Annotated in this window: 33 protein-coding genes; 16 read left to right on the top strand and 17 right to left on the bottom strand. The window is 57.2% G+C overall.

Annotated features, from left to right (window positions below; all coding sequences use genetic code 11):
* The 5 genes from ACIQ5B_RS01555 to fdhD all read left to right on the top strand — a co-directional run.
* The coding region (locus tag ACIQ5B_RS01555) for a homocysteine S-methyltransferase family protein (protein ID WP_397597480.1) at positions 1-233 on the top strand (233 nt) is incomplete at its 5' end.
* A 43-nt stretch (positions 234-276) separates the two neighbouring features.
* Entirely contained in the window at positions 277-822 is a 546-nt protein-coding gene (locus tag ACIQ5B_RS01550) for a molybdenum cofactor guanylyltransferase (RefSeq protein WP_397597479.1), read from the top strand.
* A gap of 4 nt (positions 823-826) precedes the next feature.
* On the top strand, positions 827-3,685 hold the full coding sequence (gene fdhF / locus ACIQ5B_RS01545) for a formate dehydrogenase subunit alpha (protein ID WP_397597478.1): 2,859 nt from the start codon (positions 827-829) through the stop codon (positions 3,683-3,685).
* Complete coding sequence (locus ACIQ5B_RS01540; protein WP_397597477.1) at positions 3,682-3,894, top strand: formate dehydrogenase subunit delta; 213 nt, start codon at positions 3,682-3,684, stop codon at positions 3,892-3,894. Before fdhF ends, ACIQ5B_RS01540 begins: the two co-directional genes overlap by 4 nt.
* The gene (gene fdhD / locus ACIQ5B_RS01535; protein ID WP_397597476.1) at positions 3,884-4,684 is read left to right on the top strand and encodes a formate dehydrogenase accessory sulfurtransferase FdhD; all 801 of its coding nucleotides are present in this window, start codon (positions 3,884-3,886) and stop codon (positions 4,682-4,684) included. The genes ACIQ5B_RS01540 and fdhD overlap by 11 nt, the downstream gene beginning before the upstream one ends.
* Here fdhD and ACIQ5B_RS01530 read toward each other — a convergent pair.
* A complete protein-coding gene (locus ACIQ5B_RS01530; RefSeq protein ID WP_397597475.1) occupies positions 4,632-5,531 on the bottom strand; it encodes a LysR substrate-binding domain-containing protein in 900 nt (299 codons plus the stop codon). The genes fdhD and ACIQ5B_RS01530 overlap by 53 nt on opposite strands.
* A gap of 192 nt (positions 5,532-5,723) precedes the next feature.
* Between ACIQ5B_RS01530 and ACIQ5B_RS01525 the strand changes: the two genes are divergently transcribed.
* Genes ACIQ5B_RS01525 through ACIQ5B_RS01490 form a run of 8 tightly spaced genes read left to right on the top strand, consistent with a single transcriptional unit; the run spans position 5,724 to position 15,509 of the window.
* The gene (locus tag ACIQ5B_RS01525) at positions 5,724-6,935 is read left to right on the top strand and encodes an aromatic ring-hydroxylating dioxygenase subunit alpha (protein WP_397597474.1); all 1,212 of its coding nucleotides are present in this window, start codon (positions 5,724-5,726) and stop codon (positions 6,933-6,935) included.
* The gene (locus ACIQ5B_RS01520) at positions 6,922-8,181 is read left to right on the top strand and encodes a cystathionine gamma-synthase family protein (RefSeq protein ID WP_397597473.1); all 1,260 of its coding nucleotides are present in this window, start codon (positions 6,922-6,924) and stop codon (positions 8,179-8,181) included. Before ACIQ5B_RS01525 ends, ACIQ5B_RS01520 begins: the two co-directional genes overlap by 14 nt.
* Complete coding sequence (locus tag ACIQ5B_RS01515; protein WP_397597472.1) at positions 8,181-9,644, top strand: NAD(P)/FAD-dependent oxidoreductase; 1,464 nt, start codon at positions 8,181-8,183, stop codon at positions 9,642-9,644. Before ACIQ5B_RS01520 ends, ACIQ5B_RS01515 begins: the two co-directional genes overlap by 1 nt.
* Positions 9,641-10,777: an FAD-binding oxidoreductase gene (locus ACIQ5B_RS01510; RefSeq protein ID WP_183942247.1), complete on the top strand. Its 1,137-nt coding sequence runs from the start codon at positions 9,641-9,643 to the stop codon at positions 10,775-10,777. Before ACIQ5B_RS01515 ends, ACIQ5B_RS01510 begins: the two co-directional genes overlap by 4 nt.
* Positions 10,774-12,030: a sarcosine oxidase subunit beta family protein gene (locus ACIQ5B_RS01505; RefSeq protein ID WP_183942246.1), complete on the top strand. Its 1,257-nt coding sequence runs from the start codon at positions 10,774-10,776 to the stop codon at positions 12,028-12,030. The genes ACIQ5B_RS01510 and ACIQ5B_RS01505 overlap by 4 nt, the downstream gene beginning before the upstream one ends.
* Entirely contained in the window at positions 12,030-12,293 is a 264-nt protein-coding gene (locus ACIQ5B_RS01500; protein ID WP_397597471.1) for a sarcosine oxidase subunit delta, read from the top strand. The genes ACIQ5B_RS01505 and ACIQ5B_RS01500 overlap by 1 nt, the downstream gene beginning before the upstream one ends.
* The gene (locus tag ACIQ5B_RS01495) at positions 12,290-15,025 is read left to right on the top strand and encodes an FAD-dependent oxidoreductase (protein ID WP_397597470.1); all 2,736 of its coding nucleotides are present in this window, start codon (positions 12,290-12,292) and stop codon (positions 15,023-15,025) included. Before ACIQ5B_RS01500 ends, ACIQ5B_RS01495 begins: the two co-directional genes overlap by 4 nt.
* Entirely contained in the window at positions 15,018-15,509 is a 492-nt protein-coding gene (locus ACIQ5B_RS01490) for a hypothetical protein (protein WP_397597469.1), read from the top strand. Before ACIQ5B_RS01495 ends, ACIQ5B_RS01490 begins: the two co-directional genes overlap by 8 nt.
* On the opposite strand, the gene ACIQ5B_RS01485 is transcribed toward ACIQ5B_RS01490, so the two are convergent.
* From ACIQ5B_RS01485 to ACIQ5B_RS01440, 10 genes are all read right to left on the bottom strand, one after another.
* Positions 15,493-16,797, bottom strand: a complete 1,305-nt coding sequence (locus tag ACIQ5B_RS01485; RefSeq protein ID WP_397597468.1) for an alpha/beta hydrolase family protein — start codon at positions 16,795-16,797, stop codon at positions 15,493-15,495. The genes ACIQ5B_RS01490 and ACIQ5B_RS01485 overlap by 17 nt on opposite strands.
* Positions 16,794-17,783, bottom strand: coding sequence for a LysR family transcriptional regulator (locus ACIQ5B_RS01480; protein WP_397597467.1), 990 nt, complete (start codon positions 17,781-17,783; stop codon positions 16,794-16,796). The genes ACIQ5B_RS01485 and ACIQ5B_RS01480 overlap by 4 nt, the downstream gene beginning before the upstream one ends.
* A 176-nt stretch (positions 17,784-17,959) precedes the next feature.
* Positions 17,960-19,477, bottom strand: a complete 1,518-nt coding sequence (locus tag ACIQ5B_RS01475) for a BCCT family transporter (RefSeq protein ID WP_397597466.1) — start codon at positions 19,475-19,477, stop codon at positions 17,960-17,962.
* A gap of 95 nt (positions 19,478-19,572) precedes the next feature.
* Positions 19,573-20,079 (bottom strand): sarcosine oxidase subunit gamma, encoded by a 507-nt coding sequence (locus ACIQ5B_RS01470; protein WP_397597465.1) that lies wholly within the window; start codon positions 20,077-20,079, stop codon positions 19,573-19,575.
* On the bottom strand, positions 20,072-22,933 hold the full coding sequence (locus ACIQ5B_RS01465) for a 2Fe-2S iron-sulfur cluster-binding protein (RefSeq protein ID WP_397597464.1): 2,862 nt from the start codon (positions 22,931-22,933) through the stop codon (positions 20,072-20,074). Before ACIQ5B_RS01465 ends, ACIQ5B_RS01470 begins: the two co-directional genes overlap by 8 nt.
* On the bottom strand, positions 22,930-23,202 hold the full coding sequence (locus tag ACIQ5B_RS01460; RefSeq protein WP_397597463.1) for a sarcosine oxidase subunit delta: 273 nt from the start codon (positions 23,200-23,202) through the stop codon (positions 22,930-22,932). The genes ACIQ5B_RS01465 and ACIQ5B_RS01460 overlap by 4 nt, the downstream gene beginning before the upstream one ends.
* Positions 23,202-24,455: a sarcosine oxidase subunit beta family protein gene (locus ACIQ5B_RS01455; RefSeq protein WP_397597462.1), complete on the bottom strand. Its 1,254-nt coding sequence runs from the start codon at positions 24,453-24,455 to the stop codon at positions 23,202-23,204. The genes ACIQ5B_RS01460 and ACIQ5B_RS01455 overlap by 1 nt, the downstream gene beginning before the upstream one ends.
* Positions 24,452-25,654 (bottom strand): aromatic ring-hydroxylating dioxygenase subunit alpha, encoded by a 1,203-nt coding sequence (locus ACIQ5B_RS01450; RefSeq protein WP_397597461.1) that lies wholly within the window; start codon positions 25,652-25,654, stop codon positions 24,452-24,454. Before ACIQ5B_RS01450 ends, ACIQ5B_RS01455 begins: the two co-directional genes overlap by 4 nt.
* A 4-nt stretch (positions 25,655-25,658) precedes the next feature.
* Complete coding sequence (locus tag ACIQ5B_RS01445) at positions 25,659-28,166, bottom strand: FAD-dependent oxidoreductase (RefSeq protein ID WP_397597460.1); 2,508 nt, start codon at positions 28,164-28,166, stop codon at positions 25,659-25,661.
* A gap of 247 nt (positions 28,167-28,413) precedes the next feature.
* Positions 28,414-29,907, bottom strand: coding sequence for an aldehyde dehydrogenase family protein (locus ACIQ5B_RS01440; protein WP_397597459.1), 1,494 nt, complete (start codon positions 29,905-29,907; stop codon positions 28,414-28,416).
* Positions 29,908-30,016: 109 nt separating this feature from the next.
* On the opposite strand from ACIQ5B_RS01440, the gene ACIQ5B_RS01435 reads away from it, so the two are divergent.
* Positions 30,017-31,201, top strand: coding sequence for an acyl-CoA dehydrogenase (locus ACIQ5B_RS01435; RefSeq protein ID WP_397597458.1), 1,185 nt, complete (start codon positions 30,017-30,019; stop codon positions 31,199-31,201).
* A 147-nt stretch (positions 31,202-31,348) separates the two neighbouring features.
* Here the strand turns inward: ACIQ5B_RS01435 and ACIQ5B_RS01430 are convergent, their stop codons facing one another.
* The 6 genes from ACIQ5B_RS01430 to glmU all read right to left on the bottom strand — a co-directional run bounded on the left by ACIQ5B_RS01430 (position 31,349) and on the right by glmU (position 38,614).
* Positions 31,349-31,756 (bottom strand): hypothetical protein, encoded by a 408-nt coding sequence (locus ACIQ5B_RS01430; protein WP_397597457.1) that lies wholly within the window; start codon positions 31,754-31,756, stop codon positions 31,349-31,351.
* A gap of 136 nt (positions 31,757-31,892) precedes the next feature.
* On the bottom strand, positions 31,893-32,813 hold the full coding sequence (locus tag ACIQ5B_RS01425) for an Hsp33 family molecular chaperone HslO (protein WP_397597456.1): 921 nt from the start codon (positions 32,811-32,813) through the stop codon (positions 31,893-31,895).
* Positions 32,813-33,739, bottom strand: coding sequence for an ornithine carbamoyltransferase (gene argF, locus ACIQ5B_RS01420; RefSeq protein WP_397597455.1), 927 nt, complete (start codon positions 33,737-33,739; stop codon positions 32,813-32,815). The genes ACIQ5B_RS01425 and argF overlap by 1 nt, the downstream gene beginning before the upstream one ends.
* Positions 33,736-34,923 carry an aspartate aminotransferase family protein gene (locus ACIQ5B_RS01415; RefSeq protein WP_397597454.1) on the bottom strand — a complete coding sequence of 396 codons (1,188 nt, stop codon included), beginning with the start codon at positions 34,921-34,923 and terminating at the stop codon, positions 33,736-33,738. Before ACIQ5B_RS01415 ends, argF begins: the two co-directional genes overlap by 4 nt.
* Positions 34,924-35,237: 314 nt before the next feature.
* Positions 35,238-37,061, bottom strand: coding sequence for a glutamine--fructose-6-phosphate transaminase (isomerizing) (glmS, locus tag ACIQ5B_RS01410; RefSeq protein ID WP_397597453.1), 1,824 nt, complete (start codon positions 37,059-37,061; stop codon positions 35,238-35,240).
* A gap of 209 nt (positions 37,062-37,270) precedes the next feature.
* On the bottom strand, positions 37,271-38,614 hold the full coding sequence (gene glmU, locus ACIQ5B_RS01405; protein WP_397597452.1) for a bifunctional UDP-N-acetylglucosamine diphosphorylase/glucosamine-1-phosphate N-acetyltransferase GlmU: 1,344 nt from the start codon (positions 38,612-38,614) through the stop codon (positions 37,271-37,273).
* A gap of 61 nt (positions 38,615-38,675) precedes the next feature.
* Here glmU and ACIQ5B_RS01400 point away from each other — a divergent pair, with 61 nt between their 5' ends.
* Positions 38,676-39,347 carry an HAD hydrolase-like protein gene (locus ACIQ5B_RS01400; protein WP_397597451.1) on the top strand — a complete coding sequence of 224 codons (672 nt, stop codon included), beginning with the start codon at positions 38,676-38,678 and terminating at the stop codon, positions 39,345-39,347.
* Between the two features lie 126 nt (positions 39,348-39,473).
* Positions 39,474-40,715: a sensor histidine kinase gene (locus tag ACIQ5B_RS01395; RefSeq protein ID WP_397597450.1), complete on the top strand. Its 1,242-nt coding sequence runs from the start codon at positions 39,474-39,476 to the stop codon at positions 40,713-40,715.
* The last annotated feature ends 219 nt before the right edge of the window (positions 40,716-40,934 follow it).

Below are 40,934 nucleotides of genomic sequence, written 5' to 3'. Positions count from 1 at the left end.
AGCAGGCTTTGGGCACAGAATCGATCGCGATTGGCGTATATGCGAATGGTTTTGCCCACGCCGATGAGGAAGTGCCCGCCAATGGCGGCTTTAGAGAGATTCGCGCAGATCTTGATCCGCCCCGCTACTTGGACTGGGCACAAAAATGGGTGGCCTCAGGCGCAAATATGGTCGGTGGGTGCTGCGGAATAGGCCCGGAACATATCCGCGCGCTGAGGGACGGTCTGTCATGACCGACCGGCACGCGGCAATGGACCATTATTCATTGGATTTTGCATGAAGCGGCTGGGCGCGATCATCGCTGGCGGCAAGGCTACGCGCTTTGGCGCAGACAAGGCAGCCGCCTTGCTGAACGGCCAACCACTCATCGAACATGTCGCCGATGGCTTGCGCGATCAGGTCGACAAATTGATTGTCTGTGGACGCGCTTGGCGTGGAATGGATTGGGTCGAAGATCGGCCGTTCGCGGACATGGGGCCTTTGGGTGGCCTGAATGCGGCGCTGCATTATGCCCAGCAAAACGGGTTTGATGCGGTCGTGACCGCTGGTTGCGATGTCGTACCCGTGTCGCAATTTCCGATAGATCGCCCTTCTGAACGCGCCGTCTATATCGATGGGCATTATCTGTTTGGCGTGTGGCCGGTCGCGCTTGCGCCATTGCTGGACAGACATCTGCGTCATCAGGATAATCTATCTATGCGCAGCTGGATTGCTGTATCCGGCGCACAAGCAATCACATCCGCAGATGTTTTTCACAACTTGAATACACCCCGGGAGCTGGCACAATATGCTGCTCAACGGTCGAATATGGGTATAAGGTAGACATATGACATACCAGCCGCAAAATGATTTTGGGACCCCGGAAAGCCGTTCGGACGAAACAGTTTCGCTTACGATTGACGGCCGCAATGTAACTGTGCCTGCAGGGACAAGCGTCATGCGTGCGGCTGCGGAACAAGGCACGTCGATCCCCAAATTATGCGCCACCGATAGCGTTAAAAGCTTCGGATCATGCCGCCTGTGCTTGGTCGAAATCGATGGCCGCCGAGGGACCCCAGCGAGTTGCACGACCCCAGTTGAACCCGGCATGGTTGTACGCACGCAAACCCCGCATCTGGCAAAATTACGCAAAGGCGTGATGGAGCTTTATATCTCCGACCATCCACTCGATTGCCTGACATGCGCCGCCAATGGCGATTGTGAATTGCAGGATCAGGCAGGCGCCGTTGGTTTGCGCGATGTCCGTTATGACGTGCAGGCTACGCATCTGGGGCAGGAAAAAGATCACTCCAATCCCTATTTCGATTTTGATCCCAGCAAATGTATCGCCTGTTCGCGTTGCATCCGCGCCTGCGACGAAGTGCAGGGCACCCTTGCGCTGACGATGGAAGGCAGGGGTTGGGATTCAAAGATTTCGGCAGGTCTCGCGAGCGACAATTTCCTCGAGTCGGAATGCGTGTCTTGCGGCGCTTGTGTGCAAGCCTGCCCGACGGCGACATTGGTTGAAAAGAAAGTGGTCGAAGTCGGCACACCCGAACGCAGCGTCGTCACGACCTGCGCCTATTGCGGTGTTGGCTGCACCTTCCGCGCCGAAATGCGGGGCGAACAACTGGTGCGGATGGTCCCGTACAAAGACGGCAAGGCCAACCGTGGCCACAGTTGCGTAAAGGGCCGTTTTGCCTGGGGCTATGCACAGCATCAGGAACGCATATTGAAGCCCATGATCCGCAAGTCGATCAGCGATCCTTGGCGCGAAGTCGAATGGGACGAAGCATTTGCCTACACCGCGTCCGAACTAAAACGGATTAGCGCGAAATATGGCCGCAATGCCCTTGGGGGAATCACCTCGAGCCGTTGCACCAATGAAGAAACCTTCCTTGTGCAAAAACTTATCCGGGCAGGCTTTGGCAATAACAATGTCGATACCTGCGCCCGCGTATGTCATTCGCCCACGGGATACGGCCTCAAAACAACCTTTGGCACAAGCGCGGGAACGCAGGATTTTGACAGCGTGGAAGACACCGACGTCATCCTGATCATCGGGGCCAACCCCACCGACGGACACCCGGTATTTGCCAGCCGGATGAAGCGCCGTTTGCGCGGACAGGATGGTCGCCCGGGTGCAAAGTTGATCGTCATCGACCCGCGCCGTACCGACATTGTCCGTTCGCCGCATATCGAGGCGCAGCACCATCTTCCGCTTCGCCCCGGCACGAACGTTGCCGTGCTGACGGCGATGGCCCATGTTATCGTGACCGAGGGCCTCGCCGATGAGGCATTCATTCGGGAGCGTTGCGACTGGGACGAATATAGCCATTGGGCCGAGTTCGTTTCGCAAGCCCGCAATAGCCCCGAAAATCTGCAGCCGGTAACGCTGGTGGATGCCGAAGAGCTTCGCGCAGCCGCGCGGCTTTATGCCACAGGTGGCAATGGAGCGATCTATTACGGCCTTGGTGTCACCGAACATTCGCAAGGCAGCTCGACCGTTATGGCTATCGCAAACTTGGCGATGGCGACCGGCAATATTGGCCGCCGGGGTGTCGGTGTTAACCCGCTCCGTGGCCAGAACAACGTCCAAGGCGCATGCGATATGGGAAGCTTCCCGCATGAGCTTGCCGGATATCGCCACATCAGCGATGGCAATGCGCGGAAATTGTTTGAAGATGACTGGGGCGTGACACTGGATCCAGAGCCCGGCCTGCGCATACCCAACATGCTCGATGCCGCGGTCGATGGCGTATTCAAGGCGCTATATTGCCAGGGTGAAGACATCCTCCAATCCGATCCGAACACGGCCCATGTGTCGGCTGGGTTGGCGGCGATGGAATGTGTCATTGTCCACGATCTTTTCCTGAACGAGACCGCCAACTACGCGCATATCTTCTTGCCCGGATCGACCTTCCTTGAAAAAAATGGCACGTTCACCAATGCCGAACGCCGCATTCAGCCGGTGCGCAAGGTGATGACGCCGATGAACGGTTTGGAGGACTGGGAAGTCACGCAGCGGCTGGCGCAAGCGATGGGGCTGGATTGGAACTATACCCACCCGTCCGAAATCATGGACGAAATCGCGCGGCTGACGCCGACCTTTGCTGGTGTATCCTTTGAACGGCTCGATGAAGCCGGCTCGCTGCAATGGCCAGTGACCGCAGACGCGCCCGATGGATCGCCGATCATGCATGTTGACGGCTTCGTCCGTGGCAAGGGCAAATTCGTTGTGACAGATTATGTCCCAACGGATGAGAAAACCGGACCACGCTTTCCGTTGTTGCTGACGACCGGACGTATATTGTCGCAATATAATGTCGGCGCACAAACGCGGCGGACAGAGAATGTCGCCTGGCATCCGGAGGATTTGCTAGAAATTCACCCAGTGGATGCCGAGGATCGCGGCGTTAAATCGGGCGATTGGGTTAAATTGGCGAGCCGTGCGGGAGAAACCACGTTACGCGCGACCGTAACCGATCGGGTTGCACCCGGCGTCGTCTACACTACGTTCCACCATGCCGTCACGCAGGCGAATGTTGTGACCACCGACTTTAGCGACTGGGCAACCAACTGCCCCGAATATAAGGTTACCGCGGTTCAGATTAGCGCATCGAACGGGCCAACCGAGTGGCAGGAAGAATATGAAGCATTGTCGACACGCTCGCGCCGGGTCGAAACCGGAATTGCTGCCGAATGAACAGCGTTGAACGCCTCGTCCACATGGCGAACCAGATTGCAACCAATCTGGCGACCGATGCTGCGCCCGTATCTGCGGTCGCCGATCATATTCAGCAATTCTGGGATCCGCGCATGAAAAAGATGATTTTTGCGCACGGAACCGCGGGCCTGTCTCCGGTTGCTGCAGCCGCCATCACCTTATTGGCCGACGCGCAAAATGGTGCCTGATCAGGGTTCAAAACCAATCCATTTTTCCGTGCTGAAGCCTGATCAGGGCGTGACCGAAACCATAGAACGCAGAATCATTGTCGAAGCGCCGGTCGCAATCGAATATAATGGCATCGGCTATGCCGTGATGATGGCAACGCCCGTTGATCTTGAGGATTATGCCATTGGCTTTAGCATGTCCGAGGGGCTGATTAGCCGCGCTGACGAAATTTTGGCCGTCGACGCACATAAGGCCGACTTGGGCTGGATATTGCGGATTCAGGTGCCAGCAGAAAATGCCGAAAAAGTCTTTGCCCGCGCCCGTCAGCGGGTTTCGGAAAGCAGCTGCGGACTGTGTGGCATGGATAATCTGGAAGAGGTCATGCGCCCCTTGCCGCGGGTCACTGCGCAAATTGATGTATCTGACGCTGCGATGTTTACAGCATTATCGGCATTGCGTGCACATCAGACACTCAATGCCCAAACAGGTTCCGCGCACGCAGCGGCATTCTGTGGGCCCGATGGCTCTATCCTGATGACGCGGGAAGATGTTGGCCGCCACAATGCACTCGACAAATTGATTGGGGCGCTTGCCCGCGCGCACATAGACATCGCAGCCGGCTTTATCATTTTGACCGCGCGCTGCAGCCTTGAACTGGCGCAGAAGGCTATTCTTGCCAACTGTCCAATGCTTGTGACGATATCGGCGGCGACGGACCTTGCGATCGACGTGGCGGAAAAATCCGGCCTTCGCCTGATCAGCCTAGCGCGTGCAGACTCGGCGCTTGCCGCAATGCCGCGAACCGGTTGATCAGCCAGCTGCGGAACATGGAAATCGCGGGATCGCCCAAATCATCGGCGTGGAGTTTCAGATAATAGCCATAGCCGTCTTCGATGACTGCATCATATGGCATGACGAGCCGCCCGTCGGCGATTTCCCGGGCAAACATATCTATGTCGCCTAAAAATACCCCACTTGCGGCCATGGCATATTGCGCAGCGGCAATGGTCGTATCGAACGCGAGACCACCATGCGTGGCCATGGTCAGCCCATTTTGTCGCAGATAGGCCGTCCACAAAAGATCGCGCGGCTCTCCGTCCAGTTTCAGGTGAAGCAGCTCCTGACTTTCCAGAAATTCCTCCAGCGATTTGCCCTTACTGGCAATGGCCGTCGCGGGCGCACAGAGCGGCGCGACACGGACCATCCAAAGCAGGTCGGTAATCCGGTCGTCGACATTCGGGCGATCATAGGCAATGGCCATATCGAAATCGGTTGCTGGCAAACCAGTGACATGCGCGCTCGAAACATCAAGCCGGATGTCTGGATGTTCAGCGCGAAAATCGCGCAGCATCGGCAGGAACAGCTGCTGCAACAAGGATGGCGGCACATGGAGCCGAAGCGAACGGCTCGTCACTTCATCATTGCGGATCGAGTTCATCGTTTGCTCAAGCCGGTCGAGGCATTTGCTGACGACGGGCAACAGCTCTTCACCTGCGGGGGTTAGCAATAGGCGCGATGCGTCGCGGACGAAGAGTTGCTTACCCAGCAATTCCTCAAGCCCGCCGACATGCCGGCTCATGGCACTTTGCGACACAGAAAGCGCCGATGCGCCGCCTGTGAAGCTCAAATTCTGGCCCACCGCTTCAAAGGCGCGCAAGGCATTTAACGGCAACCAACGACGGTTAATATTACTGCGGTTGGAAATGGAATCGACCTTTCAAAAGCATATTGGTTTCCAATGACGTCACTGCCCTACATTTTGAGATAGGGCTATGCGAAAATGCGATTTTATTAGACCGGTCAAGTGGCCCATTCTCCAATCTGGGGAAAATTAACCAAAGGCATAAAAATGGACTTAGGGCGGATTGACGCGCTGTTCCAGCAGCGTCGCGAAGGACACACCTTACCGCAGGGTCTTTATACGGATCCTGATAGCTTCGATTTCGATATGGCCGCTATTTACGGCGAAAGCTGGCTTATGGCGGGTCTCGAATGCGAACTGCCCAAGGCCGGAAGCTATCTTTCGATGATGGTCGGCAAATGGCCGGTTATCATCACGCGTGATCGTCAGGGTGATATCCGCGCCTTTCACAACAGCTGCCGCCATCGCGGCTCCATGATTTGCGCCGTCGGCAGCGGGACCGCACCAAAGCTGGTGTGCCCTTATCATCGTTGGACATATGATCTGGATGGCTCTTTGTTTGCGGCAAACCGGATGGGCGATGATTTTGACAAAGCCGAACATGGCCTAAAACCTGTCGCTATCGAATGTGTTGCAGGGGCGATCTTCATCTGCCTGTCCGAAACACCGCCGCCCATTGACGACTTTAGCGCGAAGCTTGCCGAATATGCAGCGCCGCATAATCTGAAAGACGCAAAGCTCGCGTACGAAAGCGTTCTGGTCGAAAATGCCAACTGGAAACTGGTAATGGAGAATGGCCGCGAATGCTATCACTGCAGCACCGGCCACCCCGAACTGTCCAAAACATTTCCGGTCGGAATGTCGAAGCATTTTGATAGCGGCGAAGATGCACGCGTCATGGCGTTCGAAGAAAAAATGGATGCGCTTGGCCTGCCGCAAACCCCGGTTGAGGGGCATTATTGGCAAATCGCGCGCTTTGCATTGAACGAAGGCTGCGTTTCGATATCGGGCGATGGGAAGCACCTGTCCCAAAAACTGATGTGCGACGCCAATGACGGCGATATCGGTTCGATGCGCTGGGCAGTTGATCCGCACTGTTTTGTCCATTGCACCGCGGACCATGTGTTCATGTTCAGCGCTATGCCCGTTGGCCCCAATGAAACCCACGTCACCGGCAAATGGTATGTCCATAAAGATGCTGTCGAAGGCGTCGATTATGACGTCGAAAAACTCATTTCATTGTGGACCATGACAAATTTGGAAGACAAGATGCTGGCCGAAAACAATCAAGTGGGTGTGAACAGCCCCGGCTATACCCCCGGCCCCTATTCGCAAGAAGCCGAAATGCTCGCGTTGCGTTTTACGGACTATTATTGCGACAAGGCTCGTGATTATATTGCAACCCATGGCAAAGGATAACATCAAGGGGTTGCGTCCCGAAACGCTGGCAGTCGCATTTGGTTATGACCCGGAAATGGGCATGGGATCGGTCAAGCCACCGATCTTCATGACATCCACCTTTGTCTATCCCTCGGCGCAACATGCCAAGAATGTGCATGAGGCCTATTTCGACGGCACAGGACCGCTGGTGGGCGAAACCAACCACATATATTCGCGGTTGGGGCATCCAGGCTTGGACTTCCTCGAAAAACGCCTCGCGGCAATCGATGGCGCAGAAGAAGCGGTTGCATATTCCAGCGGCATGGCCGCGCATTCCAGCATTGCGCTTGCCTATGTCCGCCCCGGCGACAGCGTGTTGCATGGCCGCCCGATCTATGGCGGCGTCGATATGCTCTACAACAGCATCATGCCGCAATTCGGATCACATGTCGCCGCCTATACCGATGGCACGGACGAAGATGATGTCCGCAAAGCGGCTCATGAAGCGATGGCTAAGGGCCCGTTGAAACTTATCATCGCCGAGACACCCGCGAACCCTACCGCAGCCGTCGTTGATCTTGATCTGATGGTACGGATTGCGGACGAAGTGGGCGCAAAGCAAGGACACCGGCCGCTGGTGGTGGTCGACAACACTTTGCTCGGGCCATTTGCGCAGCGACCCATCGAACATGGCGTCGACCTATGCATGACCTCGCTGACAAAATATTGCGGCGGGCATAGTGATCTGCTGGCCGGCGGGATTTCGGGTCGCAAGGAATTGATCGACCATCTGCGCATGCAACGCACGACGTGGGGCAATCACCTCGATCCCTACACGTCATGGCTTGTCCTGCGTTCATTAGAATCGGTCGCGGTGCGCACCGAGCGTGCGATGGAAAACGCGCGCGGTGTTGCCGAATTTCTGCGCGATCATCCCAAGGTCGCAGGTGTGACCTATTTGGGTTTCCTTGAACCCGGCACACGCCGGCGCGCGGTTTATGACCGGCAGTGCAAGGCAGCCGGTTCGACATTTTCGTTCCACCTGCACGGCGGCGAGGCAGAGGCCTTCCGCATGCTTGACCAATTAAAGCTGCTTAAGGTAGCGGTCAGTCTGGGGGGTTCGGAAACTTTAATCTGCCATTCGGCGAGCACGACGCATTATGCGGTCCCCCCCGCCCAGCGGTTGGCAGGCGGTATTACCGATGGCACGATCCGGCTGTCCGTCGGGTTGGAACATGTTGACGATTTAATAGGCGATTTGCGCCAAGCGCTGGAGGCGGTGTAATGGAACTGAATTTTACCGGAACCGATTTATGCGCGATAAATGGAACGCGCAGCGCTCCTGAAACGCATTATGATACCGTGGTTGTTGGCGCGGGGCCAAGCGGCATCGCGGCGGCGATCGACGCGGCCAAAGCCGGCGCCAAAGTGCTGCTGGTCGATGAAAACCCCGTTTCGGGCGCGTTGATGGGCAATGATATACCGCTATATTTTGGCGGGCGGATGACCGCAGCGACCCAGAATACAGAACGCATGCTCGAAGCTATTTTCATGAGCATGCCCGCGCTTGAAACCGCAATGGATGCCGGGGTCGAATTGTTGCTCGGCACAACGGCATGGGGCGTTTACCGCAATGGTCCCGGCGTCGCCAGCCTGCCGCAGCAAGTTGTCGGCCTCGCCGATTCCGAACGATCATGGTTGGTCGGTTTTGATAAAATTGTCCTCGCGACCGGCGCACGCGATTTGGCGATGTCTTTCCCCGGTTGGAACCAGCCCGGCGTCATGGGCGCTGCGGCGCTTCAAATGCTGCTTACCCGTTATGAGGCGTTTGCCGGACAGCGCATTTTGGTCTTGGGCTCGCATGATCTCGCGCTCGAAACGGCGCTATTGGCGCAGGCGCGCGGTATCGACGTGGTTGGCCTGATTGAAGTCCGCGATGCACCGCAAGGCAATTCCGAACTGGTCGCCAAGGTTGCTGCCGCTGGCATCGCCATCCACTGCGGACAGACCATTACATCGGCAACAGGCGGCATCAACGGGGTCGAAGGCGCTACGCTGTCGTCCGGAGAGAAGATCGCCTGTGATACCATCTGCGTCGCTATCGGCCTGATCCCGTCCATCGAACTGGTGGATGCGATGCACGGCCCCCGCGCGCTGAACGCCACACGGGGCGGTTACATTCCGGCCGGCGAACCTTCGGTCATGGCCGTGGGCGATTGTGCGGGGCTTGCGGATAGCGGCTTCGACCATATCGCTTACCGTATGGACTGGATGCGCGCGCTATCGGACATCAGCGCCGATGACACGATCATTTGCCAGTGCGAAGAAGTCACGCGCGCCGATTTGATTGGCGTGCAGCCACCAAATTACCTGTCGCGCCCGGCGCCCATGTGTGCCCGTTCGCTGGACACTTTACTTCAGGACGGCCCCGCCAATCCGGACCAGATCAAGCGTCTGACGCGCGCGGGCATGGGCGTGTGTCAAGGCCGCCGTTGCCGCGATCAAGTTGCAATGTTGCTCGCGATTGAGGCGGACAAGCCATTTGGTTCAATCCCGCTCGCCAGCCACCGTGCGCCGGTGCGTCCGCTGCCGCTTAAAATCCTCGCTGAATGGGATGAGCCTGCGGAAATGGACGCTGCATGGGATGTCTGGTTTGGCATCCCGACCCAATGGGTGCCGGTTGAGGATATCAACACGCCTTATCAGGATGAGCATCGCCAGATGCTTTACACGGGGATGTACACATGAGCGGTTCGGAAGTTGTCATCGTCGGCGGCGGCGTTACGGGCCTGAGTGCGGGCTGGTGGCTCGCGCGTTCGGGGGTCAAGGTCACAGTACTCGACAAGTTCATCGTCGGTTGGGAAGCCTCCGGACGTAATGGCGGCGGTGCATCGCATTATTCGAGCCCATTGTTTGACGAAGAGCAGCGCCTTTGGCCGCAAATGGACGAATTGCTTGGCTATCCGACCGAGCACCAGAAGGGCCGCATCCTGATTGCGATGACCGAACGGCAGTGGGAACAATATCGTTTCATTGCTGAACGTCACACGCGGCTTAATCATCCGGTGGAATTGCTGGACGTCAAACAAGTGCAAGAGGCTGTGCCATTGGCAGGCGATAATTGTTTTGGCGGTGTGCATTATAAATTTGGCGGACATGCCAACCCGCAGCGCAGTGTGCAGGCTTATGCTTGGGCTCTGCAGGATCTTGGCGGAAAAATCGTTCAGCACAGCCCGGTAACCGGTTTTGAAACCGCTGGTGGCAAGGTGACGGCCGTGAAGACTGCGAACGCCACTTATGGCTGTGACGCCGTCGTGGTGGCGGCTGGACCGCAGATCCCGCAATTGATGGCACAGCTTGGCGTCAACGTGCCATTGGCAGCCGCCCGCGCGGAAATGATCATCACGGAACCTGCGCCAATGATGCCGCTTGGCGGCGTTGACGGCCATAAAATCTATGGCCGCCAAACGCTGCGCGGGAACCTTGCATATGGCGGTGGCCCGCATGAATGGCTTGATGTCGACGCAACTGGTCCGGCCGCACGTCCTTCAACGCCGTTGGCCCGCAACCTTGCGAAACGATTGGCGGAACTTTTGCCCAAGGCGGCGCATCTGAATGTCATCCGCAGTTGGGCTGGCATTATCGAAAACTCGCCCGATGGCCGTCCAATCATCGACCGCCTCACCAGCCCAGACAATGTCGTGGTTGCGTCAATGTCGAGCGTCGGCTTCGGCCTATCGCCAGCGTCGGGTCACGCGATCCGCGATCTGGTGATCGACGGAAAATGTTCGTTTGCCGATATCGATATCCTCAAACTATCGCGTTTCGACAATCTTGAGTCCGATTGGCGCGAAAAGCGCGGGTGGATGCCGATTTCATGAGCCAATATTCGGCTTTCGGATTGCTGCGCGGTGCTTTAAACGGGCAGAAGCATTGGCAACCTGCGTGGCGCGATCCGGAGCCTAAATCGCATTATGATATCATCATCATCGGCGGCGGCGGGCACGGGCTGGCGACGGCTTATTATCTTGCCAAGGTCCATGGCCTGAAAAATATCGCGGTGCTCGAAAAGGGCTGGATAGGCGGTGGCAACACCGGACGGAACACGACGATTGTCCGGTCAAACTACCGGCTAAAGCCATTGCACGACCTGTTCGAATTCGGCCTGAAAATGTGGGAGCATTTAAGCGACGAGTTGAATTACAATGTCATGTTCTCCCCGCGCGGCGCAATGTTTCTGGGGCACAGCGACGCGGATATGACCAAGCTTGCCGAACGTGGCGACGCGATGCGGTGCGACGGGATCGATGCCGATTTAATGACCCGCGACGAAGTGCAAAAGCTGGAACCGTTGCTCGACATGTCACGCAGTGCACGCTTCCCGATTGAGGGCGGCTTGATCCAGCGGCGCGGCGGCACCGCCCGCCATGATGCCGTCGCCTGGGGCTATGCACGCGGCGCAGACAGCCTTGGCGTCGACATCATCCAGAAATGCGAAGTCACAGGCTTTGTGCGCGATGGCGATGCGGTGGTCGGCGTGGAAACCACGCGCGGGCGGATCAATGCCGGTCGCGTCGGCATTTGCGTTGCGGGCCATAGCGGCCATGTCGCAGGGCTGGCGGGCCTTAAACTGCCCGTGGAATCGCAAACGTTGCAGGCGATGGTGACCGAAGGCGTCAAGCCAATGATAAACAGCGTGATCATGTCGCAATCCCTGCATTGCTATATCAGCCAGTCAGACAAGGGCGGCATCGTCTTTGGCGGCGATCCTGATAACTGGCCAAGTTATGCCCAACGCGGCAATCCGATGGTGATGGAGCGTGCCGTGGCACAGGGCCTGGCGCTCGTCCCGGCGCTATCACGTCTGCGCATGGTGCGGACATGGTCTGGCGTGACCGATATGAGCTTTGACGGTGCGCCAATCATTGGCGAAACGCCGGTGAAGAACCTCTTTCTCAATGGCGGCTGGTGCTATGGCGGGTTCAAGGCGACACCGGCGTCGGGTTGGACATATGCGCACACACTCGCAACCGGCAAACCACATGCCCTGAATGCGCCATTTGCGCTCGACCGTTTCGAACGCGGCGCGACAATCGATGAAACAGGGAGCGGCCCAATGCCGAACAGTCGCTAATGATGCAGTTCACCTGTCCCCATTGCGGCCCGCGCGATCAGGCGGAGTTTATATACGAACGCACCGTAGACGCGGTGGTGTCGCTTGATGCTGCACCCGAAGAAGCGATGAAAACGCTCTTCACACGCAACAATCCACGCGGTGTTGATGAAGAAATCTGGCGGCACACTTATGGGTGCCGTGCATGGATGGTCATCGCACGCAACCGCGTGACGAATGAAATCAGCGCCACCCGTGCCGTTGGTCCGGAGGCTCTGCCGTGATAAACTTCAGTTTCGACGGCAAGACCTATCAAGCGGAAAAAGGCGACACACTCGCTGCCGCGCTTTTGCGCAACGGCATTGGCCTTGTTGGCCGCAGCTTCAAATATCACCGTCCACGCGGGATCATGACGGCTGGCGTTGAGGAGCCAAACGCGCTCGTCACCATCGGTGATGGCGGACGCACCGAGCCCAATACCCGCGCCACCGATGTTTTTGTGTATGAAGGGCTGGTCGCCAAAAGCCAGAACCGCTGGCCGAACCTGTCATTCGATATCGGCGCGGTACTTGGCTTGGCCGCGCCTGCCCTGTCTGCAGGTTTCTATTACAAGACCTTTTTCGGTTCGGCCAAACGGTGGATGTTCTACGAATATTTCATTCGTAAAGCGGCGGGTCTTGGCAATGCGCCGACGAAGACCGACCCTGACCTTTTTAGCCAACGTGCGGCCTTTTGCGATGTGCTTGTGGTCGGTGCCGGACCAGCGGGCCTGTCGGCCGCTCTCGAAGCCGCTGAAGCAGGCAAACGCGTCATCCTCGTCGAACAGGACAATATTCTTGGTGCCTCGTTAATCCGCGACGGCCACGATCGCGATGGTGCCTGGGTGGAGGCGACCCAAGCCCGCATCCGCGCCGCCGGCGGACGCATCCTCACCCGCACCACCGCGTCTGGGTATTGGGAGCATGATCTGGTCACGCTGACGCAGCGCGTAGCAGAACCTGGCCAAATCCCGCCGCACGGCGTTGCACAGCGGCTTTGGCATGTGCGGGCGGGCCAAGTGATACTTGCGACCGGCAGCATTGAACGCCCGATGGCCTTTGCGCATAATGACCGTCCCGGCGTAATGCTGTCGCAAGCGGTGCGGACCTATCTGAATCGTTTTGGCGTCGTCCCGGGCAAACGCGTGGTGATCGCGACCAATAATGATGACGCGTATAAAACAGCCTACGCGCTCAAGGCAGCAGGGGCTGAGATCGTGGCCGTTCTTGATGCACGGCCAGCACCGGCGGGCGCGGACAGCGGCCTGCCAGTCTATCACAACGCCGTTCCGCTTTCGACCAAAGGCGCGCGCCATTGCCTGAAAAGCGTGACCGCGCGTGTCAGTGGCCTGACCCAAAGCTGGGATGCTGATCTGATCGCTGTTTCCGGTGGCTTCACACCCGTCGTGCATCTGCATATGCAGGCAGGCGGCACGCTCGATTGGAACGATGCTGCGCAAGCCTTTGTCCCAGCGGCATCGCGTCAGAATGTGACGACGATAGGCGGGGCCGCCAATCCCGAACCCGTGTTCAATGTTGTCCCAGTTTCCACACCAAAGAAAAGCTTCATCGATTTTCAGAATGATGTGACGTTGTCGGATGTCGATCTGGCGTGGGCCGAGGGCTATCGCTCGGTTGAGCATCTCAAACGTTATACCACACTCGGAATGGCGACCGATCAGGGCAAGCTCAGCAATATGGCGGCGCTCGGGCGGTTGGCCGAAAAGCAGGGCGTGGCTATTCCCGAGGCCGGGCTGACCACATTCCGTCCGCCTTATACGCCGGTTACGATGGGCTTGTTGGCCGGTGCCGGCGCGAAAGACGCGGGCGCGCATGTCCGCCGCCTCGCCCTGTACGATGTGCACGCGGCGAAGAACCCGATCTGGCAGCCGCTGGGATATTGGTTCCGCCCCCGTGCCTATCCGGTAGGCAGCGAAACTTTGGCGCAAGCGGCAATGCGTGAAGCCAAAGCGGTGCGTTCAAATGTCGGGATGACGGACGTGTCGACGCTCGCGAAGTTTGAAGTGTCCGGGCCGGATGCTGCCGCGTTTCTGGAAATCATCTGCGCAACGACGGTCGGCAAACTTGCGGTCGGACGTGGCCGCTACACATTCATGCTGCGCGAGGACGGTTTTGTTTTCGACGACGGTACCGTTTGGCGGTTGGACGAGAACCGCTATCTGTTGACCAGCTCAACCGGCGGCGCGGACCGGATGGCGACGCATATTTCCTATGTCCGCCAATATCTCTGCCCGCATTTGCGCGTCTCCGCCGTCAATGTGCAGGAACATTATGCCGGAATTGCGGTCGCAGGGCCGCAAGCTAAGGCGGCACTGGCGGCATTGATTGGCGAGGAACCACCGCGCCATATGTCGACGGTTCCGGCCATGATTGCCGGCGTTCCGGTGATTGTCCTCGCCGCCAGCTACAGCGGCGAACGCGCGTTCGAAATATATGTCGAGGCAAGCCATGCCGCACCCGTTTGGGCTGCGTGCGAGGCGGAGGTCGCCAAGCAGGGCGGCGCACTTTATGGCCTTGAGGCCATGGAATTCCTGCGTATCGAAAAAGGCCATTTGGTCGTCGGCGGTGAAGTCGACGGGCGGATGACCCCGCATGATCTGGCGCTTGACAAGATGCTCAACAAGGCCGGTGGCTATGTTGGCGCGTCCGGCCTATCGCGCCCTGCCTTGTCCGAAGCCGGACGACGGCAACTGGTCGGGCTCGAAGCAATTGAGGGTGACATTCCCGAAGGCGCAATGCTTGTCACAGGCGAAGGCGTGTCGCCGCAAGGCCATGTCAGCGCCGCTGCGTTTCGGATACTGGAAGGCGGGTCGATTGCACTTGGCCAATTGACCGACGGCTTTGCACGGCACGGCGAAGAGCTTATCGCAACCTCGCCCACGCGCGGTCAAATGGCGCGGGTCCGCGTTGTGGCACCGCATTTCTACGACACGGCCGGGGAGCGTTATCGTGACTGATGTAACAATCACAGTGCTGCCCGCAGCGCCGCTTCATGTTCTGGAGATATGGAGCAACCCGGCGTCTGTTGCGGCACGGTTTAAGAAAGCGGCAGGCTTTTCCTTGCCAGCCATGGGTCGTTCTGACGGCAGTGATGCACTCCGCCTGATCCGCTATGAACCCACCGTGTGGTTGGTCGAAGGCGATGTGTCGGCCCTACCCGGCATATTGGCAGATGACGGTGCGCTCACCGCAATTGGCGGCAGCGTTGTGCGGGTGCAGCTTTCTGGAAAAGGCTGGCGCACATTGTTGATGGAAGGCGGCGTTTTCGATGCGGAAAACCCGAATTTCGCGTCCGGATGCAGCGCGTCAACAATCATCGACCACGTCAATGTTCGCCTGCATGTGGTGGATGACGATATCTGCCATGCCTATGTTCCGCTCAGCTACAGCGAAGCCATGATCCATTTTTGGAAGACAGCCGCGCTCAATCTGACGCTTTAGGCGCATAAAGAAGCGTCATGCCGCGCGCATGCCTTTGCTGGAAACCCTTCCACAAGGTAACATTTTCTCCGCCCGGGCTATACGCACCCCATGGCGTTCCGGCGGGCGCATTCCACACGCCATCATCTGAATTTTCCGTGGCCACTTTAAGATACGCATTTTTGCTCTCATCGCCCCGTAAATGCACCGCCAGAAACGCGGAAATAAAGTGCAGGTTGATGGCATTGATCCGGTCCTGCCGCCAAATCGGGTCTTCGAACCAGTCGATATCCCACAGCGAACCCCGCATTTCGGGTGGCGCGGGATTGAGCGCGATTGCATGGCCTGCTTGCTTGTAGGTCAGCAAATAGCGGTCGGCATTCACAGCGCCACCAAAGACGGCCAGCGCGCCCGTTTTATAGTCAACCGTAAAGTCGCTATCGCCGTGAATCAGAAGCAGCGGCGCCGTTAGCGCGGCGAGGCCCTCGGCCCCCCATGCGCTGCTCGGTGCGCCGCCAGCCGGTGCCAGTGCCACCACGGCCTTGACGCCTGGCACTTTGATAGCGTCAGCATCCGCACTGCCGCGCGCGAATTTCTTCAGCCACCCGCCCGCAACCAGCTTCATATTCGGACCCACGGGGTCAAGTGTTGCGCCACCCGCGGTGAGCACCCCATAACCACCTTGTGAATAGCCGATCAGCGCAACATTATCCGGGGCAATCAAATCCCCCAAAGTGGCGCGGAGCTGCGCTGCTGCAAATACAATGTCATGCGGCCGGTTGAAATTCGGCGCAGCACGCGTGGTTGGTGCAACGACATAAGGGTTTGGATCGCGATGATGGATCGCCGCGACGACATAGCCTTTTGACGCAAGATTCTCGGTCAACCAGGTCATAACCGCCGGGTTGTTGCTATAGCCATGGCTTATAATGACCAAGGGGTGCTTGCGGCCTGCGGCAGGCGCGCCCTCAACCGCGATACCCTGTTGCGTGAAAGCGACCGGCGGAAGCGGTGGCTCTGCCCATAAGCTGCCGCGATACAGGACGGTTTTGGAACCCTTTTTCGCTATGGCAGGGTACCAAATGTCCACCTGCACATTGCGGTCGACAAGGCGAACGCTACTGGGGTCCGCTTGTGCGTTTTCCACGTCGGGCTGGTCACGATGCGTGAAGGTGACGGAACGAAAGCCAACGCCATAGCCACCCAACGCCGCAAGCTCCGGCGCATCGGCGCCGGGCACGCTGGGCGGGCTGGCGTGGATAGGGGCACCCAGCAATATCAGCAGGAAAGCGATAACGCGCTGCATCATGCTATTAACTCCGCGCCTTCGACCGACGCCGACGGCCACGCCAATTGCTGTGCCATCCATGGATATTCCTCGATGAGCGGCGGGAAGATTTTTTCCTGCAACACCTGCTGGCACAAGGCCGCGGTTAGGCTGGGGATATTGCCCAATTCATCGATCCGCGCGACGACTTGGACCGACCGTGAAAACCGCCCCCTTGTCATCGGCTCGGCGCGCAATTGGGAAAGCAGTTCCGGAACCGCCGCCAAACAAACCGGCGTGGTAATCGCCCAACCGATCCCCGCTGCCACCAATGCCAATTGCTGATGCGACGATTCCACTTCAACCATCTGCGGCAGTTTCAGCTTCATCCGGACAATCTGACGCTCAATCTGCTGCCCCGTTCCGGTAAGCCGCGAAAAGCGGATAAACGGCAATGACGATGGCAAGCCGACAAGATCCAGCGGCTCCCGAAAATCTTTGGGAAAAACAAGAATGAAGCTTTCCTCAAACACCGGGTGCAGCTCGACTGTGTCACGATGCTCAAGATTGAAGCTACCAGTTACGAGCATATCAATGTCGCGCGCCAGAAACTCGCCCTGATGCTCCATGGAGATGCCAGAGCGGATATTCCACCGGTCGGCCCGCGAACCGAGGCTATGCAAAATCGGGGCGGTCAGTTGGTTGGCAAGGCTGAACGACATCGCGACCGTAATGCTGGATATGGGCAAGTTTGCGCCTTCACGCACTTCGTCATAGGCCAATCTGGCGTGCGCAATCAGCTTTTGCCCGCGCGCAAACAGCGACTTTCCGCTGGCCGTTAGGCCCAATGGCCGCATCGTGCGGTCGAACAACGACGCGCCTATGCCGGCCTCAAGCTTCGCGATGGTTTGGGAAACCGCCGATTGTGTCACCTGCAAATGGGCCGCACATTGCGACATGCCGCCAAGTTCGACGGTCATCACGAATACTTCGAGCGCGTGCAGATCGAATTCTTGTGGCAGTTTCATGCAGCAACCCTCCCAAGCGTGCAGGCATAGCCCATGGCTAATATTACCTCAGCTAATGGCTATCCGAGACCGCCGGTAATAGTGCTATGCATTTTCGACATAGCCAGATTATGCGCCGGCTGCGTTGCAGGCTTGCATCACTTTGCTGGACATCGGCCCAGCTGCAAAATGTCCGCTTATATGTTCCCGCTACAGTCCGGATTGCGATGCAGCGCCAACAATCCTTTCAGCGTACCCAGACACATGCACAATAACACCAAAGCCAATGGCAAGCCCGTGGCGATTGCACCCGCCTGAAGCGACGTGAGGCCTCCACTGAGCAACAGAACGATACCAATACCGCCAACCGCGACCAGCCAGATGGTCTTTTGCCGCAGCAGCGTATCGGTGCGTCCACCCGCGGTCATTGTGTCAATCACCAGCGTACCCGAGTCCCAGCCCGTCACGAAAAAGATCAGGATCAAGCCGATGGCCACAAAGGATGTTAACTGCGCCCAAGGCAAAGTGCCGAGCAGCACAAATAGCTGCGTATCCAGCGATGCTTTGGCCAAGTCCGCACCATTGCCCGCAACGATTTGCGCAATGCTCGCATCCCCAAAAATCGTTAGCCACAAGATGCCCAGTAGGCTGGGCGCGATCATGGCCCCGGCAATGAATTCACGCACCGTCCGGCCCAATGAAATGCGCGCCATGAACATGCCCACAAATGGGGCCCAGCTGATCCACCATGCCCAGTAATAGACCGACCAATCATTGTAAAAGCCGGTGTCGGTGCGGCCAACCGGATTTGATAATGCCGGCAGAAATTTGAGATAGTTGACGATATTGGTCGCAAGATCGCCGATCAGCTGAAGCGTGGATCCGGTGGTTAAGACAAACACCAGCAAGGCAAAGGCAACCCACATGTTGACCTCGCTCAAAATGCGGATGCCGCGGTCAATGCCACCCCGGATCGACAAAAAGGTAATGCTGGCCATCACCGCTATCAACGCCAGGATCGTTACTGACGAGCTCGTTATGCCGTAAAGATAGACGATCCCCGCCATCGCTTGCTGCGCCCCAAGCCCAAGCGACGTGGCCAGCCCAAAGATCGTCGCAAGGACCGCAAGCACTTCTATGACGTCGCCGGTGCGGCCCCAAACCGCCTTTCCAAATAAGGGATAGAATGCCGACCGCATCGACAACGGCATTTTGAAATCAAAGCGAAAGAGCGCAAGCGCCAGACCGGTGACCGCAAAAATGGCCCATGGATGCAATGCCCAGTCAAAGATGGTCGCCGCCATAGCGATACTGCGCGCCGCTTGTGCGTCGCCAACAGCGCCGCCCAACGGCGCCGCAGGACCGCCTGCCATTGAAGACGTGAAATGGGTCACGGGTTCACCCACGCCATAAAAAACCAAGCCGATGCCCATGCCTGCGCCAAACAGCATCGCAAACCAAGACAATCGCGAATAATCAGGCGTAGCCCCTTTGCCGCCCAACCGGATTTTCCCCAGCGGTGAAAGTGCGACAATGACGCAAAAGATCAGCAGAAGATTGCCCGACATCATGAAGAACCAGTCGAAATGGGCAACCGCACCACTGCGCAAGCCCGCAAACAGGTCCGCCGATGCTTTAGGCGCGATCAGGCTGAATAAAATGACCGCGAACGCAATAATGGCCGTCGGGAAAAAGACAGCGGGATTGATATGCATCCCACCCCAATGGCGATTGGATTGGCCATAGTTCCCCAGATCTATTGCTTTGTCCCAATCCGCCAATGAACTCTCCTTAAGGTCTCAAGCGACCATCAATGGCTGGCAGCCGCCGTGAACGCGCTCCATAGCCATGCGGCAAAACTGCGCCACACCTCAACATGAAAACGATCTTCACCCTCGCGGATGATGATGATTTCGACCGTTTCGTAAATTGTTCGCGTGGCCCGACCGACTGCAAAATTGTCGAGATCAAGCGGGCAACCTGTCATCAGCAGTTCCGCTGCGCGTGGCCCTTCAAGGACGAGGCAGATAGATCGTTCGCTGATATCCGTGATAGCAACCGGCAATCCCGCGCCGGTCGGCATAGTCGTCTCCGCTGCCGTACGCAGGAGCCATTCGTCCGGACCAAGGCACGCAATGCCACCTTCGGTCGCGCCGATTTTCTGTGGCACTTTTGCGTTGAGCACAGTTTCCAGAGCCTCGGCAGTGCGCGCCCGCAGCGAATAGCGCTTCAGCGGCGCAGCAAGGCGGATGCTGACACCATCGGCTACGTACGGCGTTGAAGAAACAGGTTCGTTCCTGAAAAGGGCATCAGACATGCAGCCGCGCTCCTTCTGCATCATAAAAAACCATGCCGGTCACTTTCGCTTCATGCGTTTTACCCGGCATCGGGATGTGCAGCGTGCCGCCCATCATCTCATGCCCACCTGCCACTAAGGCAAAAGCGATCGACCGGCCAAGCGTTTCGCTCCAGTAAGAAGAGGTCACATGGCCGATCATCGTCATCGGGATTGGCTGGCGCGGGTCGGCAACAATCTGCGCACCTTCTTCCAATACAACATTGGGATCATCGGTCAGTAGCCCGACCAATTGTTTGCGCCCCGGCGCAACGATGTCAGGCCGTGCCATTGACCGTTTACCGACAAAGTCAGGCTTTTTCTTGCCCACCGCCCAATCAAGACCGGCATCAAATGGCGTTATTGTGCCGTCGGTATCTTGTCCGACGATAATGAACCCCTTTTCGGCGCGCAGCACGTGCATCGCCTCCGTGCCATAGGGGGTGATGTCAAATTTCGCACCCTCTGCCATCAGCCGTTCCCACAAAGCGCGGCCATAAGCGGTCGGCACGTTGATTTCGAAACCAAGTTCGCCCGTGAAGCTCACGCGGAACAGGCGCGTTGGAATGCCGCAGATTGTGCCTTCGCGGATGGCCATATGCGGGAAAGCATCGGCGGACAGGTCAATGCCCTCCACCAGTGGTTCCAACAATTTGCGCGCATTTGGACCCTGCAGCGCAATAACCGCATATTGCTCGGTCGTGCTGGTCAACCAGACATCAAGGTCAGGCCATTCGGTCTGGAGATAATCCTCCATCATATTTAGCACACGCGCGGCACCGCCGGTCGTGGTCGTCAGATGGAACCGGTCGGGCGCCAACCGCGCCGAAACACCGTCATCGGTGATGAAGCCATCCTCTTTCAAAAGCAGCCCATAGCGGCACCGGCCTGGCTCAAGCGCTTTCCAGGGGTTGGTATACATGCGGTTTAGGAATTCGGCTGCATCGGGGCCGACAACTTCAATCTTGCCCAAGGTCGATGCATCAAAAATGCCGACTGACGACCGCACGGCAACGCATTCGCGGTTCACTGCCGCGTGCATATCCTCACCCATTTTGGGGAAATAACGCGCGCGCCGCCACTGTGCGACTAGTTCGAACACTGCGCCATTTTCGGCGGCCCAGCCGTCGATATTGGTCGTCCGTGTCGGTTGGAACAATGCGCCCTTTGCATGCCCCGCCAACGCACCGAAAGTCTGCGGCGTATATGGCGGACGAAAGCTTGTCAGACCAATATCGGTAACCGGCTTGGCAAGTGCTGTTGATGCAATCTGCAAGCCATTGAGGTTCGATGTCTTGCCCTGATCGGTCGCCATGCCGTTGGTTGTGTAGCGCTTGATATGCTCGATAGAGCGAAAGCCCTCACGCACCGCCAGCTTAATATCCTTTGCCGTGACGTCATTTTGGAAATCGACAAAGGCCTTTATCCGGCTTTGGTCCTTGGGCGTTGGCAACACATCAACAATCGCGCCGCTACCAAAATCCCAACTGCCTGAACATGCCCCGACACAGCGTACATTCTCGTTCGGTTGGTCAGGAACATAGGCGCCAATGTCATCGCGCCATGCAAGCGATCCTTTGCTGTGCGACCATAGATGCACACTCGGCGTCCAGCCGCCAGCCATCAACAGCGTATCGCAATCGATGCGCGCGCCGACATAATCGTCATTATTGCAGATCTGGATGGATGTGACGCGGTGGCGGCCATTTACGCCCGTGACGCTATGGTTAAGGTGCACGTTGATGCCAAGCCGGTTGGCCTCGTCCAGCAGCGCAGAGGACACCTCGCTGCGCACATCAACGATCGCCTTTATACCGACACCGGCTTTTGCCAAGGCAAACACATCATGCCAGCCGCTGTCATGCGCGGTCATCAACGCGACCGACGTGCCGACCGCGACGCCGAAGCGAAGGCCGAAAACCTTTGCGGCGGAGGACAGCATCACGCCCGGCGTATCGTTGCCGTCAAAAACGAGCGGCCGTTCAATCGCACCTTGCGCAAGGACCACTTCACCGGCCCGCACGCGCCATAATTTTTCGCGCGGGCTGTCCGAATTGTCCGGCAGGTGATCGGTCAAACGCTGCACCGCGCCAATAAAGTTGTCGTGATAATAGCCAAATGCCGTCGTACGCGTGAGTATCGTGACATTGGACGCATCGATGAGCGCTTTGCGGCTGCGTTCCAGCCACGGCCATAGAGCCGGATCAGCAAGCGCACCGCCGCCAAGTTCATCCTGTTCATCGATCAGGATGATCCGCTTGTTCGAACCCATCGCTTCCAATGCGGCATCAATACCAGCGGGTCCCGCGCCAACGATCAACAGGTCGCAATGGGCATAAGTGGATGCATAGATGTCGGGGTCTTCTTGGGTCGGCGCATCGCCAAGTCCAGCCATCTTGCGGATCGCTGGTTCATACAGCTTTTCCCAAAAAGAGCGCGGCCACATGAAGGTTTTATTGTAAAAACCAGCGGGGAAAAACATACCCAGCCGGTCGTTTATCGCGCCAAAATCGCGCTTAAGCGATGGCCAACGATTCTGACTGAAGGCGTTGAGCCCCGCATGAATCTCGACACTGGTCGCACGCAGATTGGGCGTGAAGCGACCTGCCCCCCGATCCACCGATATGAGTGCGTTCGGCTCCTCACTGCCCGCTGCCATAATGCCGCGCGGGCGGTGATATTTAAACGACCGGCCGAACAGGCTGATACCATTGGCGAGCAAGGCCGAAGCCAAAGTGTCGCCAGCGAAACCTTGATAGGAATGTCCGTCAAAGCGGAATTCCACAGGTCGGCTGCGATCAATGCGCCCGCCATTTTCGAGACGATATCCGCTCATCGCCGCGGCTCCCCAGCCTTGTAAGTCGTTTCAAATTTGTCGGTCAATGTGTCACGCACGGCGTTGAAAAAGCGGCCGCACCCGTGCACATGCCGCCAGCGTTCGTGGTGCCGTCCGCGTGGATTGGCGCGGATGAAAAGATAGGCTTCCCATTCTTCGTCGCTCTGGCTTGACGGGTCCAATGGGCGGGCAACATGCGCCTGCCCGGCATTGGCAAATTCGATTTCGGGACGTTTCTCGTCACAATAAGGGCAGTGAATTAAGATCATTAGTGTGCCACCGCCGCTGCTGCTGCCTCGTCAATCAACCGGCCATTGCGGAAACGGTCGAGATTGAAGGGCGCGTTGATGGGATGCGGTTCGTCCTTTGCCATGGTGTAGGCCAGCAAATCTCCGGCCCCGGGCGTCGCCTTAAAGCCGCCAGTGCCCCAGCCGCAATTGACATATAGCCCCTTGACCGGGGTCTTGCCCAATATCGGTGAACGGTCAGGCGTAACGTCGACAATCCCGCCCCACGTGCGCAACATCCGCATCCGCCTGTAAATCGGAAAAATCTCACAGATTGCGGCAAGCGTATGTTCGATAATGTGAAGCGCGCCGCGCTGCGAGTAGCTCACATATTGGTCGGTGCCTGCGCCAATGACCAATTCGCCTTTGTCCGACTGGCTCATATAGGCATGGACTGTGTTCGACATAACGACGCACGGGAAAGTCGGTTTGACGGGCTCTGAAACCAGCGCCTGCAGGGGGTAGCTTTCCAACGGAAAGTCCAAACCGGCCATCTGCATAACAACAGACGTATTGCCCGCCGCCGACACGCCAATACGCTTTGTGGCGATAGGCCCGCGGGTGGTTTCAACGCCCTCAACCGCACCATCGGCACCGCGCCGGATAGCCGTGACCGCGCAATTCTGGATGATATCAACGCCCAATGCCGACGCCGCCCGCGCATAGCCCCAGGCAACCGAATCGTGCCGTGCCGTGCCGCCGCGCCGTTGCAACGCAGCCCCCAACACAGGATGCCGCGCGTCTGGCGAAATGTTTAAAGGCGGGCAATAATCTTTGGCCTGCTGCGGCGTCAGCCATTCATTGTCGACACCGTTCAGCCGGTTGGCATTGATATGCCGTTGCAGGCTCTGCACATCATGCACATTGTGCGCGAGCATCATGACGCCGCGTTTCGAATACATGACGTTGTAGTTCAGTTCCTGGCTCAACCCATCCCAAAGCTTCACCGCATGATCATAAAGATGCGCGCTTTCGTCATAGAGATAGTTTGACCGGATAATCGTTGTGTTACGCCCGGTATTGCCGCCGCCGATCCAGCCTTTTTCAAGCACGGCGACATTAGTAATCCCATATTTTTTGGCGAGATAATATGCCGCGCCTAGCCCGTGCCCGCCGCCGCCGACTATGATGGCATCATAAGCCGGTTTTGGTGCCGCATCGGGCCATTGTTCGGGCCAATCCTGATGTCCGCCAAGCGCTTTGGCGAAAAGACTGAAAGCACTGTGGTGGGTCATGATATTTTCTCAAGCGCAGCTGTAGCGCGGCTCACATAGAAACTCTTGAAGGCGTCGACCAGTTTTTCTTCCACGGCGTAAGGCCCCGGAATATAGCCGTCGGTGGCGATACCGCGATGGTTGATCGCAGAGAAATGCCCGTCCTGCTCGTTTGTTTTGCGCCACAATGCGGCCAAATGATCGGGATCGTAATCGACGCCCTCAACTGCATCTTCGTGCACCAGCCAGCTGGTGCGCAGCAATGTCTTGTCCGGCGAAATCGGGGTCAGTGAAAATGTCACAACATGGTCGCAGCAGAAATGGTGCCAGCTATTGGGCTGGGTCCAAACAGACAGGCTCGACGTTTCAGGCGCAGTAAATGGCCCGATCAATTTTTGACACGCAAGCTTGCCATCTATCGATTGGGTTACCGCGCCATTGGCCAGCGCCAACCGCGCGACCCGGTGCCACCAGCCGTCGGGAAATTCGATCAGATCATGGTCGATGCCGAGCGCTTTCCACTCTTCATGCTTTGCCGCATTATCGGGCGCATCTTTGCCAAAGCCTGTTGTCCCAAGCACGCTAATCAGTTCAGGATGACCAACGTCGCAATGGTAACATTCGCGATTATTCTCCATCACCAATTTCCAGTTGGCGTCTTCGATATAATTGTCCTGAACAACGACTTTTAGCTTTTCGAGATCATAGACCGATATCTGTTCGGATATGTCGGCCTTTACGCGGTCAATCGGCGGCGGATTGTCGCCCAAGCAGACAAAAATAAGTCCGCCGACATTTTCCAGCGCCACTGGCGAAAGCCCGTGATCCGCTTTGTCAAAATCCTCCGCCATGCTGCGCGCGGCAAGAAGTTGACCATCAAGGCCGTATGTCCATTGATGATAGGGACACATTAAACGCGGCGCCCGTCCGCGCTGTTCGAGGCAGATTTTGGCCCCGCGATGTCGGCAGCTGTTCCAAAACGCGCGCACTTGCATATCGCGGCCACGCACAATGATGACGGAATTCTGCGCCAGTTCGAACACGAAGAAATCACCGGGATTTTTCACATGCGCGACGGTGCAGGCATACAGCCAAACCGATTTTAGCATGACCTGCGTATCAAATTCGAAAGCGGCGTCGCTGACATATAATTCGCGCGGCAAGGTGTAGCCCTTGCGATCCTGCGCAAGCAAATCGGCGATGGGGGCGAAACGAGACATTGGCTTAGCTCTTCAGTGCATTATTGTCAGGGTCGAACGGTGAGTCCGCGATGATCGTCGCCTTGTGGCGAACGCCCAAGATCGCGATTTCAAACTCTGCGCCTATCTGCGCCAAATCAGGCCGCACCATCGCGAGCGCAAGCGATTTGCGCACGCGCCAACCATAACCGCCAGAGGTCACGCGGCCAACGATATCATCGCCATGATAAATCGGCTCAGACCCGCGCGCATCGGCATCGGTCACACCATGCACTTCCATCGTCACAAGCGTATTCGCAGCGCCCCGTTCGCGCCATGCAAGCAATGCATCGCGGCCATGAAAGCTTGGCTTCTTCAGGCTGACAAAGCGATCCAACCCGCTTTCAAACGCCGAATATTCAACCGACAATTCACGCGGGATCAGCTTGTAGCTTTTTTCGAGCGCCATCGACGTCATCGCGCGGATACCGAACGGCTTAATCTCAAATTCTGCGCCGGCCTCCATCAACCGGTCAAAGATGTAATTCTGCATTTCGATCGGATGATGGATTTCCCAACCAAGCTCGCCGATGAAATTGACCCGCAGTGCATCGACCTGCGCCAGACCAATGCTCATTTTCTTGCCGGTCAACCATGGGAAGGCTTCATTGGACAGGTCGGTATCGGTAAGCTTCGCCAACACATCGCGCGAACGCGGCCCCGCCAGAACGAGCACGCCCATAGCTGTGGTCAGCCGTTCAAAGCTGACAGAGCCATCGCGCGGCAGGGCCTTTTTCAAATAATCATGGTCATGCCGCTCATAGGCGCCAGCCGAGACAAGATAATAACGCTGCGGCGCGACTTTATAGACGGTGAACTCACTGCGCACGCCGCCCTTGTTGGTCAGCAGATAGGACAAGGTTACGCGCCCGACCTTTTTCGGCACCGCATTTGTCAGCAATTGGTCAAGCCAGGCTTCCGCCCCCGGGCCTGATATTTCGCATTTGGCGAATGCGCTCATATCCTGAATGCCGACTTTTTCGTGCACATGGCGACACTCATTGCCGACATGCTCGAAATAGTTGGACCGACGGAACGACCATTTTTCACGAATGGGTTCATCTGCAACGACGGGATGATTGTCGTTCAAAAGCACATCGGGCTTGTCGAGATCGGCTTCACTGAGCGCATAGCCATCCGGCGCGAACCAGTTGGGGCGTTCCCAGCCAAACACACTGCCAAACACCGCGCCCAGCGCCTTCATCCGGTCATAGCAAGGGGTGCGACGCAATGCGCGGCCCGCTTCGCGCTCTTCATCGGGATAATGCACGGTGAAGACCTTGGCATAGGCTTCTTCGTTCTTCTCAATCAAGAATCCGCGGCCAGCATAATCGCCAAAGCGGCGCGGATCGACGCCCATCATATCGATCGTCGGTTCACCATCGACAATCCAATGTGCCAATTGCCAACCAGCGCCACCTGCGGCGGTAACGCCAAAGCTGTGACCTTCGTTGAGCCAGAAGTTTTTCAGTCCCCATGCCGGTCCGACAATGGGCGACCCGTCGGGCGTATACGCAATTGCGCCATTATACACGCGCTTGATGCCGACCTCGCCAAAGGCGGGCACGCGCTTCATTGCGGCAAGAATATAGGGTTCAAGCCGTTCAAGCGCGTCAGGGAACAGTTCATATTCGCTGGTTGCCGAAGGGCCATCCACATAGCAGGCCGGCGCACCCAGTTCATATGGCCCCAACAACAGTCCGCCCGCTTCCTCACGCATATAATAGCTGGCGTCAGATTCGCGCAGGACACCCATTTCGGGCAAACCCGCTTTTTTGCGCGCCATGATGTCCGGATGCTGCTCGGTCACGATATATTGATGCTCAACCGGGATCACGGGGATATCGAGGCCGACCATTGCGCCTGTCTGACGCGCGAAATTGCCGGAGCATGAGACAACATGCTCGCACGTGATGTCGCCTTGATCCGTTGAAATAAGCCATTCGCCGTTGGGCTGCTGCGTGATCGCGGTGACGGTTGTGTTGCGATAAATGGTCGCACCGCGTTGCCGCGCGCCCTTGGCCAATGCCTGCGTTAAGTCGGCGGGCTGGATATAACCGTCATCGGGATGCTGGATAGCGCCAATGACGCCGTCCATATCCGCAAGCGGCCAAATATCTTTGACGTCGTCGGGGCTCAGGAAATTGACATCGACGCCAATGGTGCGCGCAACGCCCGCATAATAATTATACTCATCCATCCGGTCTTTGGTGGTCGCCAGCCGGATGTTCGTGACTTGCGAAAAACCGGCATGCAGGCCGGTCTCTGCCTCAAGCGTTGGATATAATCCGACCGAATATTGATGCAGCTTGCCGACGGAATAGCTCAGGTTGAAAAGCGGCAAAAGGCCCGCGGCATGCCAGGTTGAGCCGGAGGTTAACTCCTTACGCTCCAGCAAGACGACATCGCTCCACCCCATTTTTGCAAGATGGTACAACGTGCTTACGCCGACAACGCCGCCACCAATTACAACTGCCCGTGCTGTGCTCTTCATATAATCCACCAATTTTCGTTATCGCGGCCCTATGTCAGACTAAAAGCTGGTGCGGCAATCGGATTGCGCCATGGAATCACAGCAACAGGTTTTTCTAATATTAAATATTAGTACTGTTTACGTGGTGACCAAGCAAGGCTAAGGAAAAGGCGCTTGGCTGGCATCGTCAGTGACAATCCATCGACGAGTATGTGCTATGCTAACCCGTCTCTCTTCATCCTGAAACACGTTCAGGATGACGATATGATCACGAAGTGAGGTCGAAAGTCACCCCTTGCGCAAGCGGCAGTTCGTTGGAGTAGTTAATCGTGTTCGTCGCGCGGCGCATATAGGCTTTCCATGCGTCGGAACCGGATTCGCGACCACCGCCCGTTTCCTTTTCACCGCCAAAGGCCCCCCCGATTTCAGCGCCGGATGTGCCGATATTGACATTGGCGATGCCGCAGTCGCTGCCTTCTGCAGACAGGAACCGTTCGCACTCGCGGACGTCGGTCGAGAATATCGAAGACGAAAGCCCCGCGCCGACACTGTTTTGAAGCGTGATGGCGTGCGCCAAATCGTGATAGCGGAAAATGTAGAGTATCGGGGCAAAGGTCTCGCGCAATGCCGGGCCACTGTGCATGGGCATCTCGACCAGCGCAGGCCGGACATAGACGCCTGCCAAGTCCATCCGATAACCGCCCGTAATATTTGCACCAAGCGCGCGTGCTTCCTCGAGCGCGATCCGCATCCCGTCATATGCCGCTTCGTCAATAAGGGGGCCTGCCAAGTTGCCGCCATCTAATGGGTCGCCAACCGCCATCGATGTGCTGGCGGCCTTCAATGCCTCTACAAAATTGTCATAGACCGCATCATGTACAAAGACGCGCCGCAGGCTTGTGCACCGCTGCCCGCTTGTGCCGAACGCGGAGAACAAGACGCCGCGCAACGCCAATGCAAGGTCGGCCTTGTCGCTGATGATCGCGGCATTATTGCCGCCAAGTTCCAATATCGCCTTGGCAAAACGCGCGGCCGCAACCTGCCCGACTTTGCGGCCCATTTGCGTGCTGCCAGTGGCCGAGATGAGCGCGATGCGCGGGTCCGCGACCAAAGCGGCACCAACGTCGCGTCCGCCATGCACCACTTGTGATACATGCGCTGGAGCATCGCCAAACGCGGTCACCGCGCGTTCAAAAATGGCTTGTACGGCCACCGCCGTCAGCGGGGTTTTTTCCGATGGCTTCCAGATTACGCTATTACCGCAGACAAGTGCCAACGCTGCATTCCATGCCCAAACGGCGACCGGGAAATTGAATGCAGAGATGACCAGAACCGGGCCGAGCGGATGCCATTGTTCCATCATGCGGTGGCCGGGACGTTCGCTGGCGATGGTAAGACCATGAAGCTGGCGCGACAAGCCGACGGCGAAGTCGCAAATGTCGATCATTTCCTGCACTTCGCCGAGCCCCTCGGACAACGGCTTCCCACATTCGATGGTGACAAGGCGCGCCAGCTTCTCCTTATCTTCGCGTAAGGCATTGCCGAACAAGCGGACGAGCTCTCCGCGACGCGGCGCGGGGACGGCGCGCCAATTGTGAAACGCAGCGGTGGCATTTGCACACGCCACATCAATATCGGAAGCGGAGGCGGTTGGTACCGATCCGATATTGCTGCCATCGACGGGTGAGTATGACGCCATATCCCCCGAAATATGTGTTCCGAGGTGCGCCAAAATCGTCTCTACATCTGCTGCCAGCTTCACCGCTATCTCCCAATTGACTGCAAGGCGAATAGACGGGTTCCAAACATTTTGCCAGCTTGCCCGCAGCACGCAAAAAGTTTAGCGACCCATGCAACATTGGAGAAAGTTTATGGCCGAATTGGCAGCATTTGATTGGTCCGACCCCTTCCGTCTGGATGCGCAGCTTACCGAAGATGAACGCATGATCCGCGATTCGGCACATGCCTTTGCGCAAAGCGAATTGCAGCCACGCGTGATTGACGCGTACCGGACCGAATGTGATGCGCCCGAATTGTTTCCGCTCATGGGCCAAACGGGTTTGCTGGGTGCAACGATCCCGGAAGAATATGGCGGCGCTGGCGCCTCTTATGTCGCCTATGGCCTGATTGCGCGGGAGATTGAGCGCGTCGATTCGGGCTATCGGTCGATGGCGTCGGTTCAATCGTCGCTCGTGATGCACCCGATTTATGCATATGGTTCCGAAGAGCAGCGTCGCAAATATCTGCCCGGTCTTGCGGCAGGGACGCTCATTGGCTGCTTTGGATTGACTGAGCCGGACGCGGGGTCCGATCCTGCGGGCATGCGCACCTTTGCCAAAAAAGTTGATGGCGGATATGTCATCAACGGATCGAAAACGTGGATTTCAAACGCACCCTTTGCCGATGTTTTTGTCGTCTGGGCAAAATCGGAAGCACATGGCGGTGGCATTCGCGGCTTTGTGCTGGAAAAGGGCATGAAAGGCCTTTCTGCGCCAAAAATTCAAGGCAAATTGTCGCTGCGCGCATCCACCACTGGCATGATCATGATGGACAATGTCGAGGTTGGTGAGGACGCGCTTTTGCCCGACGTGCAAGGCCTGAAGGGTCCGTTCGGATGCCTCAACCGTGCGCGTTACGGCATTAGCTGGGGCGCGTTGGGGGCCGCGGAATTCTGCATGCATGCCGCGCGCCAATATGGCCTTGATCGCCATCAATTTGGCAAGCCGCTCGCCGCCAACCAGCTCTATCAAAAGAAACTGGCCGATATGATGACCGATATCGCGCTTGGGCTTCAGGCATCGTTGCGCGTCGGACGGCTGATGGACGAAGGCCAGCTCGCGCCCGACATGATTTCGATCGTCAAGCGCAACAATGTCGGCAAGGCGCTCGATATCGCCCGCGCCGCGCGCGATATGCATGGCGGCAACGGTATCAGCGAGGAATATCAAGTCATGCGCCACATGGCGAACCTTGAAACGGTCAACACTTACGAAGGTGCGCACGATGTCCACGCGTTGATTCTGGGGCGCGCCATCACGGGTATCGCCGCGTTCTGATAAAGAATGGGCCGCCAAGCTATACAGCGGCGGCCCAGTTATGGCTTTTCAGCCAACGGGGAGGAAAGTGTATCTCCTAAAAGACACGCATCCTTTTAACGTAAAGATGGTTAATAATTCATAAACGCCGCGACGACGGCGATTGGCCTAGCAAGGGCCAGTCCTTCGGCCTTCGACCGCAAATGAAAACGGCGCATTATTGTGAATGCCCTGCGACTGAATGTGGATGATCCGGTTGGATTCCTTACGGATGGTCGTCAGACCTTGTCCTTGACCTTTGCAGATATAGCTGACCGTCACCATATTCACGGTTGAACGGACAACGTACCGATCACAGGCGACACCGGAATGCTGGATTTGGGTTAGCAGCTCTGGGTTACCAAGACAGATTTTTGTCAATGGCGCCTCAGCCCCAACGGCCCGCAAACTCCACTGCCCCCGTTCCAGCGTGTGCAATAATGACAGATCATTTGCGTTCGCGAGCGCAAGTGAGGTTGAAGTGAGCGACAGTAAAATGGCGCCAACGAGATGATATTGGGAGAATTTCAATGTCATAAGCTTCAATCCATAAACCAGCCATTTTCATTGAAATGGCCTGTTTATTGTCGTGACATACCACAAAATGCTACGTTTCGCATGATAGAATGTGATGCATGAACGATGAATGACCAGATCGGCCCAATCGCCTCTATCAGTTATTGAAACTCGCCAAACTCACCGGAAAGCGGCGCGAGCAAAATTCGCAATCTACCACGATATCCCCGGCATCGTCGGCCATCTCCGCACGGTCTTCTGCCGGAAATTTTGCAATGACATCGCGGATATGCACAGGATCGCAGCGACAGCCCTTGGACAGAGGGTCGCCTTGTTCAATGCGCACTTCCTGTTCCTCATGGAACAAGCGCCAGACGATTTCTTCGAGTGGCAATGACGGATCGGCAAGTTCGGCGCGGGCGATGGTGGAGGCAATGATTTCCACATGCGCCCATTCGGGATGGTCAAGCCGGACATGCAGACGTTCGCGGCCTTCTTCGCCCTCAGGCAGATGCTGGACGAGCAGCCCGCCAGCCACACAGCGGCCGTTCACATGGTCAACCGCAACGCGAATGAGCGTCGGAATTTGTTCGGACTGCACGAAATAGTTCGCGGCGGCATCCGCCAGCGTATCGCCCTCAAGCGGCACGATACCTTGATACCGGCCGCCGCCCTCAACCGCTGGCTTCATCCGGTCAAACGTAATGGCAAGATAGCCTTTGCCGAAGATACCAAATAATGTGGCATCGTCGGGCAGCGCGGCAACGGTCGCTGGATCGAACTGCGCATATCCGCGCAACGCACCGTCCTTATAATCGCATGCCAGCAACCGAATGGCACCCTTTTCGGTTTGCGTCTGTAATGTCAGCTGGCTGCCATCTTCCTTCAGCGAGGCACCCAGCAATGCCGTGAGGACCAGTGCCTCTGCGAGCGTTTTCTCAATGACGGGCGGATAAGCATGCGCGGCCAATATTTCAGCCAACACCTCGTCAAGCCGCACCAACCGCCCGCGTGCGTCACGGGTCGGAATGGAAAAGCGCAAAGGCTGATTACAAAAAGTTTCGGACTGCCCAGCCATTAAATTTGGCCAAAACACCAGCGTAAGATGGATTTTTGCGCGTGCAGCCGGTTTTCGGCTTCGTCCCAGATGACCGACTGCGGTCCGTCGATCACGGCGTCGGTAACTTCCTCGCCGCGGTGCGCAGGCAGGCAGTGCAAAAATTTGGCATCGCCCTTCGCCATAGCCATCAGCTGCGCATTTACCTGATAGGGCATCATCGCGGCTATTTTGTTGTGGGCGTGCTCTTGTCCCATCGACACCCAAGTATCCGTGACAATCACGTCTGCGCCGCTTACCGCTTCGGCAGCGTCGCGCGTGAGCGTAACGTTCGCACCCGCCGCGCGCGCGCGCTCGATGAAGCTATCGTCGCTTTCATAACCCTGTGGCACGGCAATCCGCACGTTGAACGCGAACAATCCCGCAGCCTCAACGATGGAGTTGAGCACATTGTTTCCATCGCCCAGCCATGCAAGCTCAAGCCCGGGCAACGCCTTATTATGTTCGGTTATCGTCAACAGATCAGCGACAATCTGACACGGATGCGACAAATCGGTCAGTCCGTTTATCACCGGCACGCTGGCGTGATGCGCAAGCTCTTCCACCTTGGCATGATCATCGGTGCGGATCATGATGGCGTCGACATAGCGCGACAAAACGCGGGCGGTGTCGGCAATCGATTCCCCACGCCCAAGCTGCATTTGGCCCGACGCCATAAAAATGCTGTCGCCGCCCAGTTGCTTCATCGCCATTTCAAATGACGTTCGCGTGCGTGTCGAATTTTTTTCGAACACCATCGCCAATGTATGCCCGGCTAATGGCGCATCCGCATCTGCCTTGCCCTTGGGCCAGCCTTGTCGTGCGGCTTTGCGGTCAATAGCGTCGTTGAGCATGGCCGCAATCGCATCGCCGCCCGCATCCGTCAGATTGAGGAAATGACGGGTCATGCCGCCTGCGGCACCTGATAACTTGCCGCACCAGCCGAAAGCTTTTCCATGAAAATCTGTATTTCGGTATCGGTAATGTTCAACGGCGGCAGCACGCGGAAGGTGTTGTCACCAGCGGCAACCAACAGCAGCCCATGATTGTCCCGCAAATGCGCGACGAACGCGCGTGTTTCGTGCGTCATCATGACGCCCAGCATCAAGCCCTTGCCACGCACGCCGGTAAACAGGTCGGGATAATTGCCAATAAACTGTTCAAGTGAGGTGCGCACTTTATCGCCCGTCGCGCGCACATTTTCTAGGAATTCGTCATTGGCCACGACATCCCACACCGCTTGGCAGGCCGCCATCGCAAATGGGTTACCGCCGTACGTCGAACCGTGCGTCCCGACGACCATGCCGCGGGCTGCCTCTTCGGTCGCCAAGCAGGCACCCACGGGGAAACCGCCGCCCAAGCCCTTTGCCGTCGCCATAATATCTGGCGTGATGCCATATTGTTCATAGGCATAAAGCGTTCCCGAGCGCGCAACACCGCACTGGACTTCGTCGAGGATGAGCATGATGCCATGTTCGTCGGCCAGCGCACGCAGGCCCTGCATAAATGCGTCCGACGCAGGGCGAACGCCGCCCTCCCCTTGAATGGGTTCCACAAGGAATGCCGCGGTCTTGGGTCCTAATGCAGCCTTGGCACCTTCTAGATCGTCGAAGTCGACATATTTGAAACCTTCGAGCAAAGGCAGAAAGCCTTTGTGCATCTTTTCCTGATTGCTGGCAGAAATCGTCGCCATCGTGCGGCCATGAAAAGCATTTTTGAAGGTGATGATTTCAAAGCGGTCGCTGCCTTGGCTTTGGTGGTACGCGCGTGCAGTCTTGATCGCGCACTCGACAGCTTCTGCGCCCGAGTTTGTGAAAAACACGGTGTCCGCAAAAGTCGTATCCACCAGCCGCTGGGCAAATGCCTCACCCTGCGGGCTGCCATAGAGGTTGGACACGTGGATCAGCGTCGCTGCCTGATCCTGAATAGCTTTGGTCAAATGCGGGTGGCCGTGCCCAAGCAAGTTCACGGCGATGCCCGCAGCGAAATCGAGCGCGCGGCTGCCGTCTTCAGAAATCAACCAAGCGCCCTCGCCGCGCACCGGTCGGAAACCGCAACGCGGATAGACGGGCATCAAAGGCGTGATCGACATGGTATATTTCCTTCCAACCAAATGCTTGGCATATTCCAAAAGCCAAAAAGCGGCCCCGCGGGACCGCTTGTTTTTGCCCTTCCGCTATAAGCTTGCAAATATGGCAAATCAACCCGTGCGACCGCTGCTGTGTCACCCCTCCTATCGGCGCATTGACGCGCAGCGGCTATAGCCCCTTGTCGCGTTTGGCGGCTGCAATCCGTCGCTTAAGGTAACCGAACAACAGCAGATGCACCGCCACCCATAACAAAACGACGATCAGGATGATTTTGCCGGCGCTCATGCCCGCCCCCATAGCATCTGCGCGCGCATCATCACTCCACCGTGACAGACTTTGCCAAATTGCGTGGCTGGTCGACATCCGTGCCTTTGGCGCACGCCACATGATAAGCGAGCAGCTGGACAGGCACAGCATAAACCAATGGCGCGATGAGTGGGTGGACGCTTGGCATTTCGATAGTGGCGAGGCAGCCCTCGCCGGCTTCGGCTATGCCCTCGGCGTCGGAAATCAGCACGACCTTCCCACCCCGCGCGCGCACTTCCTGCATATTGCTCACAGTCTTTTCGAACAGCGGGCCGCTTGGCGCGAGGACGATGACAGGCACGGCTTCGTCGATCAGCGCGATTGGCCCATGCTTCATTTCGCCCGAGGCATAGCCTTCGGCATGAATGTAGCTGATTTCCTTGAGCTTGAGGGCCCCCTCCATCGCCAATGGATAATCAGGGCCACGGCCAAGGTAGAGCACGTCACGCGCAGGCGCGATAAGGTGCGCCATTGCCGCAATGTCTTCGTCATGCGCCAAAGCGGCATTCAAGGCAGCGGGCGCTTCGATCAGATGGCGCACAATTTCGCTTTCTTCTTCTGCAGTCAGCTTGCCTTTGACGCGCGCGAGATGCGCGGCAAGCGCCGCGAGCACGGCAAGCTGGCAGGTGAAGGCCTTAGTCGACGCAACGCCGATTTCGGGGCCAGCATGTGTCGGCAGCAATAGGTCGGCCTCACGCGCCATTGATGATGTCGGCACATTGACCACGACCGCGATAGTTTGGCCATTTTCCTTGCAGTGGCGCAGCGCGGCCAGCGTATCTGCCGTCTCACCCGATTGGGAGATAAACAGCGCCAGACCGCCTTCCTCAAGCACCGGATCGCGATAGCGGAATTCGGACGCGACATCGATGTCGACGGGCACACGGGCGAATGTTTCGAACCAATATTTGGCGACCATGCCCGCGTAATAGGATGTGCCGCAAGCAACAATGGTAATGCGCTTCACGCCAGCAAGATCAAAATCCATCTGCGGCAAGGCAACGGTCTGTTCAACGGGGCGGATATAGCTGGAGAGTGTCTGGGCGACCACTGTGGGTTGCTCAAAAATCTCTTTCTGCATGTAATGGCGGTAATTGCCCTTTTCTATCTGCGCTGCGGACACGCCACTGGTGGTGACTTCGCGCGCGACAGGATTATTATCCTTATCGAAAATCTGCGCACCATCGCGCGCGATGACAACCCAGTCGCCCTCTTCCAGATAGGCAATTTTCTGTGTCAGCGGCGCGAGTGCCAACGCATCCGAACCCAAATAGGTTTCGCCATCGCCATAGCCAACAACCAGTGGGCTACCGAGGCGCGCGCCAATCAAAAAATCGGGAAATGCGCGAAACGCAATCGCCAGTGCAAAGGCACCGCGCAAGCGGGGCAGCACGGCCTTCACGGCATCGGCCGGTGCATGGCCAGCCTCCACCTGTTCAGACACCAGATGCGCAACAACCTCTGTATCGGTTTCGCTTTCAAATGTCCGCCCGCGCGCGATAAGTTCATCGCGCAGTTGCTTGAAATTTTCGATGATACCATTGTGCACGAGCGCGACTTCGCCCGTCGCATGGGGATGCGCATTGCTCGTGGTCGGCGCGCCATGGGTGGCCCAGCGCGTATGCGCGATGCCAATGTTACCAGCCGCATCGTCGGTTTTCAGAACATTGACCAAGTTCGCAAGCTTGCCCTCTGCACGGCGACGAACGAGCTGACCATCATGCACCGTGCAAACACCGGCGGAGTCATAACCCCGATACTCCATCCGCTTCAGTCCATCGACCAGCCGGTCCGAAACAGCAGATTTGCCAACAATTCCGATAATTCCGCACATGAATTTTCTGCTTTCGTTAGAGTATGTATGGAACGCGGATGCCCGACATTACGACCGGAAGATATTTGATATTTCAGTTCACCAGAATGCGATGATTGACCTGCGCTGACCCTAATATCACTGACCCGGCGCGTTTCAAGCGCGGTCTCTCGCAGCGGAGCTGCATAGTAATGATTACAACCGCGTCCGTCCAAATTGAAATTTGCAGACTACTTCTCCGCCTTCTTCTTCCGCATCGCATCGTGAAATCGATCCGCCCAGCCGGGCTTTACCAGCTGCTCGGCGCGGACCATGCGGAGTTCGCCGTCGGCGACGTCGCGTGATACGGCGCTGCCTGCTGCGACAATAGCATCGCGGCCGATTTTTACCGGCGCGATGAGGGCGCTGTTAGAGCCGATGAAAGCGCCTTCGCCAATCACTGTCTGGTATTTGAAATAGCCGTCATAATTGCAGGTAATCGTGCCCGCGCCGATATTTGCGCCTGCACCGATGGTCGCATCGCCAAGATAGGTTAGATGATTGGCCTTTGCGCCCTTGCCCAGATGGGCTTTCTTGGTTTCGACGAAATTGCCGATTTTGGCTTTTTCTTCCAACACCGTTCCGGGGCGCAAGCGCGCAAATGGACCGACTTCGCAACCGCTGGCGATTTGCGCGCCTTCGATATGGCTGTTGGCTCGAATCTTTACATTGTCCGCAATGCACACGCCGGGGCCGAAAAACACATTGGGTTCAATCAGGACATCACGGCCAATTTGCGTATCCCATGCGAACCAGACGGTGTCCGGCGCGATCAGCGTTGCCCCATCATCCATCGCCTGCAAGCGGCGGCGCTTTTGCCATTCGGCCTCCATCTCGGCCAATTGTGCGCGGCTGTTGATGCCCGCAACATCAAAAGGGTCCGTGGTGACTGCAACGCAAACACGGCCGTCGGCGTTCGCGATGTTGACGATGTCCGTGAGATAATATTCCTTTTGCGCATTGTCGTCGGTCACGCGGTCGAGCAAGCCGAACAGATCGCGTGACTTGACCGCCATCAGGCCGGAATTGGACAGCTTCACCGCCTTTTCAGCGTCGGTCGCGTCTTTCTGTTCGACCATTTTAACGATGCGGCCATCTTCGACAATCACGCGGCCATAGCCTGTGGGGTCTTCTGGCGCGAACGCCAATACAACCACGGCAGGCGCGTCGGCGGCGTTCAGTCGTTCGACCATCGCCTGCATGGTTGCCGTCGGCACGAAAGGAACATCACCGTAAAGGATGAGGACATCGCCATCAAAGCCAGCCAACGCGCCTTGCGCCTGCTGGACGGCGTGCCCTGTTCCATGTTGCGGTTCTTGCACGGCCAATTCTGCGGACCCGGCCAAGGCAGCTTCAAGCTGATCCTTGCCGCTGCCGACCACCACAACCTTTTTGGCAGGACTTAAGGCGTCAACCGACGCCATCAGGTGCATCAGCATTGGCCGGCTGGCGATGGGATGCAGGACCTTATGCAGATCGGATTTCATGCGAGTGCCCTTGCCCGCAGCAAGGATGATGGCAGCTAATTCAGTCATGTGCATTGTCATGCCAGCAAATTGTTGCGGTTTCCAGAACTTGCAGCCATTTGGGAACGATATGACAAAAATTCCTTTCGACATCATCGGCTTCGACCTTGACGGTACTTTAGTGGACACCAGCGGCGACCTAACCGCCGCGGTCAATCATGTGTTGGGGAGCGTCGGCAGGCCCGCCCTTTCGGCCAAAACGGTCAAGCAACATATCGGCGGCGGGGCAAAGTTGATGTTGCAACAGGGACTGGAGGCAACGGGCGGCATTCCCGACGGCGATTTTAAGCCGCTCTACCGCCAGATGTTGGCTTATTATGAAGCCAATGTGTCGGTCCACAGTAGGCCCTTTGATGGCGCACTCAATGTGCTGGATACGTTGGATGCGATGGGTGTGCGTTACGCGGTTGTGACCAACAAGTTTGAGAGCCTGGCGGTCAAGCTGCTGAACGACCTGAACCTTGCCCATCGTATGGGCTGCATTTTGGGTGCGGACACGTTGGGCAAAGAAAATGCCAAACCATCCGGCGCGCCGATCTTTGAAATGGTCAAAAGATGCGGCGGCGGACGTGCGGCCTATATTGGCGATTCTATCTACGACATCATGGCCGCGAAAAATGCCGATGTGCCGAGTGTGGCGGTTAGCTTTGGTTTTCTGCACGGGCCAGTGGAAGATATGGGCGCAGATGCCATCATCGACCATTTTGACGATCTGATCGCGGTTTTGCGAAACCTCTCATAATCAAATGTCTGTTATTTCATCGGCGATGCTTGCACGCAAAAACTGCGTCTATATGTGGGGCAATGTAGCCGGTAATAGCTGACACGGGATTGCCGCAGATCGGGATGACATGGACGGGTTGATATAGTGAACAGTTGGTTTTCTCCCCGCATACTTTTTGCCTTTGGCCTTGCTTTGGTGGGCGCCGTTTTTGCGGGGCAAATGCTTGGTGCCGCCGAACGCACCCTTGTTGTGTTCGTATCAATGCTGATTGCTTTGTTCGTCGTGGCCGAAGGGCAAGATCATGATGAAGCCGTCATCGATACGCCGCGCGACGACGAACCGCTTGCTATTGATGCAGCCTCAATCACATCGCACCCCCAGTTGCAGGCGTTTATCGATGCATCAACCGATGCGATATTGATGGTGGAAAACGCGCGCGTCACGGCTGCGAACCTCGCCGCGTTACGCTTATTAGGTAGCAATATTGTTGGTCAGAATGTCCGGATGGCATTTCGGCATGCCGGGGCAATCGAACGATTGTCTGATCCTGATGCCCAGCACAGCGGCCACCCCATAAAACTCACAGGCATCGGTCAGAAAAACCAGCTGTGGGAAATGCGTATCCAGATGATGGGGCCCGGACAGAAGATTGTCCATTTGGCCGACCGCAGTGGCACGCAAGCGGCCGAAAAGATGCGCGTTGATTTCGTTGCCAATGCCAGCCACGAACTGTTGACGCCGCTCGCTGCTGTTAAAGGATTCATCGAAACATTGGATGACCCCGCTGCTGGCGACGATCCCGCCACACGCCGTCGATTCTTAGGGATAATGGCACAAGAAACCGATCGCATGCAGGCGTTGGTGCGCGACCTTATGTCGCTTAGCCGCATTGAAGCCGAAAAATATGATCCGCCGCAAACACCCGTCGATTTTTCCCAGATCGTGATGGAAACGGTGGACCAGCTTCGTAACAGCCAGAAAGATCGTGGCGCAGATATTGCGGTCGACATCACCGCGGATTTGCCGGCTGTGATTGGCGACGCGGGCCAATTGCGGCAGCTTGCCAATAATATCCTGAACAATGCCATGAAATATGGGAAAGACGGCACCCCGGTTCTGGTCTCGCTCTTGTCGTCACGATCCGGTGCCATGCTGAACTTCGCAGTCGCGGATGAAGGCGACGGGATTGCGCCTGAACATTTGCCGCGGCTGACCGAGCGTTTTTATCGCGTCGATTCGGGGCGCAGCCGGTTGGTTGGCGGAACCGGTCTGGGGCTTAGCCTGGTCAAACATATTGTGGACCGGCACCGTGGCCATCTGGAAATCCGCAGCACGGTGGGAAAAGGCACCACGGTTTCGATTCTGCTGCCCGTCTCACCGGCATGACCGTCACAATAATGTAACACAAGAGTCATTTATCAGCCATCTGCGGCGTCTAATGGACCCGGGAGCGCAGTTCGATCTGTGCCGAATCCATAATGGGGACAACAGTTATGATTAAGAAAATTTCACTTGTTGCCATCAGCGCGCTCGCGCTTGCGGCATGTAATGACCAGGCAAGCACGGGTGGGGCCGCTGGCGGCTCGCGTCAGGAAATCCGCATTG

The organism is Sphingorhabdus sp., from assembly GCF_044374345.1.
Taxonomy (GTDB): Bacteria; Pseudomonadota; Alphaproteobacteria; order Sphingomonadales; family Sphingomonadaceae; genus Sphingorhabdus_B.
Note: the sequence above shows the minus strand (reverse complement) of the source record. Positions and strands in the feature narration are given on the sequence as shown.

Coding starts and splice junctions, on each gene's coding strand:
- ACIQ5B_RS01510 (WP_183942247.1), top strand. CDS start 9,641: ATGAGCGGTTCGGAAGTTGTCATCGTCGGCGGCGGCGTTACGGGCCTG.
- ACIQ5B_RS01445 (WP_397597460.1), bottom strand. CDS start 28,166: ATGAAGAGCACAGCACGGGCAGTTGTAATTGGTGGCGGCGTTGTCGGC.
- ACIQ5B_RS01520 (WP_397597473.1), top strand. CDS start 6,922: ATGGCAAAGGATAACATCAAGGGGTTGCGTCCCGAAACGCTGGCAGTC.
- glmS (WP_397597453.1), bottom strand. CDS start 37,061: ATGTGCGGAATTATCGGAATTGTTGGCAAATCTGCTGTTTCGGACCGG.
- ACIQ5B_RS01500 (WP_397597471.1), top strand. CDS start 12,030: ATGATGCAGTTCACCTGTCCCCATTGCGGCCCGCGCGATCAGGCGGAG.
- argF (WP_397597455.1), bottom strand. CDS start 33,739: ATGACCCGTCATTTCCTCAATCTGACGGATGCGGGCGGCGATGCGATT.
- ACIQ5B_RS01465 (WP_397597464.1), bottom strand. CDS start 22,933: ATGAGCGGATATCGTCTCGAAAATGGCGGGCGCATTGATCGCAGCCGA.
- ACIQ5B_RS01470 (WP_397597465.1), bottom strand. CDS start 20,079: ATGTCTGATGCCCTTTTCAGGAACGAACCTGTTTCTTCAACGCCGTAC.
- fdhD (WP_397597476.1), top strand. CDS start 3,884: ATGGTGCCTGATCAGGGTTCAAAACCAATCCATTTTTCCGTGCTGAAG.
- ACIQ5B_RS01540 (WP_397597477.1), top strand. CDS start 3,682: ATGAACAGCGTTGAACGCCTCGTCCACATGGCGAACCAGATTGCAACC.
- ACIQ5B_RS01550 (WP_397597479.1), top strand. CDS start 277: ATGAAGCGGCTGGGCGCGATCATCGCTGGCGGCAAGGCTACGCGCTTT.
- ACIQ5B_RS01505 (WP_183942246.1), top strand. CDS start 10,774: ATGAGCCAATATTCGGCTTTCGGATTGCTGCGCGGTGCTTTAAACGGG.
- ACIQ5B_RS01415 (WP_397597454.1), bottom strand. CDS start 34,923: ATGTCGATCACGCCTTTGATGCCCGTCTATCCGCGTTGCGGTTTCCGA.
- ACIQ5B_RS01480 (WP_397597467.1), bottom strand. CDS start 17,783: ATGAAACTGCCACAAGAATTCGATCTGCACGCGCTCGAAGTATTCGTG.
- ACIQ5B_RS01485 (WP_397597468.1), bottom strand. CDS start 16,797: ATGATGCAGCGCGTTATCGCTTTCCTGCTGATATTGCTGGGTGCCCCT.
- ACIQ5B_RS01475 (WP_397597466.1), bottom strand. CDS start 19,477: ATGCATATCAATCCCGCTGTCTTTTTCCCGACGGCCATTATTGCGTTC.
- ACIQ5B_RS01515 (WP_397597472.1), top strand. CDS start 8,181: ATGGAACTGAATTTTACCGGAACCGATTTATGCGCGATAAATGGAACG.
- ACIQ5B_RS01460 (WP_397597463.1), bottom strand. CDS start 23,202: ATGATCTTAATTCACTGCCCTTATTGTGACGAGAAACGTCCCGAAATC.
- ACIQ5B_RS01435 (WP_397597458.1), top strand. CDS start 30,017: ATGGCCGAATTGGCAGCATTTGATTGGTCCGACCCCTTCCGTCTGGAT.
- ACIQ5B_RS01450 (WP_397597461.1), bottom strand. CDS start 25,654: ATGTCTCGTTTCGCCCCCATCGCCGATTTGCTTGCGCAGGATCGCAAG.
- ACIQ5B_RS01455 (WP_397597462.1), bottom strand. CDS start 24,455: ATGACCCACCACAGTGCTTTCAGTCTTTTCGCCAAAGCGCTTGGCGGA.
- ACIQ5B_RS01425 (WP_397597456.1), bottom strand. CDS start 32,813: ATGGCTGGGCAGTCCGAAACTTTTTGTAATCAGCCTTTGCGCTTTTCC.
- fdhF (WP_397597478.1), top strand. CDS start 827: ATGACATACCAGCCGCAAAATGATTTTGGGACCCCGGAAAGCCGTTCG.
- ACIQ5B_RS01400 (WP_397597451.1), top strand. CDS start 38,676: ATGACAAAAATTCCTTTCGACATCATCGGCTTCGACCTTGACGGTACT.
- ACIQ5B_RS01525 (WP_397597474.1), top strand. CDS start 5,724: ATGGACTTAGGGCGGATTGACGCGCTGTTCCAGCAGCGTCGCGAAGGA.
- glmU (WP_397597452.1), bottom strand. CDS start 38,614: ATGACTGAATTAGCTGCCATCATCCTTGCTGCGGGCAAGGGCACTCGC.
- ACIQ5B_RS01430 (WP_397597457.1), bottom strand. CDS start 31,756: ATGACATTGAAATTCTCCCAATATCATCTCGTTGGCGCCATTTTACTG.